We start from the raw sequence: 56,031 nt of genomic DNA, 5'->3' as shown, positions 1-56,031 counted from the left end.
CGGCGGTCGCGTTGGGCAGCCGCCCCACCAGCGTGCCCACGAGCAGCCGGGTGGCGTGCCGCACCCGGAGGATCTCCAGGTATCCCGTGACCATGCGGGCCCCTCCACTGGAAGTTTTACGTATAACCAGGTGCTCCATACGTACCATGTCCGCTGTTCACCAGTCCAGACGAAGGAGCGGCCCGACGATGCCCCGAGCCGGCACCCGCCCCACGAGCCGGGACGTCGCCCAGGCCGCCGGCGTCTCGCAGGCCGCGGTCTCCCTGGTCCTCGGCGACAAGTGGCGCGGCCGGGTGTCCGAGGCCACGGCGGAGCGCGTCCGGGAGGCCGCGCGCACCCTGGGCTACCGCCCCAACCTGGCCGCCCGCAACCTCCGGCTGGGCCGCACCCGTACGGTCCTCCTGGTCGTCCCCGCCCTCACCACGGAGTTCTTCGCCGGCGTCTACACCGGGGCCGCCCGGGTGGCCTCCCGGCACGGCTTCGGCGTGGTCCTGTACCCCTCCCCTGAGGGCATCGGCCCTGCCCGCGACCCCTTCGCGTCCGCGCAGGCGGCCCTGGACGGCGTCATCGCCTCCTCCATGGCCGCGGAGGCCCTCACCGCGATCCGCGGCGAGGCGCTGCCGCTGGTGATGCTGGACAGCGACCCCGAGGGCAGTGTGGGAGCGGCCACGGTCAACCTCGACATCGCCGACGGCGTCCGCCAGGTCACCGACCACCTCCTGGCACTGGGCCACCGCCACTTCCTCCACCTCGCGGCGGACGTGGCGTCCTGGACCTTCGAGGTGCGCGCGCGGGAACTGACGGCACGCCTGCGGGAGGTCCCGGGGGCGTCGCTGCGTACGGCACGGGCACCGATCTCGATCAAGGGCGCGGAGGCGGCGGCGGAGGCCGCGCTCTCCGGGACCGCACCGGACCGCCCCACCGCCGTGGTCTGCGACGACGACCACCTGGCAGCCGGCACGTACAAGGCCGCGCGGCGCCTGGGACTGCGTGTTCCCGAGGACCTGTCCGTCACCGGTCTGGACGACCTGGCCCTCGCGAGCGCGATCGATCCGGAACTGACCACGGTGCGGTTGGACTCGGAGCTTTTCGGTGAGCGGGGGATGGAGGCGCTGCTGGCGGTCCTGGAGGGCCGCGCCCCCGCCGCGGGCGACATCCCGGTCGAACTGGTGGTACGGGGGTCCACGGCCCCGGCACCCCACTGAGGGCCGCGACGGCCCGCCGTGCCGGTGCCGAGCGGGGCGGGCTCGCAGCCCGGCGGCTTACGGGGTGCCCCGCGCTGGTGTCGGCCGGGCGGGTTCACGCGGCCCGGCGCCTCGCGGACGCCCCGGCGTTCGGTGTGGGCCGGGGGCCGTACGACCCGGCGGCTTACGGGTGCCCCGGCGTGGATGTGGGCCGGGAGGTTCGCGCCGCCCGGCGCCTCGTGGGTGTCCCTGCGTGGGTGCGAGCCGGGGGTGGGGTTGCGCAGCCCGGCGCTTGCGGGGTGCCGTCGCGCCCACCCGTGCCGCCCCAGCGGCACGACTGCCCGCGGCTGATGCGGCACGCGGCTGCCCGCGGAGGGCGGCGGCGGTAGCGATGCAGGCGCGTACGGCGGGGAGGGGACAGGGCGGGGGTGGCCGCCCGCAGTGGCCGGCGCGTCCGCACCCCTGGCCTCACCGAGAAACGTGATCCGCGCCAGTCCGAGGACGGACACCCCCGACGCGGCCCCGACCCACCCACCGGCCGTAGGCGCTACACACGCCCCCACCGAAGCCGCACAGGCGCCGCAGGCACCCCACCCACCGGACCGAAAGCCGCACCGCGAGCATCCCGTCCACCGGACCGAACGCCGCACCGCAGGCGCCGCCCCAGCCCCACCGGACCGAAGCCGCGCCGCAGGCACCCCGCAGGCGTCAGACGCGCGCCCTCACTACTCGACGTCCCCGCCCGAGTCCGTCTCGGCCTCCGCCTCGGAGGCCGTCTCCGCACCGCCCGCCTCCAGCAGACGGGACAACTGACGCCCCCCGATCCGCTTGAACTTCCGCTTCTGCGGCCGCGTACGATCCAGCACCGCCACTTCCAGCCGCTCCGCGGGAATCTCCCGCTCACTGCCGTTGGTGTCCCGCGACAACGCCTGAATCGCCAGCCTCAGCGCCTCCGCCAGCGTCATCCCGTCCCGGTGCCGCTGATCCAGGTACCCGCTGATCTGCTCCGCGTTGCCCCCCACCGCCACCGAACCGTGCTCGTCCACGATGGACCCGTCGTGCGGCAACCGGTAGATCTGGTCGAACTCCGGGGTCTCCCCGACCTCGGCCACCACCAGCTCCACCTCGTACGGCTTCTCCCCCACACTCGAGAAGATCGTCCCCAGCGTCTGCGCGTACACGTTCGCCAGACCCCGGGCCGTCACATCGTCCCGGTCATAGGTGTAACCCCGCAGATCGGCATACCGCACGCCACCGATCCGCAGATTCTCGTACTCGTTGTACTTACCGGCCGCGGCGAACCCGATCCGGTCATAGATCTCGCTGAACTTGTGCAGCGCACGGGACGGGTTCTCACCGACGAACACGATCCCGTCGGCATACTGCAGCACCACAAGGCTGCGACCACGGGCGATCCCCTTCCGGGCATACTCCGCCCGGTCCGCCATCGCCTGCTGGGGTGAGACATAGAACGGCGTCGACACCGGTTATCCGTCCCTTTCTGTCGAAGTCACTGGACCACCAAACAACCGAACAACCCGCCCGCGCGACCTACAGCAACGAGGCCCGCGGACCGTCCGGCTGCTCCAGCCGCCGCTCCAGCACCGACCGGGCGATGCCGGACGCCTCGTCCTCGGTGAGCCGGCGGAAACCGTCCTCGGTGATCACGGTGACGATCGGATAGATCCGGCGGGCGACATCGGGACCACCGGTCGCCGAGTCGTCGTCTGCCGCGTCATACAGCGCCTGCACCACCAACGTGGTGGCCTCGGCCTCACTCAGGTCGTCCCGGAACAGCTTCTTCATCGCACCGCGCGCGAAGATCGAACCGGAACCCGTCGCGGCGTACCCCTGCTCCTCCGAACGCCCGCCCGTGACGTCGTAGGAGAAGATCCGCCCCTTCTCCCGGTCCACGTCGTACCCGGCGAACAGCGGAACCACGGCCAACCCCTGCATCGCCATGCCCAAATTCGAACGGATCATCGTCGACAGCCGGTTCGCCTTGCCCTCCAGCGACAGCTGCGCGCCCTCGACCTTCTCGAAGTGCTCCAGCTCCAGCTGGAACAGCTTCACCATCTCCACGGCGAGACCCGCCGTACCGGCGATCCCCACCGCCGAGTACTCGTCGGCCGGGAACACCTTCTCGATGTCCCGCTGCGCGATGACGTTCCCCATGGTGGCCCGCCGGTCACCGGCGAGCACGACCCCACCGGGGAACGTCACCGCCACGATCGTCGTCCCGTGCGGTGCCTCGATCACACCCTTCACGGGCGGCAACGACCTCTTGCCCGGCAGCAGCTCCGGCTGGTGCTCGGAGAGGAAGTCCATGAAGGAGGAGGATCCCGGCGTCAGGAAGGCAGCTGGTAGACGCCCGGTGCTACGAGTGTTGGCTTCCACGCGATTCCTTCCACGTATGCGGCAGCCCGCCTTATGGCATCGGGCCGATCCTTGAACTGCCCCAGCGCCGCGTTGCAGCTGAAGCACAGTACGCCACGGACCCTACCCGTCTCATGGCAGTGATCCACATGTGCGGCAGGCGCCGCCAGACATATACAGCAGACGCCTCCCTGGGAGGCGATCAACTCGTCACGCTCGGCTTCGGTGAGGCCGTACTGGCGCTTCAGATGACCCGCGCGCCCCTCGGCGGCTCGGCCAGCCTTGCAACGCGTCGACAACCCATCCGACGCGGTCGCATTGCGGTGCGACGCGCAGTCTCGACAGTGTGGCTGCAGGCCGTCCAGGTTTGACCGCTTGCGGGCGAAGGCTGCGCGCGGCTTGTCCTCACCACACCACGCGCAGCGCTTCAGATCCTCTTTCGATGCCAACTCCGAAGCCCCCCGGCCTTCGATTCGAAGGCTATTCGCCGCCCTTTTGAACAAATGAACGAACGAAGTCCTCGGCGTTAGCCTCCAAGACATCGTCGATCTCGTCCAGAACGTCGTCCACGTCCTCGCTCAGCTTTTCCTGACGCTCCTTGAGGTCCTCCGAAGCCTGCGCCTCAGCCGCCTGCTCCTCGACCTCCTCCGTGGACCGGGTGGCCTTCTGCTGTCCGCCGCCGGTGTCCTTGGTCGCCATCACCCTCACCCCGCTCGGTTCGCCCGACACACTTGCTCGGTCAAGATCAGACCCTACTCGCCGGGTCCGACAATGCCCCCGCAGTTGCTCCAACGTACGGGGACCATCTCGATGATTCCCGGACCCGGCGTTTTCCACCCTGTCCGGCCGGCCCTTCCCGGGTCTCCCCGGTACCCGCTCAGCTTCCCGACAACACCCTGACCAGGTCTTCTGCCGTACGGCAGCGGTCCAGGAGCTCCTTGACGTGATTACGCGTTCCGCGAAGCGGTTCCAGGGTTGGGACCCGCTGGAGCGAGTCCCGGCCCGGCAGATCGAAGATCACCGAGTCCCAGGAGGCCGCCGCGACGTCGTCCGCGTACTGCTCCAGACAGCGCCCGCGGAAGTACGCACGGGTGTCCTCCGGAGGCTTCGTACGAGCCCGCTCGACCTCTCCCTCGCTCAGCAGCCGCTTCATCCGTCCCCGGGCCACCAGACGGTTGTAGAGGCCCTTATCGGGTCGTACGTCGGCGTACTGCAGGTCCACCAGGTGCAGCCGGGCGGCGTCCCAGTCCAGGCCGTCCCTGCGCCGGTAGCCCTCCATGAGCTCCCGCTTGGCGACCCAGTCCAGCTCGCCGGCCAGGCTCATCGGGTCGTTCTCCAGCCGCGTGAGGGTGTCCTCCCAGCGGACCAGCACGTCCTTGGTCTGCTCGTCGGCATCGGCCCCGAAGCGTTCCTCCACGTACTTGCGGGCCAGCTCGTAGTACTCCATCTGGAGCTGCACCGCGGTCAGGGTCCGCCCGCTGCGCAGTGTGACCAGGCGCTTCAGGGACGGGTCGTGCGAGACCTGGTGCAGTGTCCGCACCGGCTGGTCCACGGCCAGGTCCACCGCGATGAACCCGTCCTCGATCATGGACAGGACCAGCGCCGTCGTGCCCAGCTTCAGGTACGTCGAGATCTCGGACAGGTTCGCGTCGCCGATGATCACGTGCAGCCGCCGGTACTTCTCGGCGTCGGCGTGCGGCTCGTCCCGGGTGTTGATGATCGGGCGCTTCAGCGTCGTCTCCAGGCCCACCTCGACCTCGAAGTAGTCCGCGCGCTGGCTGAGCTGGAAGCCGTGCTCGTGGCCGTCCTGGCCGATACCGACGCGGCCGGCGCCGGTGAAGACCTGGCGGGTGACGAAGAACGGCGTCAGGTGGCGCACGATGTCCGAGAAGGGGGTCTCCCGCTTCATCAGGTAGTTCTCGTGCGTGCCGTAGGAGGCGCCCTTGTTGTCGGTGTTGTTCTTGTAGAGGTGGATGGGCTGGGCGCCGGGGAGCTGTCCGGCGCGCTCCGCCGCCTCGGCCATGATCCGCTCGCCCGCCTTGTCCCAGAGGACGGCGTCGCGGGGGTTGGTGACCTCGGGGGCACTGTATTCCGGATGGGCGTGGTCCACGTAGAGCCGTGCGCCGTTGGTGAGGATGACGTTGGCCAGGCCGATGTCCTCGTCGGTGAGCTGGCTGGCGTCGGCGGCCTCACGGGCGAGGTCGAAGCCTCGCGCGTCCCGCAGCGGGTTCTCCTCCTCGAAGTCCCAGCGGGCCCGGCGGGCCCGGTGCATCGCCGCCGCGTAGGCGTTCACGATCTGGGACGAGGTGAGCATGGCATTGGCGTTGGGGTGGCCGGGGACGGAGATGCCGTACTCCGTCTCGATGCCCATTACTCGCCGTACGGTCATGCGGCCCTCCTTGCCCGGCGGCGTCCCCGGTCGGGGGCGCTGCTGTACCGCCGGCGCTCCGGTGCGTGTGCGGTGCCCGTCCCCGCACTGCGCGACTCGGCGGTACGGAAGAGCCTAGAACGCCTTTGCGCTGGTGGGGAGATCATTTGCGTCATTGCTGTGCTCCAGCCGTGGCCCGAAAAGCAGTCGGCTGCGGGTACCCGTCGAGGGCACCCGCAGCCGCCCTGGCTTTTACAGGTACTGACCGGTGTTCGCCACCGTGTCGATGGAGCGTCCGGTGTCCGCGCCCTGCTTTCCGGTGATGAGCGTACGGATGTACACGATCCGTTCGCCCTTCTTTCCGGAGATTCGGGCCCAGTCGTCGGGGTTGGTGGTGTTGGGCAGGTCCTCGTTCTCCTTGAACTCGTCCACGCATGCCTGGAGCAGGTGGGAGACGCGGAGGCCCTTCTGGTTCTTTTCCAGGAAGTCCTTGATCGCCATCTTCTTGGCGCGGCCCACGATGTTTTCGATCATGGCGCCGGAATTGAAGTCCTTGAAGTAGAGGACTTCCTTGTCGCCGTTGGCGTAGGTGACTTCCAGGAAGCGGTTCTCCTCGGATTCGGCGTACATCTGTTCCACGGCGGTCTGGATCATGCTCTGGACCGTCATGGCCTTGTCGCCACCGTGCTCGGCGAGGTCGTCGCCGTGCAGGGGGAGGCGTTCGGTGAGGTACTTGCCGAAGATGTCCTGGGCCGCTTCGGCGTCCGGACGCTCGATCTTGATCTTCACGTCCAGGCGGCCGGGCCGCAGGATGGCGGGGTCGATCATGTCCTCGCGATTGGAGGCACCGATGACGACCACGTTCTGCAGGCCTTCCACGCCGTCGATCTCGGCGAGCAGCTGGGGGACGATGGTGTTCTCCACGTCCGAGCTGACGCCGGAGCCGCGGGTGCGGAAGAGGGATTCCATCTCGTCGAAGAAGACGATGACGGGGGTGCCCTCGCTGGCCTTCTCCCGGGCTCGCTGGAAGACGAGGCGGATCTGCCGCTCGGTCTCGCCGACGTACTTGTTCAGCAGCTCGGGGCCCTTGATGTTGAGGAAGAAGCTCTTGCCGGCGGCCTGGCCGGTGACCTCGGCGACCTTCTTGGCCAGCGAGTTGGCGACGGCCTTGGCGATGAGGGTCTTTCCGCATCCGGGGGGCCCGTAGAGCAGCACGCCCTTGGGCGGCCGCAGTTCGTGCTCCTTAAACAGGTCCGGGTAGAGGTACGGCAGCTCGACCGCGTCGCGGATGGCCTCGATCTGGCCGCCGAGGCCGCCGATCTGCTCGTAGCCGATGTCGGGGACTTCCTCGAGGACGAGTTCTTCGACCTCGCTCTTGGGGACGACCTCGTAGACGTATCCGGAGCGGGGCTCCATGAGCAGGGCGTCGCCGGGGCGGATGGTGACGTCCAGCAGCGGCTCGGCGAGCCGCACCACCCGTTCCTCGTCGGTGTGCCCGAGCACCAGGGCCCGCTCGCCGTCCTCGAGGATCTCCTTGAGGGTGACGATGTCGCCGACGCGCTCGAATTCCATGGCCTCGACCACGTTGAGCGCTTCGTTGAGCATCACTTCCTGGCCGCGTCGGAGCTCGTCGAGCTCGACGCTGGGGCTGACGTTCACCCGCAGTTTGCGGCCGCCGGTGAAGATGTCGGCCGTGCCGTCCTCGTTCGCCGTGAGGAAGACCCCGAAGCCGGCCGGGGGCTGCGCGAGCCGGTCGACTTCCTCCTTGAGGGCCACGATCTGGTCGCGGGCCTCTCGGAGCGTTCCGGCGAGTCGTTCGTTCTGGGCGGACACGCCGGCCAGGTTGGTCTGCAGCTCGACGATCCGCTCTTCGAGAATCCTCGTGTGTCGCGGAGAGTCGGCGAGCTTGCGTCGCAGGACGGCGATCTCCTGCTCAAGGTAGGCAATCTGCCCTGCCGGGTCGTCGGACCCGCATCCTGGGCGGATGCCGCGGTTCATGTCGTCGTCGTGGGCTGCCACGGTCCTCACCTCCTCCAAGGGGAGCTGGACGCTTCCAGACCCTACCTGGGCGGGTGTCGATTGAAACCCCTAGATCACAAAGACGGTCGGGGTGTGTCCGATCTTCACCCTTGCGCTCTCCCTCACGCCAGGGGAATACCCATCGAAGACGATCGGAACCCAGGCGAAGGTAGGGTCGAAGTGTTCAACACCCGTCGGAGCTGGCCGGATTCCCGTTCGGTTCGACGCAGGAAACGGTAGGAGAGATGAGCGTGCAGCAGGAGGCCGGAGTCGGCGGCGAGGCCTTGGAGGTGTGGATCGACCAGGACCTGTGTACCGGTGACGGCATCTGTGCCCAGTACGCCCCCGACGTGTTCGAGCTGGACATCGACGGTCTGGCCTACGTGAAGAGCCCGCGGGACGAGTTGCTGCAGGACAGGGGGGCGGCAACGCCCGTGCCGCTGCCGCTCCTCGTGGACGTGGTCGACTCGGCGAAGGAGTGTCCGGGTGAGTGCATCCACGTCCGTCGGGTTTCGGACGGTGTCGAGGTGTACGGGCCGGACGCCGGGTGATCGATGTGACACGACGCGTCACCACTGTCTGATTTCTCACATTTCGGGGCGTGTGTGCCGGAGCGCGCCCGCGGCGCGCCCGTGCACGGGTCACACGCTCCTGGCACCGGACGGGGCGGACCGCACGAATGTGCCGTTCTCCCACCGCCACTTCACGCTCTCGCGTACGTCGGGGCAGCAACTGGGCACGTCGGCGGAGGAGTAGCCGAAGAGTCCGGCGGTGACCTCGCCGTCACGTACGGCGAAGTCTCCGACGTTGGTGCGGTCCTCGGGGTCGACGAGGGTGGCGACCACGCGTGGTGCGGTGCCGCCCGCGGCCCGGGTGAGGACGTACACGCCGTCGGGCGGGGTACCCATGGGGGTGTCGCAGTGGACCACGGCCACGGTCTCCGGGCGGCCGTCGCCGTCGAGGTCGCCGGACGCCTTCTTCTTCACCGCGAGCCCCACCCGGCCGCAGTCGAGGGGGAACTCGGCGGCCGCGGGGTCGGGCGGGGCGGTGTGCGCCGGGGCGCTCTTCGTCCGCGGTCCGGGCGTGGGGACGGCGGTGGCGGCGTCGGGCCCCACGACCGAGGAGAGGGCCACGACACCGGCGACGGCCGTGGCGGTGGCGACCCAGTGGATGGGCCGGGTGTGCGTGTGGGCGAGCTCCGGAACGGCGGAAGGCTGCACGAGGAGTGTCTCCTGTGAGGGCTGTGCCGGTGGGGGTGGCCAGCATCGTGCCACACGTCACAGTACGGGGGAACGGCGGGGTGTGCGGTTCCGGTGCGGGGGCGCCGGGAGGGGGTGCGTTCTCCGTGCCGCCGGTCGGATCGTCGGGTCAACGTGAAGGCGCCGTGGCGCAGTTCCCGGTTGTTGCCGGGAACTGCGCCACGGCGCCGGTCCGTTGTGGGGGTGGCGGTCCGCGTCAGCGGGTGGCGCCTCCGTCGGCGTTGGGGCCGGCGTAGTCCTCGCCGTAGGCGCCCTTGGCGGGGCGGCGGCGGCGCATGGGCGGCTCGACGCCGTCGGCGAGGCGGCGGGCGGTGAGGAGGAAGCCGGTGTGGCCGATCATCCGGTGGTCCGGGCGGACGGCCAGGCCCTCGATGTGCCAGTTGCGGATCATCGTCTCCCAGGAGGTCGGCTCGTTGAAGCAGCCGATCTCGCGGATGGACTCGACGGTCCGGGCGAGCTGGGTGGTGGTGGCGACGTAGCAGCAGAGGATGCCGCCGGGGACGAGTGCCTTGGAGACGGCCTCCAGGCACTCCCAGGGGGCGAGCATGTCGAGAATGACGCGGTCGACGTCGGTGTCGGACAGGTTGTCCTGGAGGTCGCCGACGGTGAGCTGCCAGGCGGGGTGCGGGCCGCCGAAGTAGCGCTCGACGTTCTGCCGGGCGATGTCGGCGAAGTCCTCGCGGCGCTCGTAGGAGTGCAGCATGCCCTGGTCGCCGATGGCGCGCAGCAGGAAGCTGCTGAGCGAGCCGGAGCCGACGCCGGCCTCGACGACGCGCGCGCCGGGGAAGATGTCGGCGAAGGCGAGGATCTGCCCCGCGTCCTTGGGGTAGACGACGGCTGCCCCGCGGGGCATGGACAGGACGTAGTCGGGGAGCAGGGGGCGCAGCGCGAGGTAGGCGACGTTCCCGGTGGTGCGGACAACGCTGCCCTCGGGAGCGCCGATCAGTTCGTCGTGGGGGAAGGAACCCTTGTGGGTGTGGAAGTTCTTCCCGGCCTCGAGCGTGAACGTGTAGTGGCGGCCCTTGGGGTCGGTCAGCTGAACCTGGTCCCCGACCTTGAAGGGCCCGCGCCTGCGGGCGGCACCGGTCGGTTCGGACATGTGAACAGCCTACCCGTCCCGGGAGGGGGTGCCGACCACGACCGGTGCGGGCGGGAGGGTCAGCTGGGCCGTGCCATCGCCTTCACGAAGGCGCGTTCGACGTCGGCGGCGGACAGGACGCCGTAGATCTCGCCGGTGTCCTCGACCACCAGGTACTCGGTGGCCGGGGTGGCGCGCAGGGCGTCCAGGAGGTCCTCTCCGGCGAGTTCGGCGGAGACGTGCATGCCGTCGGTGAGGTCCTGAGCGAGTCCGCCGACGGGTACCCAGGGCCGGCGGTGTTCGGGTACGCCGACGATGGCGGCCTCGCGGACCAGGGAGAGGGGGGCGCCGTCGGGGTCGACGACGACCAGGGCGCGGGCGCCGGCGGCGTTGGCCCGGCGCAGGGCCTCGGAGAGGGGGGTGTCGGTCTCGACGGGCACCGCGCGGCGGGTGAGGGTGCGGGCGCGCAGTTCGGGGAGGTGTTCGCGCAGCCGGGCCATGCGCAGGCTGTTGCCGGCGCCGGTCCAGATGATCGCGGCGAGGATGGCGGCGAGCAGGGCGTCCAGGACGGTGTCCATGCCCACGTTGTCCACGGCGTCGGAGCCGAGGGCGCCGGACTGGGTGAGCAGGGGGAGGCCGATCAGGACGGCGACGGCAAGGGCGCGGCCGACCCAGGCGGCGGCGATGGTGCCGGTCATGGGTGTGCCGCTGATCGCCCAGACGACGGCGCGGAGCATGCGGCCGCCGTCCAGGGGGAGGCCGGGCAGGAGGTTGAAGACGGCGACGATGAGGTTGGAGATCATCAGGCCGGCCAGCAGGACGCCGGGGACGCTGCTGGGGTCGACGGCCAGCAGCGCGAGGTAGAAGAGGCCGGACAGGACGAGGGAGAGCAGCGGGCCGACGAAGGCCAGCACGAACTCGCGTCCGGGGGTCTCGGCTTCCTTCTCGATCTCGGAGACGCCGCCGAAGAACTGGAGCTGGATGCGGCGCACCGGGAGTTTGAAGCGGAGTGCGGCGAGGGTGTGGGCGAGTTCGTGGACCAGTACGGAGGCGTAGAAGGCGACCGCGAAGAACAGGGAGACGAGGTAGCTGGCGGCGCCGAGCTCGGGCAGTACGCGGTCGATCTGTCCGCCGAACACCCAGGTGATGAGGATGGCGACGAGGAACCAGCTGGGTGCCACGTACACGGGTACGCCGAACGGGCGTCCCATCAGCAGCCCGCCCCGCTGTTTCTCCTGCGGCCGCTGCGGCGGTGTCTGTCCGGTACCGGAGTGCGCGAGCGGGCGTTTCCCGCCGGTGTCGTCGGCCCGCGGGGTGTTCCGCCGGTCGCGGGGCCCGTCCGTGGGGGCGGAGGGCTCGCCGGGTCCGGTGTCCGAGGTCCGGGGAGCCGGCTGGGTGGAGGCGGGGGTGCGGTCCTGGCCGGTGGCCGGGGGCGTGGGGGTGCCGTCGGGCCGGCCGGTGGCGGGCTCGTCCGCGGGGTGGCCGGGCTCGGGGGTGGCCGGGGGGTGAGGGCCCGTGTGGTCGGGCGACTCGTCGTTGCCGGGTCGCGGCTGTCCGCGCCCGCCGCTTACGTCCACCGGTGTCCCCTCGTTCGCTGCGTCTCCCGCGCCTGCCGGGCGGGAGGGTCTCGTGTCGATGGTATGCGGCCCGCGCCGCGCGTTCCGCCCCGGCACCCTGTCTCCTTCCCCTCCTTCCTCCTTCCCCTTCCTGCCCCGCCGTCACGCGCGGTGTCCGCGGGTGGTCCGGGGCCGCGTCGGAGGTGTCCGTCCGCGGGCCGGCGGGTGATCGGCCCGTCGGAGGGGCATGGGAGCGCTGGCGGTGGCGGACGGCGTTCCCGTCCTTTCCGTTCGGTCGGCGTGCGCGCTCTGTCGGTGGCGGGCCGTAAGGTCTGTGGCATGGAGACGAGCACCGAGGGCGAGGAGCGGACCGGCGGCAGCCCGGTCACCGTGGGCGTGCGAGCGGATGCGGCTGTCGTGCCGCCCTCCTCGTTGTCGCCTTCCCGTGCGAGTGACTTCATGCAGTGTCCGCTGCTGTACCGGTTCCGGGTCATCGACCGGCTGCCGGAGAAGCCGAGCGAGGCGGCGACCAGGGGCACGCTGGTGCACGCGGTGCTGGAGCGGCTCTTCGACGCCCCGGCCTCCGACCGTACCGCGCCCCGGGCGAAGTCGCTGGTCCCGGGGCAGTGGGACCGGTTGCGTGAGAGCAGGCCGGAGGTCATGGAGCTGTTCGCCGACGATCCGGGGGGTGAGCGGCTGGCGCGTTGGCTGGCGGAGGCGGAGCGGCTGGTCGAGCGGTGGTTCTCGCTGGAGGATCCGAGCCGGCTGGAGCCCGCCGAGCGGGAGCTGTTCGTCGAGGCGGAGCTGGATTCGGGGCTGAGGCTGCGCGGCATCATCGACCGGGTGGACGTCGCGCCCACCGGCGAGGTGCGGATCGTCGACTACAAGACGGGCAAGGCGCCCCGGCCGGAGTACGCCGAGGGTGCGCTGTTCCAGATGAAGTTCTACGCCCTGGTGGTGTGGCGGCTGAAGAAGGTGATCCCGCGCCGGCTCCAGCTGGTGTACCTCGGCAGTGGTGACGTGGTGACCTACGATCCCGTGCTCGCGGATCTGGAGCGGGTGGAGCGCAAGCTGCTCGCGCTGTGGGACGCTATCCGGCTGGCGACCGAGACGGGCGTCTGGCGTCCGCGTCCCACGAAGCTGTGCGGCTGGTGCGACCACCAGGCGCACTGTCCGGAGTTCGGCGGCACTCCCCCGCCGTACCCCCTGCCGGTGAGGGCGCCCGAGTCCGGCGGGGTCCAACAGGGCAGAATGGGGCCGGACTAGCGAAGGAGACTTACGTGGCCATCCGCGTCCTACTGGTCGACGACCAGCCGCTGCTGCGTACCGGGTTCCGGATGATTCTGGAGGCCGAGCAGGACATCGCGGTCGTCGGCGAGGCCGGGGACGGCCTCCAGGCCCTGGACCAGGTGCGGGCGCTGCAGCCCGATGTGGTGCTGATGGACATTCGCATGCCGCGGATGGACGGGGTGGAGGCGACCCGGCAGATCACCGGACCCGAGCGGGACGGACCGGCGAAGGTGCTGGTGCTGACGACGTTCGATCTCGACGAGTACGTGGTGGAGGCGTTGAAGGCGGGGGCCAGTGGCTTCCTGCTGAAGGACGCCCCGGCCAACGAGCTGGTGCAGGCGATCCGTGTGGTGGCCGCCGGGGAGGCGATGCTCGCGCCGAGCATCACGCGCCGGCTGCTGGACAAGTACGCCACGCATCTGCCGTCCGGTGACGAGCCGGTGCCGGACACGCTGCACACGCTGACCGAGCGTGAGGTCGAGGTGCTGAAGCTGGTGGCGCGCGGGCTGTCCAACGCGGAGATCGCCGCGGATCTGTTCGTCAGTGAGACCACCGTCAAGACGCATGTGGGGCACGTCCTGACCAAGCTGGGGCTGCGTGACCGGGTGCAGGCGGCGGTGTACGCCTATGAGAGCGGGCTGGTGCGCCCCGGCGCGCAGTAGCGCGGCAGTCGCGCGGTACGGCGAGGGCGCCCTTCCTGGCGGGGAGGGCGCCCTCGTCGTTAGGGGTACGGCGTCAGTTCTTGCTCAGTTCCCAGAACCGGAACACGGTCGAGGCGTCGAGGCAGTACTCCAGGCCGTACACGCCGTCCCGGACGACCGCGTACTGCTTGGCCTGCCAGAGCGGGAGGACGGGGATGTCCTCGGCGACGATGTCCTGGATCCGGCCGAACTCCTCGTCGGTGGCGGAGCGGTCGCTCTGGGCGGCCGTGCGCGGGAGGAGCGAGTCGGTGATCGGGCCGGCGTCGTAGTTGTTGTGCAGTACGTTGCCCTTGCCGAAGAAGGGGCCGGTGAAGTTGTCGGCGTCCGGGTAGTCGGGTATCCAGCCCTTGACGTGGACGCCGTACTTGCCGGCCGCGATGTCCTTCTCGTACTGGGCGAAGGGGACCGACTTGACGTCGGCGTCGAAGAGGCCGCTGGCGTCGAGCTGTCCGGCGATCGTCTTCAGTTCCTGGTCGGTGGCCGGGCCGTAGCGGGACGGGGTGGACCACAGGGTCAGCCTCACCTTGCCGGTGATGCCCTCCTCCTCCAGCGCGGCGGCGGCCTTGGCCTTGGAGGGGCGGGCGCCGTAGGTGTCGAAGAAGGCGGTGTTGTGGCCGCCGATGCCGGCCGGGACGATCGAGTACAGCGGGCTGGCCGTGCCCTGGTGGATGTCCCGGACGAGGGCGTCACGGTCGATCAGATGGGCGATGGCCCGGCGCACGCCGGGTTTCCCGGCGACCGGGTCGTCCATGTTGAAGACCAGGTACTGGGCCTCGGCGCTGCTGCCCTCGACGATCTCGATGCCGCCGGTGCCGTCGTCGGCCCGGTCGATGTCGTTGATGGCCTCGGCGGTGAGGCCGCGGTAGGCGATGTCGACCTGGGTGTCCTGTACGGCCTTCTTCAGGGCGTTCTGGTCGCCGTGGAAGAACTCCAGGGTCACGCCGGAGTTCTTGGTCTCGGCGCTGCCCCGGTAGTGCTCGTTGACGGAGAAGACGGCGCGGTCGTTGGCGAACGAGTCCAGCCGGTACGGGCCGGAGCCGACCGCCTCTCCGTCCTCGCGCAGTCCGTCGGCGTCGTACTCGCGGTGGTCGACGATGGCACCGGCGCCGGACGCGATCTTGCTGGGGAAGGTGGCGTCGGGTGTGTTGAGTTCGAAGACGACCGTCTTCTCGTCGGGGGTGCTGACCTTCTCCAGTGTGGGGAACATGATCGCCGGCCCGTCGGGGTCGTTGATCCTCAGCATGCGGTCGAAGGAGAACTTCACGTCCTTCGAGGTGAGCGGGTCACCGTTGCTGAACTTCAGTCCGTCCCGCAGGGTGCAGCGGTAGACGGTGGTGCCGGTGTCCGCGAAGCCGCAGCTCTCGGCGGCGTCCGGCTGCGGCTCGGTGGCTCCCTTGGGGAAGCCGAGCAGCGACTGGAAGACGTTGTTGAACAGCAGCCAGGAGCCGGGGTCGTAGCCGGAGGCGGGGTCGGTGGCCAGGATGTCCTCGGACATCCCCACCACGACGCCGGAGCCGTCGGCCCCCGTGTCGCCGCTCTCGGCGCCACAACCGGTCAACAGGCCGGAGGCCAGCCCCGCCACGATGGGCAGGACTGGCCACGGGTTACGCAAATTCACGTGCTGTGCCTTGTCGTTCTTGCTGCCCGGACCGCGTCGGCGGTCCGGGGTCGTGCGGTTCCGTCACTCGGTGACGCCGCGCGCGAGCTCCCACAGCTGGAGGGACGAGGAGGAGTTGATCGCGTAGGCGGTGCCGGTGACGCCGTCGCGTGCGGCGACGTACTGCTTACCCTGCCACAGCGGGATCAGCGGGACCTCGATGGCGACGATGTTCTGGATCTCCGCGAGGCTGTCGGAGGCGGACAGCCGGTCGGCCTGGCGGCGCGACTCCGGGATCAGATCATTGATGATCTTGGGGTTCGCGTAGGGCGAGCTGAGGAAGTTGTCCTCGCCGAGGAAGGGCGCGGTGAAGGCGTCGGCGTCCGGGTAGTCGGGGAACCAGCCCATGCCGTAGACGTCGTACTTCTCGTTCTGAGCGGCGGTCTTGAACTTGTTCCAGGTCTCGCTCTTGATGTCGGTGTCGAACAGACCGCTGTCGTTGAGCTGCTTGCTCAGCTGCTCGAACTCCGTCTTGGCGGCGGGACCGTAGTGGTCGTGCGTGTAGTGCAGCGTCAGCTTCACCGGGGTGCTGACGCCGGCCTCCTCCAGCAGGTCGCGGGCCTTGTCCACGTTCGGGTCGCCGTACTTGTTGAAGAACGCGTTGGTGTGACCGGTGACGCCGGCGGGGACCAGCGAGAACAACGGCTCGGCCTGGGAGCCGTAGACGTTGCCGACCAGTTCGCCGCGGTTGATGACCTGGGCCATCGCCTGGCGGACGGCCTTGTCCTTCACGGTGGGGGCCTCGGTGTTGAACGCCAGGTACCGGATCTCCAGACCGGGCGACTCGACCAGCTCGATCTCGCCGTCGGTGGAGTTGCCGAGTTCCTGGATCTGCTCCGGCGACATGGTGCGGGTCGCCATGTCGATGTCGCCCTTCTCCAGCGCGTCGACCATGGCCTCGGAACTGTCGTAGGAGACCATCTCGACCTTGTCGTTGTTCACCTCCAGCGCGCCCTTGTAGGAGGGGTTCTTGGTGAAGGTGGCGCTGACGAGCGTGTCGCCCTCAACCTTGCCCTCGAAGGTGTACGGGCCGGAGCCGTCGATCTCGAAGCCCTCGCGCAGCGCGCCCTTGTCGTAGGAGTCCTCGTTGACGATGCCCGCGACCGGGGTGGACAGCTTGTACGGGAAGGTGGCGTCGGCGCTCTTGAGGTGGAAGATCACCTCGCGGTCGCCCTGCGTCTCGACGGTGTCGATGACGGACAGCAGCGCGAACACGCCGCTGTCGCCCTCGAGGTCGATGGCGCGCTCGAAGGAGAACTTCACGTCCTCCGCGGTGATCGCGTCGCCGTTCGAGAACTTCAGACCGTCGCGCAGGGTGCAGCTGTAGCGCTCGTTGCCGGCGTCGGTGAATCCGCACGACTCGGCGGCCTCGGGCACCGGTTCGCCGTCGCCCCGGGGCTGGACCATGAGGGTCTGCACGGTCTGCCGCAGGATGTTCCAGCTACCGACGTCGTAGGCCCAGGCCGGGTCGAGGGGCGCGGGGCCGTCCTCCTTGGATGCGGTGAACCGGTCCGTGGTGCCCACGACGATCGCTTCGCCGTCTCCGCTCCCGCCCTCGGTGTCGCCACAGGCGGCGAGCACCGGCGCGAGCAGGCCCATCGCGGCCGCCAGCACCAAAGTCTTGCGGTTCATGCTCGAGTTTCTCCAGGACTGTCGACTCCGTGCATCCGGCACGCAGGGGGTATTGCAGCGGATCACGGGGATGGGGGCGAGGTTCTCGCGATGAGATTAGTCCGCACCCGCAGGAGGGTTCACAGCCGCCGGAGTTGGGGGCACATCACGCAGTGGAACCGGGTGTGAACGCACCGGTAAAGGCGACCGGGGAAGGATTGGTGCAGCTTCTCATGAATCGGGACACAAAGACGCACCGGCGCCTCCCGAAATGGTGCGGAAGGCACAGACGGACATCGTTGTCGACCCCCTTTAGTGTGGTGAACCTCACATGTGAAAAGGGACTGGCGGCGCCGGAATTCGGCCACCGGCAAGCGGGGGAATTCTTTCGGAGGGCACGCGGCCGGGTCCGGGAAGCCGAGTGGCGGGAATTCCGGCGGTAACACCGCTGCGCTGGGTGAACGCCTAGCGCATTTCCGTCATCAGCCCGCGCAGGAATGCCAGGTCCACGACTTCCAGGGAGGGCACGACCGTCCGCCGGGCGGCAGGTACGATCGGGCCCACCGAGGGCACCGCGACGACCTGGCAGCCCGCCGCCTCCGCGGCGGCGACACCGGTCACGGTGTCCTCGACGACGGCGCACCGCACGGGGTCCACGCCGAGCCCGGCGGCGGCCGCGAGGTACGGGTCGGGGTGCGGTTTGGTGCGCGGTACCTCGTCGCCGGCGACCGACAGCGCGAAGTGGTGGGGGCCCAGCGTCTTCAGCACCCGGTCGATGATGCGCCGGTGGGAGGCGGAGACGAGCGCCGTGGGGATCTCGTACTCGGACAGCTCGGCGAGCAGCCGCGCGGCGCCCGGCATCAGCGGCAGGGCGTGGTCGATGCGCTCCTCGAAGCCGTCGTTGAGCAGCACCGTCAGCTCGGGCAGGCCGATGTCGGCGCCGGTGGCCTCGATGAGGAACCCCGCGCTGCGGGTCATGGGGCCGCCGACCACCACATGGCGCCAGGAGTCGTCGAGGGTGTGGCCGAGGGAGGCGAAGACCTCGACCTCGACGTCCCACCAGAAGCCCTCGGTGTCCACCAGGGTGCCGTCCATGTCGAGGAGAACGGCCTGCAGGGCCGAACCCTCGGCGGTCCGGGTTCCGAGCGCGGGGACCGTACTGGTCATCCACGTACCTCCTTCACAGGGACGACCAGGCCGGTTCCCCCGGGGGGGAACCGGCCTGCGGTGGACCGACCAGTGTACGTCGTGTGGGCTCGAAACGCCCGGTGCGGCTCCTGGTGCCTCAGCGGGCGTTGAAGTACTTGGCCTCCGGGTGGTGGATGACGATGGCGTCCGTGGACTGCTCCGGGTGCAGCTGGAACTCCTCGGACAGGTGCACGCCGATGCGCTCGGGTTCGAGCAGGGCGGCGATCTTGGCGCGGTCCTCCAGGTCGGGGCAGGCGCCGTAGCCGAGGGAGAAGCGGGCGCCCCGGTACTTCAGGGCGAACATGTCCTCCATCGCGGCCGGGTCCTCGCCCGCGAAGCCGAGTTCGGAACGCACGCGCGCGTGCCAGTACTCAGCGAGGGCCTCCGCGAGCTGTACGGAGAGCCCGTGCAGCTCCAGGTAGTCGCGGTAGGCGTTGGCCTCGAACATCCGGGCGGTCTCTTCGCCGATCCTCGATCCGACGGTGACCACCTGCAGACCGACGACGTCGGTCTCGCCGGACTCCTCCGGGCGGAAGAAGTCCGCCAGGCACAGCCGGCGGCCGCGGCGCTGGCGCGGGAAGGTGAAGCGGGTGCGCTCGTTGCCCTGCTCGTCCAGGATGATCAGGTCGTCGTCCTTGGAGACGCACGGGAAGTAGCCGTGGACCACGGCCGCCTCCAGCAGGTTCTCCGTCTGGAGCCGGTCGAGCAGCCCGCGCAGCCTGGGTCGGCCCTCGGTCTCGACCAGTTCCTCGTAGGTCGGCCCGTCGCCGGTGCGGGCCTGCTTCAGGCCCCACTGGCCCTTGAACAGGGCGCCCTCGTCGAGCCAGCTCGCGTACTCCTTGAGCTGGATGCCCTTGACGACGCGGGTGCCCCAGAAGGGCGGGGTGGGGACCGGGTTGTCGGTGGCGACGTCGGAGCGGACGTGCCCCTCCTCGGGCCGCTCCTCGATCTCCACGGTGGCCGCGCGGACCCGGCGCTGCTTCAGTTCGGGCAGCTTCGCGCCGGGCACACCGCGCTTGATGCCGATGAGGGCGTCCATCAGGCGCAGGCCCTCGAAGGCGTCGCGGGCGTAGCGGACCTCGCCCTGGTAGATCTCGTGCAGGTCCTGCTCGACGTAGGCGCGGGTGAGGGCGGCGCCGCCGAGGATCACCGGGTAGTCGGCGGCCAGGCCGCGGGTGTTGAGCTCCTCCAGGTTCTCCTTCATGATCACCGTGGACTTCACCAGCAGTCCGGACATGCCGATGACGTCGGCCTTGTGCTCGTCGGCGGCGTCCAGGATCGCGGAGACCGGCTGCTTGATGCCCAGGTTGACGACGTTGTAGCCGTTGTTCGACAGGATGATGTCGACCAGGTTCTTGCCGATGTCGTGCACGTCGCCGCGGACGGTGGCCAGCACGATGGTGCCCTTGCCGGCCTCGTCGGTCTTCTCCATGTGCGGTTCGAGGTGCGCGACGGCCGTCTTCATCACCTCGGCGGACTGGAGCACGAACGGCAGCTGCATCTGGCCGGAGCCGAACAGTTCGCCGACCACCTTCATGCCGTCCAGGAGGGTGTCGTTGACGATGTCGAGGGCCTTGCGGGTCCGGAGGGCCTCGTCCAGGTCGGCCTCCAGGCCGTTCTTCTCGCCGTCGATGATGCGGCGCTTGAGGCGCTCCTCGAGGGGCAGCGCGGCCAGTTCCTCGGCCTTGCCGGCCTTGAGGGACTTGGCGGTGGCGCCCTCGAAGAGCGCCATCAGCTTCTGCAGCGGGTCGTAGCCCTCGGCGCGGCGGTCGTAGATGAGGTCGAGGGCCGTGGTGACCTCTTCCTCGCTGAAGCGGGCGATGGGCAGGATCTTCGAGGCGTGGACGATCGCCGAGTCCAGGCCGGCCTTGACGCACTCGTCGAGGAAGACCGAGTTCAGCAGGATGCGGGCGGCCGGGTTGAGGCCGAAGGAGATGTTCGACAGGCCCAGGGTGGTCTGCACCCCGGGGTGGCGCTTCTTCAGCTCGCGGATGCCCTCGATGGTGGCCAGGCCGTCCTTGCGGGACTCCTCCTGGCCGGTGCAGATGGTGAAGGTCAGGCAGTCGACGAGGATGTCCTCCTCGCGGATGCCCCAGGTGCCGGTCAGGTCGTCGATCAGCCGCTCGGCGATCTCGACCTTCTTCTCGGCGGTGCGGGCCTGGCCCTCCTCGTCGATGGTGAGCGCGATCAGGGCGGCGCCGTGCTCCTTGGCGAGCTGGGTGACCTTGGCGAACCGCGACTCGGGCCCGTCGCCGTCCTCGTAGTTCACCGAGTTGATCACCGCGCGGCCGCCCAGCTTCTCCAGCCCGGCCCGGATGACGTCGACCTCGGTGGAGTCCAGGACGATCGGCAGGGTGGAGGCGGTGGCGAAGCGTCCGGCCAGTTCCTCCATGTCGGCGACGCCGTCACGGCCCACGTAGTCCACGCACAGGTCCAGCATGTGCGCGCCCTCGCGGATCTGCTCGCGCGCCATCTCCACGCAGTTGTCCCAGCGGCCCTCGAGCATCGCCTCGCGGAACTTCTTCGACCCGTTGGCGTTCGTCCGCTCGCCGATCGCCAGGTAGGAGGTGTCCTGGCGGAAGGGCACGGCCTGGTAGAGGGAGGCGGCGCCGGGCTCCGGGCGCGGGTCGCGCTCCGCCGGGGCGAGGTCGCGCACCCGCTCCACGAGCTGCCGCAGGTGCTCGGGCGTGGTGCCGCAGCAGCCGCCCACCAGGGACAGGCCGTAGTCGCGGACGAAGTTCTCCTGCGCGTCCGCGAGCTCTCCCGGGGACAGCGGGTAGCGGGCGCCGTCCTTGGTGAGTTCCGGCAGGCCGGCGTTGGGCATGCAGGACAGCCGGACGCGGGAGTGGCGGGCCAGGTGGCGCAGGTGCTCGCTCATCTCGGCCGGGCCGGTGGCGCAGTTCAGGCCGATCATGTCGATGCCCAGCGGTTCCAGCGCGGTGAGCGCGGCGCCGATCTCGGAGCCGAGCAGCATGGTGCCGGTGGTCTCGACCGTGACCGACACGATCAGCGGGACTTCGAACCCGGCGGTCTCCATGGCGCGGCGGGCGGCGATCACGGAGGCCTTGGTCTGCAGCAGGTCCTGGGTCGTCTCCACCAGCAGCGCGTCCGCGCCGCCGGCGAGCAGGCCCTCGGCGTTGCGCTGGTAGGCGTCCCGGATGGCGGTGAAGGTGGTGTGGCCGAGGGTGGGCAGCTTGGTGCCGGGGCCCATCGAGCCCAGCACCCAGCGGGTGCGGCCGTCCCGCGCGGCGTACTCGTCGGCCGTCTCGCGGGCGATGCGGGCGCCCGCCTCGGACAGTTCGGTGACGCGCTCCGGGATGTCGTACTCGCCGAGGGCGGTGAGGTTGGCGCCGAAGGTGTTCGTCTCGACGCAGTCGACTCCGGCGTCGAAGTACTCGGCGTGGACCGAGCGGACGATGTCCGGGCGCGTCAGGTTCAGGATCTCGTTGCAGCCCTCGAGGTTCTGGAAGTCCTCGAGTGTGGGGTCCTGGGCCTGGAGCATGGTGCCCATGGCTCCGTCGGCGACCACCACCCGGGTGGCGAGCGCCTCGCGGAGGGCGGACACACGGGTCCGGCTGTCGACGGAAGGGGTCTGCGGCAACGAGGCCATGAAAGGGGCTCCCTCTGGGTGCGACGGCTGTCGGCTTTGCGGCTGCCCGGGAAGCCCCTCACGGAGCGTCCCCGGCTGGGCGCACCTCGCCAGGGTATCCGGGACCGGTCCCTGATGTTCAGTGCGTCCACGGGGCGGACGATGATGGCCGACGGCCGACGTACGGAGTACGGGTGGCGGAACCGGTCGCGACCGACCGTTGGCGGGAGGTCGGCATCGACCGGTAGTGTTCGACAATGCCGAACGGCGGCAGCGGCTCGTCGCGGGTTGACGGCCGAAGGGGACGGAGGCAGTACGGCGATGGCACGGAACATCCAGTCGCTCGAACGGGCGGCGGCGATGCTGCGGCTGCTCGCGGGCGGCGAGCGGCGGCTCGGCCTGTCGGAGATCGCCTCGTCGCTGGGCCTCGCCAAGGGCACCGCCCACGGCATCCTGCGCACGCTCCAGCAGGAGGGGTTCGTCGAGCAGGACGACGCCTCCGGCCGCTACCAGCTGGGCGCCGAGCTGCTGCGCCTGGGCACCACCTATCTCGACGTGCACGAACTGCGGGCGCGCGCCCTGGTGTGGACGGACGACCTGGCCCGTTCCAGCGGCGAGAGCGTCTATCTCGGCGTGCTGCACCAGCAGGGGGTGCTGATCGTGCACCACGTCTTCCGGCCGGACGACAGCCGGCAGGTCCTGGAGATAGGGGCCATGCAACCGCTGCACTCCACGGCCCTGGGCAAGGTGCTGTCGGCCTACGACCCGGTGGCCCACAGCGAGGCCCTGGAGGCCGATCGCAAGGCCTTCACCGACCGCACGGTGTGCGACCCGGACGATTTCGAACGCATCCTCGACCTCACTCGTGCGCGCGGTTACGCGGCGGACGTGGAGGAGACCTGGGAGGGCGTCGCCGCCGTGGCCGCCCCCATCCACGACCGGCGGCGCATGCCGGTGGGCGCGGTGGGCATCACGGGGGCGGTGGAGCGGCTGCGCCGGGACGGCGAGCTGCGGCCCGAGCTGATCGCGGCGGTGCGGGACTGTGCCCGCGCGGTGTCGCGGGACCTGGGCGCCGGGCGGTTCTGAGCGGAACACCGGGGAGACCGGGATGCCGTACGGCGTTCCGGTCACAGTCGTGCCCGGGGGCGGACATAGGGGGCGCGAGCTGGTGCAACCGCCGCGAAGATCGACGACTCGGGACGATCGATAACGATCGCGTTTTCGACAACCAAACTCTTGACGCCCACGAGGTGCCGGGAAAGACTCCCGTCCATCGGTCGGCATTGTCGAACACCTACCGGCAATACGAGTTAGAGTGTGACAACGCCAAGGGCCGGCATCGCTCTCACCCCTGAGGGCGCCAATCCCCGGTGGGACCCGGGGGTCGGCTTCCCTGGACGAAGGACAAAGGAGTCGCGGGTGTCCAGCTCCGACATCTTCATCGGCGAGACCATCGGTACCGCCATACTCATCCTGCTCGGCGGCGGCGTGTGCGCCGCCGTGACGCTGAAGGCCTCCAAGGCCCGCAACGCCGGCTGGCTCGCCATCGCCTTCGGGTGGGGCTTCGCCGTCATGACGGCCGTCTACATCTCCGGACCGCTCTCCGGCGCCCACCTCAACCCGGCCGTCACCGTGGCACTCGCCCTCAAGGACGGCGAGTGGGGCAACGTTCCGGTCTACTTCGCCGGAGAGTTCCTCGGCGCGATGATCGGCGCGGCTCTGGTCTGGGTGGCCTACTACGGCCAGTTCCTGGCCCACCTCACCGACCAGGAGATCGTCGGCGGTCCGGGCGCGCAGGCCACCGCCGCCAAGGCGGTCGAGGCGCAGGAGAAGGGCGCGGGCCCGGTGCTCGGCGTCTTCTCCACCGGTCCGGAGATCCGGCACACGGTGCAGAACCTCGCCACGGAGATCGTCGGCACCTTCGTGCTGCTGCTCGCCATCCTCACCCAGGGCCTGAACGACGCGGGCAACGGCCTGGGCGTGCTGGGCGGCCTGATCACGGCGCTCGTCGTCGTCTCCATCGGCCTGTCGCTGGGCGGTCCGACCGGTTACGCCATCAACCCGGCCCGTGACCTCGGTCCGCGTGTCGTGCACGCCCTGCTGCCGCTGCCGAACAAGGGTGGTTCCGACTGGTCCTACGCCTGGATCCCGGTGGTCGGCCCGCTGATCGGCGGTGCCCTCGCGGCCGGCCTCTACAACGTCGCCTTCGCCTAGTCGACCGGATCGCCGTCAGCGGCGACTGTTGTAGAAGCGCCGTACACACAGCCCCGTAACCCAAGGAACTCCAGGAGCACACAGTGACCGACGCCCACACCGCCGGCCCGTTCATCGCCGCCATCGACCAGGGCACCACCTCCTCCCGCTGCATCGTCTTCGACCGCGACGGGCGCATCGTCTCCGTCGACCAGAAGGAGCACGAGCAGATCTTCCCCAAGCCCGGCTGGGTCGAGCACGACGCCACCGAGATCTGGACCAACGTCCAGGAGGTCGTCGCCGGGGCCGTCGAGAAGGCCGGCATCACCCGCGACGACATCAAGGCCATCGGCATCACCAACCAGCGCGAGACCACCGTGCTGTGGGACAGGAACACCGGTGAGCCGGTCCACAACGCCATCGTCTGGCAGGACACCCGCACCGACGCCCTCTGCCGCGAGCTCGGCCGCAACGTCGGCCAGGACCGCTTCCGCCGCGAGACCGGCCTGCCCCTGGCCTCCTACTTCGCCGGCCCCAAGGCCCGCTGGCTGCTCGACAACGTCGACGGCCTCAAGGAGCGCGCCGAGGCGGGCGACATCCTCTTCGGCACCATGGACACCTGGGTCATCTGGAACCTGACCGGCGGGGTGAACGGCGGCCACCACGTCACCGACGTCACCAACGCCTCCCGCACCATGCTGATGAACCTGCACACGATGCAGTGGGACGAGAGGATCGCCGAGTCCATCGGCGTGCCCACCGCGATGCTGCCCGAGATCCGCTCCTCCGCCGAGGTCTACGGCGAGATCACCGGCGGCAGGCTGGGCGAGCTGCTCGGCGGCATCCCGGTCGCCTCCGCGCTCGGTGACCAGCAGGCGGCCCTGTTCGGCCAGACCTGCTTCGCCGAGGGCGAGACCAAGTCGACGTACGGCACCGGCACCTTCATGGTGATGAACACCGGCGACAAGATCATCAACTCCTACAGCGGCCTGCTGACCACGGTCGGCTACCGGATCGGCGACCAGAAGCCGGTCTACGCCCTGGAGGGCTCGATCGCCGTCACCGGTTCGCTGGTGCAGTGGATGCGCGACCAGATGGGCCTGATCTCCACCGCCGCCGAGATCGAGACCCTCGCCCTGTCGGTCGAGGACAACGGCGGCGCCTACTTCGTGCCGGCCTTCTCCGGCCTGTTCGCCCCGTACTGGCGCTCCGACGCCCGCGGTGTGATCGCCGGCCTCACCCGGTACGTCACCAAGGCGCACCTCGCGCGCGCCGTCCTGGAGGCCACCGCCTGGCAGACCCGTGAGATCGCGGACGCCATGACGAAGGACTCCGGCGTGGAGCTGACCGCCCTCAAGGTCGACGGCGGCATGACCTCCAACAACCTGCTGATGCAGACGCTCTCGGACTTCCTGGACGCCCCCGTGGTGCGCCCGATGGTCGCCGAGACCACCTGCCTCGGCGCCGCCTACGCCGCCGGCCTGGCCGTCGGCTTCTGGAACAGCACCGACGACCTGCGCGCCAACTGGCGGCGGGCCGCCGAGTGGACCCCCCGCATGGACGCGGAGACCCGCGACCGTGAGTACAAGAGCTGGCTCAAGGCCGTCGAGCGGACCATGGGCTGGCTCGAGGACGAGGAGTAAGAACCGCCATGACCAGCCAGTCCACCCTGCAGTCCGTGCCTGCCCTGGGGACGCACCCGGCGTCCGGCTCGAACCCGAGCCGTGCCGAGACCCGGGAGCAGCTCTCCAAGGCGTCGTACGACCTCCTCGTGATCGGCGGCGGCATCCTGGGCATCTCCACCGCCTGGCACGCCGCGCAGTCCGGCCTCAGGGTGGCCCTGGTGGACGCCGGTGACTTCGCCGGCGCCACCTCCTCCGCCTCCTCCAAGCTCCTCCACGGCGGTCTGCGCTACCTGCAGACCGGCGCGGTGAAGCTGGTGGCGGAGAACCACTTCGAGCGCCGTGCGGTCTCCCGCCAGGTGGCCCCCCACCTGGCGAACCCGCTCACGTTCTACCTCCCCGTGTACAAGGGCGGGCCGCACGGCGCGGCGAAGCTCGGCGCCGGTGTCTTCGCGTACTCGGCGCTGTCCGCCTTCGGCGACGGCGTCGGGCACCTGCTCTCGCCGGCCAAGGCCGCGCAGGACGTGCCGGAGCTGCGCACCGACAACCTCAAGGCCGTGGCCGTGTACGGCGACGACCAGATGAACGACGCGCGCATGGCGCTGATGACGGTCCGCGCAGCCGTCGAGGCGGGCGCGGTCGTCCTCAACCACGCCGAGGTGACGGGCCTGCGCTTCACCCGGGGCCGGGTCACCGGCGCCGAACTGCGCGACCGGCTCTCCGGCGACGAGTTCGGGGTGAACGCCCGGCTCGTGCTCAACGCGACCGGCCCGTGGGTCGACCACCTGCGCCGCATGGAGGACCCGGACGCCGCGCCGTCCATCCGGCTGTCGAAGGGCGCCCACCTGGTCCTGAAGCGGACCTCCCCGTGGAAGGCCGCGCTGGCCACGCCGATCGACAAGTACCGGATCACCTTCGCCCTCCCCTGGGAGGACATGCTGCTGCTCGGCACCACCGACGAGGAGTTCGAGGGCGACCCGGCGGACGTCGCGGTCACCGAGAAGGACACCGCGCAGATACTCGACGAGGCCGCGTTCTCCATCCGCGACCAGCAGCTCGACCGTGACCTGATCACGTACGCCTTCGCCGGGCTGCGGGTGCTGCCGGGCGGTCCCGGGGACACGGCCAAGGCCAAGCGGGAGACGGTCGTCACCGAGGGCCGGGGCGGGATGCTGTCCGTCGCGGGCGGCAAGTGGACCACCTTCCGCCACATCGGCCGTACGGTGATGCGCAAGCTCCAGGAGCTGCCCGGCCACCCGCTGGGCGACGACTTCGAGCCGATCGCCTCGCTGCCGAAGAAGCTGCCGCTGCCGGGCGTGGCCAACCCCCGCGCGGTGGCCCACCGGCTGCTGGTCGACGGTCCGGCGCCCGGCCCGCGCATGGCGGCGGACACCGCCAGGCACCTGGCCACCCACTACGGTTCGCTGGCCTTCGACATCGCCCGGCTGGCCAACGAGGACCCGGCGCTCGCCCGGCGCGTCCACCCGGACGCCCCGGAGATCCGGGCGCAGGTCGTCTGGGCCCGGGACCACGAGTGGGCCGAGACCGCGGACGACGTGCTGCGCCGCCGTACCACCCTGACGATCCGCGGCCTGGCCACGGACGAGGTCCGCGCCGACGTCCAGTCCCTGCTCGACAAGAAGTAACCCGCGCTCCCCCGGCTCCCCCGCGCGGGAGCCGGCACACGGGTCGGGGGCGGCTCCGCAGCGACGGAGCCGCCCCCGACCCGTACGTACATAATGGGCTGGATACATCGGAGGTCTGGTCCGCAGGGAGGCGCGGTATGGCAGTGACCGACGAGGCGATCGAGAAGATCAAGGGAATGATCGTCTCGGGCACGCTGCGTCCCGGCGCCCGGCTGCCCAAGGAGAGCGAGCTGGCGGCCGAGCTGGGGCTGTCCCGCAACTCGCTGCGCGAGGCGGTGCGCGCCCTGTCGCTGATCCGCATCCTGGACGTACGGCAGGGCGACGGCACCTACGTCACCAGTCTCGACCCGCAACTCCTGCTGGAGGCGCTGAGTTTCGTCGTCGACTTCCACCGCGACGACACGGTCCTGGAGTTCCTCGCCGTGCGCCGCATCCTGGAGCCGGCCGCGACGGCCCTGGCGGCCACCCGGATCGGCGAGGAGCAACTGGACGCGTTGTCCGATCAGTTGGACAGGCTCGGCGACGAGCCGTCGGTGGAGGACCTGGTCGCCGCCGACCTGGAGTTCCACCGGGGCATCGTGCGCGGCTCCGGCAACTCCGTGCTGTGCTCCCTGCTCGACGGCCTGTCCGGCCCCACCACCCGGGCCCGGATCTGGCGCGGGCTCACCCAGGAGGACGCGGTCGGCCACACCCTGCGCGAGCACCGGGCCATCCTCGCCGCCCTGCGGGACCGGGACGCGGAGGCGGCGCGGTCCTGGGCGACGGTGCACATCGCGAGCGTGGAGCAGTGGCTGCGGTCCACATTGTGAACGTCTCCTTCCGCCCCGGGGCCCCTGGCCCTCCGGAGGGTGTTTCCCGGCGCCCTACGGGGCAGTGATGGGGGCACTCCCCCTGCGAGGGGGCTGCGGGCGCCCCGTGAGCACGCCGTAAGGTTGGGGCGTACGCGAGGGCACGTCGGAAGGAGGCACTGGGTGATCGAGCTCGAGGGGGTTCCCGAGCTGGTCGACCCGGTCATGGTGGCCGCGTTCGAGGGCTGGAACGATGCCGGCGACGCCGCCTCCACCGCGGTCGCGCACCTGGACAGGGAGTGGAAGGGCGAGGTGTTCGCGGCGCTGGACGCCGAGGACTACTACGACTTCCAGGTGAACCGCCCCACGGTGTTCATGGAGGACGGCGTCCGCAAGATCACCTGGCCGACGACGCGGTTGTCGGTGGTCCGGGTCGGCGGCGAGAAGCCCCGCGATCTGGTGCTGGTCCGCGGCATCGAACCGTCCATGCGGTGGCGTTCGTTCTGCAACGAGATCCTCGGCTTCGCGCACGAACTCGGCGTGGAGCTGGTGGTCGTGCTGGGCGCGCTGCTCGGCGACACCCCGCACACCCGCCCGGTCCCGATCAGCGGGACCACGTCCGACCCGGACCTGGCCCGCCGCATGGACCTGGAGGAGACCAAGTACGAGGGTCCCACGGGCATCGTCGGCATCCTCCAGGAGGCGTGCACGCACGCGGGGGTGCCCGCGGTGTCGCTGTGGGCGGCGGTCCCGCACTACGTGTCGCAGCCGCCCAACCCGAAGGCCACGCTGGCCCTCCTCAACCGCCTGGAGGACCTGATCGACGTGCGGATCCCGCTGGGCGAGCTGCCCGAGGACGCGCGGGCCTGGCAGGTGGGTGTGGACCAACTGGCCGCGGAGGACAGCGAGGTGGCCGAGTACGTCCAGACGCTGGAGGAGGCCCGGGACACCGCCGAGCTGCCGGAGGCGTCGGGCGAGGCGATCGCCCGCGAGTTCGAGCGCTATCTGCGGCGCCGTGACGGAGCGTCGGGTCCGCCCGGCGGGCACGCCACGGCCGACGGCTCGGACGGTACGTCGTACCGGCGGGAGGGGCCGGGCGGACGCACCCGCCCGTCGAAGCCGCCGAAGCCGGAGACGGGCTCCGATCCGGGCTCGGACACCGGTTCGGGCCCGGACCCGGACTCGGACCCGGGCGGCGATGATTCGTCGGAGGACTGAACACGTCGGGGCGCCCCGTTTCTGAACGGGGCGCCCCTTCGTCGTCGCGTCCGGTTACAGCGCCACGCCGAGCAGTGCGTCCACCGCGCGGGAGACGACGCCGGGCGCGCCGGTGTCCGTGCCGCCGCTCTCCTCCTGGAGGACGGTCCAGCGGTCGACGGCGGCCAGCGCGGCCGGGGCGTCCAGATCGTTGGCCAGCGCCTCGCGGATCTCCTCGACCAGCGCCTCGGCGGGCGGACCGTCGGGGCGGGAGACCGCGGCACGCCAGTGGCCGAGGCGGGTCACGGCGTCCTGGAGGACCTGGTCGGTCCACTCCCAGTCGGCGCGGTAGTGGTGGGCGAGCAGCGCCAGCCGGATCGCCGCCGGGTCCACGCCGTCGCGCCGCAGCCGGGACACGAAGACCAGGTTGCCCTTGGACTTGGACATCTTCTCGCCGTGCAGGGCGACCATGCCGGCGTGGACGTACGCCTTCGCCATGGGGAACTCGCCGGTGAGCGCCTGGGCGTGCGAGGCGCCCATCTCGTGGTGCGGGAAGACCAGGTCGGAGCCGCCGCCCTGGACGTCGAAGCCCATGCCGAGGTGGTCGAGGGCGATGGCCACGCACTCGATGTGCCAGCCGGGGCGGCCCCGGCCGAGGGAGCCGCCGTCCCAGCTCGGCTCGCCCTCGCGGGCGGCCATCCAGAGCATCGGGTCGACGGGGTTCTTCTTGCCCGGGCGGTCCGGGTCGCCGCCGCGTTCGGCGGACAGCAGCCGCATGGCGGCGGCGTCGAGGTTCGAGACCTGGCCGAAGTGCGGGTCGGACTCGACGGAGAAGTAGATGTCGCCGTCGAGCTCGTAGGTCGCGCCGAGGTCGCGCAGCCGTTCGACGAGGGGGACGATGCCGGGTATCGCCTCCACGGCGCCTATGTACTGCCGCGGGGGCAGCATCCGCAGCGCCGTCATGTCCTCGCGGAACAGCGCGGTCTCGCGCTCGGCGAGCTCGGCCCAGTCGAGGCCGTCCCGCTCGGCCCGCTCCAGCAGCGGGTCGTCGACGTCGGTGACGTTCTGGACGTAGTGAACCTGCCGCTTGGTGTCGAGCCACACGCGCTGCACGAGGTCGAACGCGTTGTAGGTCGCCGCGTGTCCGATGTGGGTGGCGTCGTAGGGGGTGATGCCGCAGACGTAGATGCGGGCGACGGGACCGGGGGCGGAGGTGATCAGGCCTCCGGTCGCGGTGTCGTGGATCCTCAGGTCGCGGCCCTGACCGGGCAGGGCGGGGACCTCGGAAGCGGGCCAGGCATGCATGTCATGAGCCTAACCGGACCGCGGTTCGGAAAACGAACGGGAGCAGGCCGGATGACCGGGAAGGCGCTCTTGCGCCGCGCCGTCCGGTGTGCTGCCGGTCCTGTTCCGGAGGGTCGGCCGTCCCGTTCCGGAGGGACCGCCTCCCGTGCGGACCGGGCTGCTCCCCGTTCCGGGCGGGCGGCCGTCCCGCTCCGGACGGACCGCCGTCCCGTTCGGACCCAGGCCCGGGAATGACCTGCCGGCCGCCGCCCGGCTCCGGACGAGCCGCCGTCCCGTTCAGACCGGGGGCCAGGGGATGGCCGGCCAGTCGCCGCCCGGCCGCGGGTGGATGCCGGTGGTGAGGAGCGTCTCGACGCGTGCGCGGGTGGCGTCGATCTCCGCGCGGGTGATGAGGGGGGTCAGGGCGGCGGTGAGGGCGCCGGTGTCGGTGAGGGCCGTTCTGAGGCCCTCGAGGACGTCCAGCGCCTCCGCGGTCAGGGGCTCACCCGCCCAGCCCCACAGCAGGGTGCGGAGCTTGTCCTCGGCGTTGAAGGTGACCCCGTGGTCGATGCCGTACAGCGGGCCCTCCGCGGTGGGCAGCAGGTGCCCGCCCTTGCGGTCGGCGTTGTTGATCACCGCGTCGAGGACCGCGAGCCGGCGCAGCCGCTCGTCGTCGGCGTGCACGAGCAGTGCGGTGCGGCCCTCACCGACCTCGGCGAAGCCGACCGCCTTCCAGCCCGGCTCCGGTTCCTCGCCGTCGACCAGGGCGAGGAGCTCGGCGCCGGGCACCGTCTCGATCCACAGCTGGCACATGCCCTCGCCGTAGGGGCCGTCGCGGAGCACTGTGGGCGGGACGAGGCCCCAGCCGGTCGCCTCGGAGACCGCGTACGCGGCGACCTCGCGTCCGGCGAGCGTGCCGTCGGGGAAGTCCCACAGGGGCCGCTCCCCGGCGACCGGTTTGTAGACGCAGGCGGCCTCGCGTCCCTCATGGGTGACGGTGCAGTACAGTGCCGCGTTCGACGCCTCGCGGATGCGTCCGCGCACGGTCAGCTCACCCTCGGCGAGCAGCGCCGCGGTGGTCGGGTCTGCGGCCGTCACGCTCCGCGGCGGTATCCGTTCTGGCGCGGACATACGTGTCCTTCCGGGTCGAGCGGGAGGCTGCACAGCGGGCACGGCGGCCGCCCGGCGTTGACGACGTCGAGGGCGCGCTTGGCGAAGGCCCGGGCCTGCGCGCCGGTGAGCCGGACGCGGAGCATCGGGGGCCCGTTCTCCTCGTCCTGGAGCAGCCGCTCCTCGGCCTCGGCGAGGTCCTCCTCGGACTCGGCGTCCAGTTCGACGAGCGCCTGCGCCTCGACGATCATGCGCTGCTCCTCGCCGTCCCAGGCGAGCGCCATGGTGCCGACGCGGAACTCCTCCTCCACGGGGGTGTCCAGCGGGGCGCTGTCGGTGATCTCGGCCGGCGTCATCGCGGGCACCGCGGCGCTGCCGCCGCTGCGGCGCACGACCTCGTCGAGCAGTTCGTCCATCCGCTCGGCGAGCGCCGCGACCTGGGTCTTCTCCAGAGCCACGCTGGTCACCCGGGAGCCGGCGGAGGCCTGGAGGAAGAACGTACGGCGCCCTGGCAGCCCGACCGTACCGGCCACGAAACGTTCCGGTTGGTCGTAGAGGAACACCTGACGGGACACGTCCTGTCTCCATTGAGAGTCGTGGTGGGCGGTGAGGGGGGACGGGCGGCTGGTCGAAACGGGGACGCACTCTGCTGCGACCGCTTCACCCTACTGCGCCCGACGATCACGGTGCGCCCGCGTCGCCCCCGACCGTGGCGTCGTCGGCCGGCGGTTCCTCGCGCGGCGCCAGGGACGCGAGGTCGCCGGTGTCGCCGAGGCGGACGAGAAAAGGACGCAACCGTGTGTAACGGATCGCGGTGATGGAACACGGTTCAACGGAAATCCGCTGGAAGAGGTCGAGATGAAGTCCGAGTGCGTCCGCGACGAGAGACTTGATGATGTCGCCGTGCGAGCACATGAGGTACACGGCGTCGGCGCCGTGATCGCGCTCCACGCGCGCGTTCCACTCGCGCACCGCCTCGGCGGCGCGCGTCTGCATCGCGCGCATGGACTCCCCGCCGGGGAAGGCCGCCGCCGACGGGTGCGCCTGCACCACCTCCATCAGGGGCTCGTCCTTGAGTTCGGCGAGTTTGCGGCCGGACCAGTCGCCGTAGTGGCACTCGCCGATGCGGTCGTCGGTGTGCGGGGTGAGGCCGGGACGGGCGTCCAGCAACGGCCGGAGGGTCTCCCGGCAGCGCTGGAGCGGGCTGGTGACGATCTCGGCCAGCGGCAGTTCGGCGAGCCGTCCGGGCAGTGCGGCGGCCTGGGCGGCGCCGCGGTCGTCGAGGGCGACGCCGGGCGTCCACCCGGCGAGCAGTCCTTCGGTGTTGGCGGTGGAACGTCCGTGCCGGACCAGGAGCAGCGTGGGCATGCGGCCCAGGGTAGGCGCATCCGCGGGTGCGGTGTCCGTGAGAGGGAGGGAGAAGACGCTTCGTGATCGTCGACTGTGCCATCTACCGGGAGGGGCACCGGTCGGAGGGGCCCCATGACTTCTCCGACGCGCTGGACGAGGCGCGGTCGGCCGGGGGGTTCGTCTGGATCGGGCTGCACGAGCCGACGGCGGACGAGTTCGACCTGGTCACGCAGGAGTTCAGCCTGCACCCGCTGGCGGTCGAGGACGCCCTCAAGGCCCATCAGCGACCCAAGCTGGAGGTGTACGACGACTCGCTCTTCGTGGTGCTGAAACCGGTCGGCTACGAGCCGCGGAGCGACACCGTCTCCTCCGGCGAAGTCATGATCTTCCTCGGTGACTCCTTCGCCGTGACCGTGCGGCACGGGGAGGACGCGCCGCTCGGGGCCGTGCGGCGGCGGCTCGAGCGTGAGCCCGAACTGCTGGGCGAGGGGCCCACCTCGGTGCTGTACGCGGTCGCCGACGCCGTCGTCGACCACTACCTGGACGTGGCGACCGAGCTGCAGACCGACCTGGAGGAGCTGGAGACGGAGGTCTTCAGCCCCGACAGCGGGGGGTCGCGGTACACCGCGTCCAAGATCTACAACTTCAAGCGGCAGATCCTGGAGTTCCGCCGCGCCACCGGGCCGCTGGCGCTGCCGATGACGCGGCTGGCGGGGATCGGCACGTACGGGGGGAAGGTGCCGTTCGTGGAGGACCGGGTGCGACCCTTCTTCCGTGACGTGCACGACCACCTCACCCGGGTGAACGAGTCCGTGGAGGGGCTGGACCGGCTGGTCTCGGACATCCTCTCGGCGCACCTGGCGCAGATGAGCGTGCGGCAGAACGACGACATGCGGAAGATCTCCGCGTGGGCGGCCATGGCCGCGGTCCCCACGATGATCGCGGGGATCTACGGGATGAACTTCGAGCACATGCCGGAGTTGCGGTGGGAGTGGTCGTATCCGGTGGTGGTCCTGGTGATGGTGGGGCTGGAGGTGTTGCTGTTCCGCCTGTTCAAGCGGCGGGGGTGGATGTGAGGGGCCGTGTCGGCGTCCGGTGGGCGGTCACGCGAACTCCGGTTCCGGGTCCGCCGGGCCGCCGAGCGCATTGCGGCGGTCGGGCATCCTGAGGGAGACCATGCGGCGCCAGCCGCCCAGGCGTTCGTACGCGTACACCGCGTGGATGCCTGCCGCGAGGACCGCCGCCTTGGGTGCGGGCCAGCCGAGGATGCGTCCCATGTGGGCCATCACCGCCAGGCTGACATCCCGGTAGACGCGGATCTCCGCGAGCGCGCACGCGCGCAGGGTGCGCTGGATGGCGCGGCCGTGCCCGGCGTACGCGAAGCGCAGCAGTTCCTCGTGGCAGTAGGCGAGGTGGTTGTCCTCGTCGTCGGAGATCATCCTGACCGCGCGGCCGAGGTCGGGGTGGTCGGAGAAGTGCTTGCGCAGCAGGTTCATCTGCTCGGAGGCGCGTTGCTCGGTGACCCTGCTGTGGGCGAGGTAGGTGACGATGTCCTGGACGGTGAGCGGCTCGTCGCGCTTCAGCCGGCCGTGGGCCAGGCCGATGCCGTTGTTCTCGAGGAGCATCGTGTAGTCGGTCTCCTGGGGGACCGGAACGGGCTTGAGGCCGCGCTTCTTCATCAGGGCGTTGAAGATGCGGCCGTGCTTGTCCTCGTCGGCGCCGTGCCTGGTGATCTTGGGGGCGAGTTCGCGCCGGGTCTCGGGGACCAGCGCGGCGATACGGGCGTTCTCCCAGCCGCCCTGGGACTCGCCGCTCGCGGCGATGGAGCAGAACAGGGCGAAGGACTCGTCGTTGTCGAGGATCTCCTGGAACAGACTCTTGGCCGAAAGCATGGTGGGCCACCTCTCCGCGGGTTTTCCGCTCTCCGTGGTCTTTCAGCTCTCCGTGGTCTTTCCGCTCTCTACCGGCTTTCGCGGCTTCGCAGTTCCGCAAAGAACGAGTCAAGTGCGCGGGGTGGGTGGCGGCAACAGGTGTGCCCGGCAACTCCTCCGAAAGGAGTACGGGAGAGGGGCGCGGGGGCGTAACCGGGCGGGTCGGCGGGCGTTGTGGTGGGTGACGGACGTCACGGCCGTGGCGGGGTGCCCCCGAGCCCCCGCCACGGCCGTGAGGCCTACGCGAGACCCGCGCGCTCCAGGGCTTCGGTTCCGGCGCGGAGCGCCGCGAGGCGCTCGTCGAGCGTGAAGCCGGCCGGGGCGAGGGTGAGGGTGGTGACTCCGGCGGCGGCGTAGGCCTTCATCCGGTCGGCGATGCGGTCGACGGAGCCAAGGAGGGTGGTCCTGTCGATCAGGTCGTGCGGGACGGCGGCGGCCGCGCCCTGCTTGTCGCCGGTGAGGTACTTGTCCTGGATCTCGGCGGCCTCGCGTTCGTAGCCCATGCGCCGGGCGAGCTGGTTGTAGAAGTTCTGCTTGCGGCTGCCCATGCCGCCGACGTACAGCGCGGTGTAGGGGCGGAAGGTGTCGGCGAGGGTGGTGACGTCCTTGTCGTCGCCGACGGCGAGGGGGACGGTGGGGCAGACGTCGAAGCCGTCGAGGGTCTTGCCGGCCTTCTCGCGGCCCGCGCGGAGGTGCTTGACGGCGGTGTCCTCGAGGTGGTCGGCGGAGGGGAAGATCAGCAGGGCGCCGTCGGCGATCTCGCCGGTCTGTTCGAGGTTCTTCGGGCCGATGGCGGCGATGTAGAGGGGGATGTGCTCGCGCTGGGGGTGCACGGTGAGCTTGATGGGCTTGCCGGGGCCGCCGGGGAGGGGGAGGGTCCAGTGCTCGCCGTCGTGGGTGAGGCGTTCGCGGGTCATGGCCTTGCGGATGATCTCGACGTACTCGCGGGTGCGGGCGAGCGGCTTGTCGAACTTGACGCCGTACCAGCCCTCGGAGACCTGGGGGCCGGAGACGCCGAGGCCGAGGCGGAAGCGGCCCTGGGAGAGGGAGTCCAGGGTGGCGGCCGTCATCGCCGTCATGGCCGGCTGACGGGCCGGGATCTGGAAGATGGCCGAGCCCACGTCGATGCGGTGGGTCTGGGCGGCGACCCAGGTGAGGACGGTGGCGGCGTCGGAGCCGTAGGCCTCCGCGGCCCAGCAGACGGCGTATCCGAGGCGGTCCGCCTCCTGGGCCACGGCGAGGTTGTCCGCGTCCATTCCGGCACCCCAGTAGCCGAGGTTGATCCCTAGCTGCATGGCGGCTCTCCCCTTACCGATGAGTAACGTCGTTTGTGCGGAGACCTTATACCTCCGGTGGTCGGGTGGGATGCCTGCGGCGCCTGTGCGGCTTCGGTGGGGGTGCGGGTCTTGTGCCTGCGGCGCATCGTTCGGTCCGGTGGGGGCGGGTGTAGCGCCCACGGCCGGTGGGTGGGTCGGGGCCGTGTCGGGGGTGGCCGTCCTCGGACCGGCGCGGATCACGTCACTCGGAAGGAGTGCGGGGCGCGGACGCGCCGGCCACTGCGGGCGGCCACCCCCGCCCCGCCCCCTTCCCGCCGTACGCGCCTGCCGACCGCTCCCCGCGTAACCGCGGGCAGTCGTGCCTCCCCCAGTGCCTCAAGGGCCTGGGAGGTACCCCCAGGGCGATGGGGGTACCTCCCGCTCGAGCGGAGCCGAGAGTGGGGGAGGGTGGGCGATGGGGGTACCTCCCGCTCATGGGGGTCCCCCGCTCGAGCGGAGTCGAGAGTGGGGGAGAAGCCGAGAGTGGGGGAGGCGCCCCGTGAGCGCCGGGCCGCGCGAACACCCCCCGGCCCACACCCACGCCGGGCACCGCACGACGCGCCGGGCCTCGCGGGCCCGTCCCCGGCCCGCACCGACCGGTCACCCCCTCGGGAAATCCGTTGTCCACAGGCACCCACACCAAAGGCTCTGGCCAGTAATCTCGGCGTTCATGGAGCAGAGGCATCTCGGCCGTACCGGCCTTCGCGTGTCCCGGATCGGGCTCGGGACTCTGACCTGGGGTCGGGACACCGACGAGCACGACGCCGCGGACCTCTTGAAGACGTTCTGGGAAGCCGGCGGGACCCTCGTCGACACCGCCGACGTGTACGGCGACGGGGAGTCCGAGTACCTGCTCGGGAAGCTGATGGACGGGCTGGTGCCGCGCCGGGACCTCGTCATCTCCACGAAGGCCGGGAGCGTACCCGACCCGGACCGCCGCTTCGACGGCTCGCGCGGCCATCTGCTCTCCGCCCTGGACGCCTCGCTCGCCCGCCTCGGCACCGACTACGTCGACGTGTGGCACGTCCACGCCTACGACCCCCTCACCCCGATGGACGAGACGCTCGCCGCGCTCGACACCGCCGTCGGCAGCGGGCGCGTGCGGTACGCCGGTGTCTCCAACTTCTGCGGCTGGCAGCTGGCCAAGGCGGCGACCTGGCAGCTCGCCGCGCCGGGCGCGCGGACCCGGCTGGCGAGCACGCAGATGGAGTACTCGCTGCTCCAGCGGGGTGTGGAGCGCGAGGTCCTTCCCGCCGCGCTCGATCTGGGCATCGGCCTGTTGCCGTCCTCGCCGCTCGGCCGGGGCGTGCTCACCGGCAAGTACCGCAACGACTCCGCGCCGGCGGGCTCCCGGGGTGCCTCGGAGCACCTCGCGCTGTTCGTCGAGCCGTATCTCGACGACACGGCGAGCCGCATCGTGGACGCCGTGACCACGGCGGCGGACGGGCTCGCCGTGACCGCGCTGCAGGTGGCCCTCGCCTGGGTCCGTGACCGGCCCGGTGTGGCCGCCCCCATCGTCGGCGCGCGCACCGCGCAGCAGCTCACGGCGGCGTTGTCAGTGGAGGCCCTTAGTCTTCCTGACGAGATCTGCCGGGCTCTCGACGACGTGTCGGCGCCCGTGCACCGCTATCCCGATCACGACTGGAGCACGCTGTGAGCACGGAGCCGCCCGAGACCGCGGAGGACGCCGAGGAGCCGGGGACGTCCGCCGAGGGCGCGCAGGTGTCCGAGGCCGAGGCCGAGCTGGCCGCGCAGCGCGTGGAGCGGGAGCGGATCGAGCGGCGGAAGGCGGAGCGGCAGGGGCCGATCGAGGCCGGGGGCAAGCTGAGCGGCACGGCCGCGGATCTGCTGGCCGCCGTGCGGGCCGTGGAGAGCGGGGAGAAGCCGGCCGCCGCCGTGTTCGCGGAGGCCGGGCCCGTGCCGCGGCGGCCCGCTCCCGAGCCCGAGCGCCGGGTTCCGGCCGTGACCCCGGGCCCGGTGCTCCCCGCCGCCGGTGCCGTCGAGGAGGTGCGAGCGGTGCTGGTCCAGGGGGGCGCGCCGGAGGGGATCGCCGTACAGGCCGCCGGCGTGTTCGGGGACGGGGGCGGCGACGTGCTGCGCGCCGATCCCTGGCAGTTGCTGCGGGTCCCCGGGGTGCGGCCCGAGCAGGCGGACGGGTTCGCCCGGGCGCTGCTCGGCGCCGGGGCCGGGCCGGACGACGAGCGGCGGGGGCGGGCGGTGACCGTGTGGCTGCTGGAGCAGGCCGCGCTGGCCGGACACACCGTGCTGGAGATGTCGGCGCTGGTCGCCGCGCTGGGGCGGCAAGGGGTGCCGGAGCCCGAGGAGACCGTGGGGAACGCCGTCTCGGAGGGGGACGTGCTCGTCTTCCAGGACGCCGTCGGCGAAGCCGGGGAGGACGGGGAGCGGCCGGTTCGGGTGCTGGTGGGGCTGGAGCGGTGTGCGCTGGCCGAGGAGAGTCTGGCCGACGGGCTGGCCCGGCTGGTCAACTCCGTGACCGGGCGGGACGGTGCGGACGAGGAGTGGGAGCGTGCGGCCGCCTCGGCGGAGGGTTCCGCGGGTGAGCTGATCCGGGCGGTCGCCGGGCACGGGCTGGTGCTGCACACCGGCGGGGAGGCCTCGCTGGCCGAGCCGGCGGCACTGGTGGGTGCCGCGCGGGGGCTGGGGTTGCGGGTCTGGGCCGCCGCCCACGGTCCGGTGGGGCGTGCCCGGTTCGCGGGCCTGGTCGGGGGGTCCGGGGTCGCCACCGTCGCCGGACTGCTGTCCGGTGCCGAGGGGCCCGGGCGGGACGCCGACGGGGCGCTGGCCGTGGATCTGCTGGTGGTGCTCGACGCCCCGCAGCTGGATGTCGAGACCGCCGCGCTGGTGACGGAGTCGCTGCCGGACGGGGCACGGCTGGTGCTGGCCGGTGATCCGGGCGTGCTGTGGTCGGTGGGGCCGGGGCGGGTGTTCGCGGATCTGCTGGCGGCGCGGGTCTGCCCGCAGATCGCCTCGCGGCGGCCGGACCCCGGTCCGCTGGGCGAGCTGGTCTCGGGCATCGGTGTCGGCGAGCTGAACCAGGTGGCGGCGCCCGGCAAGGAGGTCGTGATCGTGCCGGTGCGGGACGCGGGGGAGGCCGTGCACCGGACCGTGCAGCTGGTGGTGGACTCGGTGCCGCGCGCGATCGGGGTGCCGGCCGAGGAGACCCAGGTGATCACCCCGGGGCACGGGGGCGCGGTGGGGACGCGTGTGCTGAACGCGGCGCTCAAGGAGCGGCTGAATCCGGGGCCGGGGCGCTTCGGCGGGTTCGACCCGGGTGACCGGGTCGCCTACTCCCCCGCTCCGGGGCGTACGCTGCCGGGCCGCGTGGTGCGGGCCGACGGCGAAGGGCTGCACCTGGAGTGCGGGGGCGAGGAGATCGTCGTGCCGAGGGAGCGGGTGGAGTCGTCCGTGCGGCACGGGTGGGCGCTGACCGCGCACCAGACGGTGGGCTGCCGGTGGCCCGCGGTGGTCGCGGTGCTGCCCGGTGACGCTGTGCAGGCGCTGAGCCGGCCCTGGGTGTACACGGCGTTCGGCAGGGCCGACCGGCATCTGTCCGTGGTGCACGGCGTGGAGCAGGCGCTGCCGCGTGCCGTGGCCGAGGTGACGGCGAAGCCGCGGACCACCCGGTTGCCGGTGCTGCTGGCCCCGCAGGTGCCGGTGGCGGAGGGCTGATCCGGGTCCGTGCGCGGGCGGCGGCACCCGGGGGTGCCGCCGCCGTGCGGGGCGGGTGCGGTCAGCGGTCCGCGTCGAGGGGTTCCAGGTCCTCGTCCTCGTCCAGGCCCGGGTCCAGCTCGTCCTCCAGGTCCTCCTCGTCGTCGTCGAAGACCGCGCTGACGTCGAAGCGGCACACCACCTGCTGCGGGTCCACCTGCTCGAACGGCGCCTCCAGCCACTCGCCGGGTTCCGCGGGTTCGTCCGATGCCGTCACCCAGAGCGTGGAGTCGCCTTCCTCCAGTCCGAACTCCTTGTGCCGGGAGGCGATCTCGTCCGGCTCGAACTCGCCGAACAGCAGGCCGAGCGCTCCGTGGACGGTGCCCGACGCCTCCGAGGTCTCGTCGTCGGCCGCCTCGATCCGCTGGGCGTGGGCGCGCAGCCGCTGGGGTTCCACGACGGCGTAGTCGCGGCGGATCAGCACGCTGAGCGCCGCCGGCTCCTCGGGACCGGTGTAGGGCGGCGCGTCCTCCGCGCCGGGGATCTCGAAGGGGGTGACCTCGTCGTAGCGGTCGTAGAGCAGTTCGTCGTACGCCTCCGCGGCCGCGGCCAGCTGGTTGAACGCCTCGTAGACGGCCGGGTCGTCCTCCCCCGACCGGCGTTCGACCGCGGCCAGGTGGCGGTCGAGCGCGGTCTTCACCGCCTCGGCGGCGGCGCGTACCTCGGCAGCGGTGGGCTGCGCAGCATCAGACATAGTGCAGACGCTATCCGTACCGGGGCCCGGCCCGCACAATAGATGCGATGCCGGAATACGAATTTGTCGACGTGTACGTACCGCGCGGGGTCTCCCGCAAGGAGACGGCACGTCTGCTGACGGACCATGCAGAGTACGGTCACTGGGAGTTGTACCGCCTGACGCTGATGCGTGACGGCAGTCGCAGGGTGCGGCTGCGGAGGCGGATCATCCGCCAGGTGCGTGCCACCTGGTGATCTTCGACACCCGACCGGAATCACACGACGGAGCGGACCCCGCGGTCGCGGGGTCCGCTCCGTGTGTCCGGTGTCACGCGGCGGTCCGTGCCTTGCGGTAGAGGACCGCGCCGGCGAGCAGGGCGCCCGCGCCGACGGGCAGGACGAGCCCCATCGGCAGCTCGCTGCCGGTCTGCGCGAGCTGCGCGTCGTGCCGGGGGTGGGTGAGGGAGTGGGTCCCCGGCTGGTCGCCGGCCGACGGGCGGTCCGGGGTGCCCGGTTCGTCACCGGGGTGCTCGGGACTGCCGGGGTCGCCCGGGTCACCGGGGTCGCCCGGGTCGCCCGGGTCGCCGGGCTGTGCCGGGGTGTCGTGGCCCGGGTCGCCGTTCGCGCAGTCGTTGCCCTCGGTGGCGTTGCCGACGCCGAGGATGTCGACGCCGTTGCCGCAGACGTTCACCGGGACGTGGATCGGTACCTGGACGTGGTTGCCGGAACCCACGCCGGGCGAGCCCTCGGTGTACCCGTCGGCGTGCGAACCGCCGTGGCCGCCGGAGTCGCCGTGACCGCCCGCGGAGGGACCACTCTCGTTGGCGCAGGAGTTCCCCACGGACGGATTGAGAACACCGCCGACATCGACCGTGTTGCCGCAGACGTTCACCGGCACGTGCACCGGCGCCTGCACCACGTTCCCCGAGAGCGCGCCGGGCGAGCCCTCGGCGTGCCCGCCGGCGTGCGAACCACCGTGGCCGCCGGAGTCGCCGTAACCGCCCGAGGAGGAGCCACCCTGGTTCGCGCAGTCGTTGCCCTCGGTGGCGTTGCCGGCGCCGAGGACGTTGACGCTGTTGCCGCAGACGTTCACCGGCACGTGCACCGGCGCCTGCACCACGTTCCCCGAGAGCGCGCCGGGCGAGCCCTCGGCGTGCCCGTCGGCGTGCGAACCGCCATGGCCCCCGGAGTCGCCGTGACCGCCCGAGGAAGGGCCACTCTCGTTGGCGCAGGAGTTCCCCACGGACGGATTGAGAACACCGCCGACATCGACCGTGTTGCCGCAGACGTTCACCGGGATGTCCACCGGTGCCTGCACCACGTTCCCGGAACCCACGCCGGGTGAGCCGGCGGCGTGGCCCGTCGCGCCGGAGTGGGCGTGGGCGGCCCCGCTCGCGGCCGCGAGTACGCCCGTGGCGGCCGCCATCGTCATCAGGCCCTTGCGGGTGACCTGTCGCATTGCTGAATTCCCTGCCTTCGACCTGGTGCCGGGGATCGGTCTTCCGACGGATTCCCGGTGTTCCGACGTTCGACGAGACCGGTCGGCCCCGGAGCGCATGGCGGGCGCTCCGGGGCCGACGGGCTCAAGCCCTCAGCGGGCATGCCCTAGAGGGCGAGGCACAACGTCACTTGTTGATGCAGACGTTGCCGAAGGCGGGGTTCAGCAGCCCGATCACGGAGATCGTGTTGCCGCAGACGTTCACGGGGACGTGGATCGGGGCCTGCACGACGTTGCCGGAAAGGACACCCGGGGAGTGCACGGCGGCACCCTGGGCACCGGAGTCGGCGGCGGCCATGCCCGCGCCCGCGAGAACCAGACCACCGGTAGCAGCCGCGACGGCGACGACCTTCTTCAGCATCATTCCTCCTTGTTGGCAAAGCGATCCAAAGTCGCGGATCACATCACGGCTAACGAGGACGGAGTAATGAGGCTACGAGCTTATCGTCGCATTCACTCTTTTCAGTCAACTCCGCACGTCTGGACGATTATTGGGGTCATCGGGTAACCGTCTCAGCTCGCGTCGAGGAAGCGGTCGAGCACCCGCACGCCGAACTTCAGGCCGTCCACCGGAACCCGCTCGTCGACCCCGTGGAACATGCCGGCGAAGTCCAGCTCCGGGGGCAGCTTCAGCGGGGCGAAGCCGAAGCCCCGGATGCCGAGGTCGTCGAAGGACTTGGCGTCCGTCCCGCCGGAGAGCATGTACGGGACGGCCTTCGCGGCCGGGTCCTCGGCCACCAGCGCGGACTGCATCGCGTCCACGAGGGCTCCGTCGAACGTGGTCTCGACGGCCTTGTCGGAGTGGACGTCCTCGCGCCGCACCTTCGGACCGAGGATCCGGTCGAGGTCGGCGAGGAACTCCTCCTCGTGTCCGGGCAGGAAACGGCCGTCCACGTGCGCGGTCGCCTCGCCCGGGATGACGTTGACCTTGTAGCCCGCGCCCAGCTGGGTGGGGTTGGCGGTGTTGCTGAGCGTCGCGCCGATGAGCTTGGCGATGCCTCCGAGCCTGGCGAGGGTCCCCTCCATGTTCTCCGGGTCGAGCTCGGTCCCGAGGGCGTCGCCCAGCTCGTCGAGGAAGGCCCGGGTCGTCTTCGTGACGCGGACCGGGAACTTATGCCGGCCGAGGCGCGCGACGGCCTCCGACAGCTCGGTGATGGCGTTGTCGCGGTGGATCATCGACCCGTGCCCGGCGGTGCCGGCCACGGTCAGCTTCATCCAGTGCATGCCCTTCTCGGCCGTCTGGATCAGATACAGCCGGCGCTGCTCGCTGACGGTGAACGAGAAGCCGCCCACCTCGCTGATCGCCTCGGTGACGCCCTCGAAGAGGTCCGGGTGGTGGTCGACCAGGTGGCGGGCGCCGTACGTCCCTCCGGCCTCCTCGTCGGCGAGAAAGGCGAGGACGACGTCGCGCGGGGGCTTGCGTCCGCTGCGCATCCGGTCGCGGACGACCGCGAGGGTCATCGCGTCCATGTCCTTCATGTCGACGGCCCCGCGCCCCCACACGCAGCCGTCGGCGATCTCGCCGGAGAAGGGGTGGTGGGTCCAGTCGTCGGCGTTGGCCGGTACGACGTCGGTGTGGCCGTGGATGAGCAGCGCGGGCCGGGAGGGGTCCTCGCCCTCGATCCGGGCCACCGTGGAGGCGCGCCCCGGGTGCGACTCGAAGATCCGCGGTTCCAGGCCCACCTCGGCGAGCTTCTCGGCGACGTACTCGGCCGCCTTGCGCTCGCCGGGGCCCGAGTGGTCGCCGTAGTTGCTGGTGTCGATCCGGATCAGCTCGCGGCAGAGGTCCACGACCTCGTCCTCACCGGTGACGCTCCTGGCCGTGTCCGTCTCGCTCACGTGCTTCCTCCCGCTGCTGGTGTTCCCGCTGGTGGGTCGTCCCCTCATCCTCTCTCCCCCGCGGTCGCTCCCCAAGACCCGGCCCGGCCCGTCACACGCCGTTCACGCGACGGCGCGGCCGGGCGGGGGTGATCGGCCACCCCGGAACACCTGGTAATGTTTACGTCGTCGCCAAGGGGGAAACCCCACGCGACAGACACCTTGTCCGGGTGGCGGAATGGCAGACGCGCTAGCTTGAGGTGCTAGTGCCCTTTATCGGGCGTGGGGGTTCAAGTCCCCCCTCGGACACCAGCAAGATCACTGAAGGCCCCTGATCATCAGGGGCCTTCAGTGTTTTCCGCCACGGCCGCCCGTCCCACACCGTACGGCCGGGTCGCGCGACACCGAGCCCGGGGTGTCTTCCGAACGCGGGCCACCAATCAAGGACTGGCTGAATCTGCCTCGCGCTCTGCCCGAGAAGGTCCGCCGAGTCGAGTGTTGCGAGATGATCACGGCATGAGTGAAATCGTGCTGATGTCGGATCCGAAGGTCACCGCCGTACCCGTTGCAGAGTGCGGCGAACGTCTCGTGGACGTTCGGGCGGGCGGTTCGTTGCTGATCGATGCACGCAAGCAGGATCCGGCAGATGCCTTTGCGTACCTGCGGGAAGGCGTGCTGGAACGGCTGCTCAAGGCCCAGACGACACTTCCGCAGGACGTACGGCTGCTCTTCGTCGAGGGGTGCCGGCCGCCTTCCCTGCAGCAGAAGTACTTCGAGGAGTACACGAGCCGGCTGCGGGCCATCCACCCGGAATGGTCCCCCGGACAGATCCATTCGGCGGCGAGCCGGTATGTGTCGCCGCCCGAGATCGCTCCGCACAGCGCCGGAGCGGCCGTCGACCTCACTCTGGCCGATGTCAGTGGGCGCGAATTGGACCTGGGCACACGGATGAACGCCGACCCGGAGGAGAGCAAGGGCGCCTGCTACACCCATGCCGCCAACATCAGCCAGGAGGCCCGCGCCAACCGGAAGCTCCTGGGTTCCGTGCTGGAGGCGGCGGGTCTGGTGAACTACCCCACGGAATGGTGGCACTGGTCGTTCGGAGACCGCTACTGGGCTCTGCTCACGGGTGAGGCCGTCGCTTGTTACGGCCCGAAGGAGATCGCACCGCTCGGATGACCGGCCCGGGCTCGCCGGGCCGACCGGTCACACAGCGCGTCTCCCGCCCCAGCGGACGCCCTTACTCGCGCCGAGATCCTCTCCGCGGTTACTTTCGTACGGTCCGGGTCAAACCTCGTTACTGCGGCGTGCGGCAAAGCCGGTGAAGGCCGTCCACGCGGTGGGGGTCACGGTGAGCACGGAACCAGTGACGATCTTGGAGTCACGGACGTGAACGGCTTGCCGGGAAGCAGCCACCTCTACGCACTGGCCGCCCTCAGCACCGCTGTAGCTGCTCCTGAACCACCGCAGGTCCTGAGCCATGGTCGTGATCCCTCGGACGTTCATAGCTCCCTCAGCAACTTCTCGATGTAGGCCAGAGACTCACACGGGGTGAGGGCCTGCGCACGGATGATCCCATAGCGTGCGGCGAGCACGCGGACCTCTTCACGAGAAGTCACCAGTGTGCTACGTCCCTGCGCTTCTGTGTAGCCGATCTGCTCTCCTCCCTTACGGGAGAACACCGTGAAGCCGCCGTCCACACCGGCGTTGTCCTCCCGATCGAGCGGCATCAGTTGCACTTCGACGTTGCGCTTCTCTCCGATCAGAAGGATCTGCTCCAGCTGTCCCCGCACCACCGTGGTTCCGCCGAGTCGCCGCAACAATACGGACTCCTCCATGACGAAACTGAACAGAGGCGCGGGCCACTTGTTGAAGATCTCCTGGCGAGCCAGACGCGCCGCTACCCGCTCTTCAATCGTCTCTTCCTTCAGGAGCGGTCGGCGCATGCGCAGAACCCCTCGCGTGTACTCCTCCGTCTGCAGCAGGCCGTTGACCATGTGGGTGTCGTACACCTGCAACTCGACCGCCTCCGCCTCCAACCGCGCCGCATCCCGGAAGAACGCCGGATACCGCGCCCGCGCGACCTCTTCCTTCATCGCCCGCAGGACGCCCCCGGCGTCCAGTACCTCATCCGCCTTGTCGATCAGCTCCGGTTTGGGGATGCGTCGGCCGAGTTCGACCGACGTGATCTGGTCCTCCCCGTAACCGAGCCGGGACCCCAGCTCCCTCCGCGTCAACCCAGCCCGCTCCCGCAGGAGTCTCATCTGCCGCCCGAAGCACCGCAGGAAGTTCGCCCCGTCGTCCTGTTCCACCATGCCCGCCGCCTCCGGCACCTCATCGCCCACGGTTCTGATGCGCGGCCGTACAGGCTGGAACCGTGCACGCAGCGCGACGTATCACGCTACGTACGGTGATGAAGGGCTGGTCCCCCGAACGCCCACAAGTTCCCTCGTACGAGAACTCACCTCTGCGTGTACGCACTGGGCAGCCACCTGTACAACCCTCGCCAGTACAGGCGTTTCCGCTGGTCAGAGCCGTTTCGTCTTCGGCAAGCTATCCGCCATGAAAACCACGGACACCACCACCCCACAGGCACCGGAAGTCCCGGCCGCCCCGCACGAGTTCGCCATGCGGTTCACCTCCACCCCGCGCGGTGCCCGTCTCGCCCGCCGTCTCGTCTCGCACCGACTTGACCAGTGGGGGCACCCGTACGACTCCCCCGTCAACGAGACCCTGACCTTGATCGCGGCCGAACTCACCTCCAACGCGGTGCGGCACGGTCACGTCCCCGGCCGGGACTTCCACCTCCGGCTGACCGCGACCCCGGACGTACTCCGCATCGAAGTGACGGACGCCCGCACCGAGCGGAGGCCGCCCTCGTCCGTCCAAGAGACGCCCGATGACGCGGAGTCGGGCCGGGGACTGCTCCTGGTGACCCGGCTGGCCGCCCGCTGGGGCACCGACCCGCGGCCCGCCGCGCCCGGCAAGACCGTCTGGGCGGAGTGTGCCCTGTAAACGCCGGTTCACGGGACAGCGGCGCCCGGCCTCGAGGGCGATCGGACAGAATGGTCGCCATGACCACGCGTTCCTGCCCCTGCGGGCTCCCCGAGGCGTACGAGGACTGCTGCGGGCGCTTTCACTCCGGGGCCGCCACCGCCCCCACCGCCGAGCGGCTGATGCGGTCGCGGTACTGCGCGTTCGTGCGGCGGGACGGTGCGTATCTGCTGCGGACCTGGCATCCGCGGACGCGGCCGGAGCGGATCGACTTCGATCCCGGGATGCGGTGGACCGGGCTGGAGGTCCTGGACACGAGCGACGGGTCCGCCTTCCACTCCACCGGGACGGTGACCTTCCGGGCCTCCTACCGGGGCGGCTCGCTGCACGAGCGCAGCCGGTTCGAGCGGGTCGACGGGGCGTGGGTGTACGTCGACGGGGAGTTCCTGGACTGAGCTCCACGGGGGCGTCCCCGTACGGCCGTCAGGGCGCCAGGATGTCCAGTTCCTGGAGGGCGCCCTCGGTGATCTCTCGGGTCAGTTTCTCCGCGCGGGCGGGGTCGCGTTCGCGGACCGCCTCGGCGAGCTGGACGTGGAGGGTGACGGCGGCGGGGTCGGGGTCCTCGAACATCACGTCGTGGTGGGTGCGGCCGGACAGCACCTCGGCGACGACGTCGCCGAGGCGGGCGAACATCTCGTTGCCCGAGGCGGTCAGGATCACGCGGTGGAACGCCACGTCGTGGAGGAGGTAGCCCTCCAGGCGGTGGCCGCTGGAGTTGGCGACCATGCCGAGGGCGCACTCGGTGAGTTCGGCGCACTGTTCCGGGGTGGCGTTGCGGGCGGCCAGGCCGGCCGCGACGGGCTCGATCGCCGAGCGCAGCACCGTGAGGGAGCGGAGCTGGCGGGGGCGGTCCGCGCCGGCCAGGCGCCAGCGGATGACCTGGGGGTCGTACACGTTCCACTCGTGGGCCGGAAGGACCGTCACGCCCACGCGGCGCCGGGACTCCACCAGGTGCATGGACTCCAGGACGCGGACGACCTCGCGCATCACGGAGCGCGACACGTCGAAGCGCTGTGCGAGTTCGTCGGTGCGCAGGACACTGCCGGGCGGGTACTCGCCGGCGGTGATCTCGGGGCCGAGGGTGTCCAGTACGCGGCCGTGCAGCCCCCGGCCCGTGGTGCTCATGCACTCAGAGTACGGGGCGGATCACGGGAACAAAAAGTCAGACTTATATGTCACAGACTCTTGAATTCGTCGTACCTAATGAGCTTCAGTTGCGTCGACATCAGGTGTCGACGAAGACAGCGGACAGTGAGGCAGCGATGAACACCCCCCATGTCGTCGTGGTCATGGGCGTCGCGGGCACCGGGAAGACCACCATCGGTCCCCTGCTCGCGGCCCGGTTCGGCGTTCCGTACGCCGAGGGCGACGATTTCCACCCGGCGGCCAACATCGCCAAGATGTCGGCCGGTACCCCGCTCACCGACGACGACCGGTGGCCCTGGCTGGACGCCATCGGCGACTGGGCGCACGGCCGGGCCGGTCTCGGCGGGGTGGTCAGCTGCTCGGCGCTGAAGCGGTCGTACCGCGACCGGCTGCGGGCCGCCGCGCCCGGCGTGCTCTTCGTGCACCTCTCCGGTGACCGCGCGCTCGTCGAGGACCGGATGTCGCACCGGCAGGGCCACTTCATGCCCACGGCGCTGCTCGACTCCCAGTTCGCCACGCTCCAGCCGCTGGAGCCGGACGAGGCCGGAGTCGCCGTGGACGTGACGGGCAGCCCCGAGGAGATCACCGCGCGGGCGGCCGCCGCCCTGGACGCCCTCTGAGAGCCGGCCCCGTAGGTCCCTGACCGGACCCCCAGTTCCCGGGGCGCCCCCACTCCCCGGTTTCCTCCCCAACCCGTAGAAACAAGGGAACCACCGTGACCAGACTCAGCGTTGAGATGCTGGCAGCGGACGCACCCGAGCCGATCACCTCGGCCGGCCACGCCCAGCTGGGCATCGCCGTGCTCCTGGGCATCGCCGTCATCGTCCTGCTCATCACCAAGTTCAAGCTGCACGCCTTCCTGTCGCTGACCATCGGGACGCTGGCGCTCGGCGCGTTCGCCGGCGCGCCGCTCGACAAGGTGATCACCAGCTTCAGTGCCGGACTCGGCTCCACCGTCGCCGGCGTGGGCGTGCTGATCGCCCTCGGCGCGATCCTCGGCAAGATGCTCGCCGACTCCGGTGGCGCCGACCAGATCGTCGACACCATCCTCGCCAAGGCGAGCGGCCGTTCCATGCCGTGGGCGATGGTGCTGATCGCCTCGGTGATCGGTCTGCCGCTGTTCTTCGAGGTCGGCGTGGTGTTGCTGATCCCGGTGGTGCTGATGGTCGCCAAGCGCGGCAACTACTCCCTGATGCGCATCGGCATCCCGGCGCTCGCCGGTCTGTCCGTGATGCACGGTCTGGTGCCGCCGCACCCCGGTCCGCTGGTCGCGATCGACGCCGTCGGCGCCAACCTCGGTGTGACGCTGGCGCTGGGCGTGCTCGTCGCCGTACCGACGGTCGTCATCGCCGGTCCGCTGTTCTCGAAGTACGCCGCCCGCTGGGTGGACGTCCCGGCCCCGGAGCGGATGATCCCGCAGCGGCCCTCCGAGGACCTGGAGAAGCGTCCGAGCTTCGGCGCGACGCTGGCCACGATCCTGCTGCCGGTCGTGCTGATGCTGGCCAAGGCGCTGGTCGACATCGTCGTCGACGACCCCGAGCACCACGTGCAGCGTGTGTTCGACGTGGTCGGCTCCCCGCTGATCGCGCTGCTCGCGGCCGTGCTGGTCGGCATCTTCACGCTGGGGATGCCCGCCGGGTTCAGCAAGGAGCGGATCTCGTCCCTGGTCGAGAAGGGGCTCGCGCCGATCGCGGGCATCCTGCTGATCGTCGGCGCGGGCGGCGGCTTCAAGCAGACGCTGATCGACACCGGTGTGGGACAGATGGTCCTGGAGATCTCCGAGGACTGGTCGATCCCGGCGCTGCTGCTGGCCTGGCTGATCGCGGTGGCGATCCGGCTGGCGACCGGTTCGGCGACGGTGGCGACCGTCTCGGCGGCCGGTCTCGTGGCGCCGCTGGCGGCCGACATGTCGACCACGCACGCCGCCCTGCTGGTGCTGGCGATCGGTGCGGGTTCGCTGTTCTTCAGCCATGTCAACGACGCCGGGTTCTGGCTGGTGAAGGAGTACTTCGGGCTGAACGTCGGGCAGACGATCAAGACCTGGTCGATCATGGAGACGATCATCTCGGTGGTCGCCGGTGCTCTGGTGCTGCTGCTGTCGCTGATCATTTAGTTGTTCGCCCGAAGCCGTTCGTTCAGCTGATCATTCGGCTGAGGACCGGGCGTGTACGGCCCACCCGCTCCCCCTCGGGGCGCGGGTGGGCCCGTGTCGTTTCAGGGGCGCCACAGCGGGTGTTCGCGCTCCGCCCAGTCGCGGTCGACGGAGCCGGTGCGCATGCCGCGCCGGGCCTCGGGGTCCGCCAGGGCCATGCCGATGTGCCCGGCGAGGACGATGCCGATGGTCAGCGCCAGCCAGTCGTGGACGAAGGTCGCGCTGGTGCGCCACACCAGCGGGGTGAGGTGGGTGAACCACATCAGCAGTCCGGTGCCGAGCATCACCAGGGTGGCACCCGCGATCCAGGCCGCGTAGACCTTCTGGCCCGCGTTGAACTTGCCGGCCGGCCGGGACGAGGGGCGCTTGTCGCGGCGCAGGGCGGCCCGCAGCCAGACGCGGTCGTGCGGGCCGAAGCGGTTGAGGCGGCCCAGGTCGGCGCGGAAGGCGCGGGAGGCGAGAGCGGCGAGGACGGGGACGGGCAGGGCGAGCCCTGACCACTGGTGGAGGGTGACGACGAAGGCCCGGCGGCCCACCAGCTGGGCGAGCTGGGGAACGTAGAGGCAGGCGGCCGTGGCCACGCAGACGCCCATCAGCACGGCCGTGGCACGGTGCGCCCACCGCTGGGCGCGCCCGAAGCGCCGTACGGCGGTGGCGGTGGCGGTGGCGGCGGGCGGGGCGTCAGCTCGTGGGCTCATCGTCGCGTCCGTTCGAGCGGCCGACCCAGGCGTCGATGTCGTAGCCGCGCTCCTCCCAGTAGCCGGGTTCGACGTCCTCGGTGACGGTGATGCCGGAGAGCCACTTGGCGGACTTGTAGAAGTACATGGGGGCCACGTAGAGGCGGACCGGGCCGCCGTGGGCGTGGCCGATGTCCTCGTCCCGCATGCGCAGGGCGACCAGGACGTCGGCGCGGCGGGCCTGGTCGAGGGTGAGGCTCTCGGAGTACGCGCCGTCGAAGCAGGTGAAGCGCACCGCCCCGGCCGAGGAGCGTACGCCCGCGGCGTCCAGGAGCCGGGACAGGCGCACCCCCTCGAACGGCGTGTCCGGCACCCGCCAGCCGGTGACGCACTGGACGTCGCGGACCGTGCGGGTCTGCGGCAGGGCCTTCAGGTCGGCCAGGGTGTAGGTGGTGGGGCGGTCGACGAGGCCGTCGACCGTGAGGCGGTAGGTGCCGGCGTTCTTCCGCGGGACGGAGGAGGTGACCGAGTAGTAGCGGAAACCGCCGCCGTTGGGGAGCAGTCCGGTCAGGCCGGTGGGGTCCTTGTCGGAGGCTCCGGCGAGGAAGGATTCCAGGCCGCGTTGCAGGGTGGGCGCGGTGGCCACGCCGAGGGCGCCCAGGCCGAGGGTGCCGAGGAAGACACGGCGGCCGATGGGCCTGCCTCGCGCGTCCCCCTCGTCGGGGGGCGGTGGCGGCTGTTCGGGGTTCACCCCTCCATTCGAGCACCCGCGTCCCCGTCGGACCAGGGAACGCGGGTGCCCGTCAGATTTCCGTAATCAGCTCTCCTACGAGGTGCGCTCGGCCTCCTTCTCGAGCTGGAACGCCTCGTTGCCGAGCCCGATGCGGGCGTGCCTCTCGGGGGCGCGGGCGCGCAGGACGGCGCCTTGGACCAGGCCGGCGACCAGGGCGAGCCCGATGACGCCAGGCAGGAGCCAGCTCAGCGAGGAGTCGGGGCCCGCGCCGACCAGGACGTCGAAGTCCTTGACCGTGTAGCCCGCGATGACGGCCAGGGCGATGCCCGCCAGCGCGGAGGTGGCCAGCCGCCAGCCCTGCGCGCCCGCGGCGCCGCGCCGGGCGAAGAAGACGACGACGGACAGGGAGGCGATGGCCATCAGCACGATCACGCCGAGCGCGCCGACGTTGCCGCCCCAGGTGAACAGGTGCAGGACCGGCGCGGTCGGGTCGCCGGTGGGCTTGTCGTCGGTGAGCGCGAAGGCGAGGACGAGCACGGCGGCGATGACGGTCTGGAGCAGGGAGCCGGTGCCGGGGGCGCCGCTGGTGCCGGTGGTGCGGCCGAAGGCGGCGGGCAGCAGGCCCTCGCGGCCCATGGCGAAGGCGTACCGGGCGACGACGTTGTGGAAGCTGAGCATGGCCGCGAACATGCCGGTCACGAAGAGGACGTGCAGGACGTCGGTGAAGGTGCCGCCGAGGCGGTCCTCGGTGAGGAAGAACAGCAGGCCGGCGCTCTGCTCCCGGGAGGCGCCGACGATCCCGGAGGGGCCGGTGGCGACGGTGAGCGCCCAGCTGCTGAGGGCGAAGAAGACGGCGACGCCGGTGACCGCGAGGAACATCACGCGCGGCACGACCTCGTGCGGCCTGCTGGTCTCCTCGGCGTAGACGGGGGCCTGTTCGAAGCCGAGGAAGGCGGCGATGCAGAAGCACAGGGCGGTGCCGACGCCGGCGCCGGTGAGCGTGTCCGGATCGAAGGCGTGCAGGGACAGGCCCTCCGCGCCGGGGTCGGCGACGGCGGCGATGTCGAAGACGACGACCAGCAGCACCTCGATGACCAGCAGCACGCCGAGCACGCGCGCGTTGACGTCGATCTTCAGCCAGCCCAGCGCGCCGACGGCGAGGACGGCCGCCAGCGCCGGTATCCACCAGGCGACCTCGAGGTCGGCGTAGGTGGCGAGGAGGCCGGAGACCTCGAAGCCGAAGATGCCGTAGATGCCGACCTGGAGGGCGTTGTAGGCGACGAGCGCGACGAGGGCGGCGCCCGCTCCGGCGGTGCCGCCGAGTCCGCGGGAGATGTAGGCGTAGAAGGCGCCGGCGTTGTGGACGTGCCGGCTCATCTCGGCGTAGCCGAGGCTGAAGAGGACCAGTACGACGCCGAGGGCCACGAAGAGCAGCGGCTGACCGACGATGCCCATCACCGCGAATGTGGTGGGCATGACACCCGCGACCACCATGAGGGGAGCGGTCGCGGCGAGGACGGAGAGCAGCAGGCCCCCCGTGCCGAGGCGGCCGGCACGCAGGGCGCGCTCCCGCCCCTTGAAGGTGCTGATGCCGTCGGCTGTCGCTCCGCTCGTGCTCGAAGTGCTCGAAGTGCTCGAAGTGCTCGGACTGTCCGTCGTCATCGGGAGGCCGTCCTTGGTCGGTTGTGGTGGTGACGGGCGGGTGGACGGGTGGGGCGTGGGGTCAGGTCGTGCCCAGGGCTGCGGCGCGGGCGGTGCGGAAGGCGGTCAGGGCGTCACGGTCGGGGTACGACCAGGGGGCGGGGGTGGCGTGGTCTCCGATGCGGTGGAAGAGTGCGGCGGCCTCGGCGCCCCGGCCCTCGCAGACCTTGGCGTGGGCGAGGAAGTTGAGGTCGACCAGGCGGCGCGGGTGGCCTTCGTGCTCCCACTCCAGCCACCAGTCGAAGGCGGCCTTCATCACCTGCCGGGCGCGGCGGCCGACCCAGTGGCCGGAGGCGACCGGGTCGGCGGGTTCGTGCCCGGCGGCGGCCAGGGTGCGGTAGCGCTCGGCGTGCGCGACGACCGGCAGGACCGCCAGCGGCGAGTCGGCGGGGGCCTGCTCGGCGGCCCAGTTGGCGAAGTCGTACACCTCGTGCAGCGGGTCCGGGCCCGCCTCCACACGACGCTCGGCGAGCCAGGCGACCACCAGATGGTGGGCGTGGTGGTGGTCCGCGTACCGGGTGCGGATCTGCTCGAACATCCGGATCACGTCCCCCTCGGCGCCCTGGGCGCACTCCAGCAGGAGCAGTCCGAGCCAGGGGGTGGGGTCTGCGGGCAGGAGTTCCGCCGCCTTGTGGCAGGCCTCGCGGGCACGGGCCGGTTTCTCCTCGCCGCGCAGCGCGCGCCGCACCTGGGCCAGGGCGAGCAGCACGGACGCGTCACCGGAGTCGGGTTCGGCGAGCAGCCACTCGCGGGTCCAGGCGGCGCAGTACGGCTCCCCGGCGAGCACCGTGATCCGGTGGCCCCGGCGGTCCCAGTCGTCCCCCGTGCGGACCAGCAGCGAGCGGGTGCTCTGCCAGCGGCCCTGCGCCAGCGCGGTCCGCGCGGCGGCGAGTTCGGCGTCGTCGAGGGCCTCGTCGAAGGTCTGTGCCGCCCGTCTGCGGGCACGGCCGAGGGGAGGCGGGGGTGGGGGCACCGCGGAACTTCCTCACGCGCTCTTCTTGGGGTCACCGGCTCACGGCGGGCGGTCGGTACGGCAGTGGTCGGCTGCCGAACGCCATGGGCTGATCACTCACAGCAAACCGTCAGCCCACGGATCACGTCAAGGGCACCTCATGTGTTACTCGCGTCAACTTCGTTCACGGAACGGCCACTTGTGACGTCCGGGGCAGGAGGACCGCGCGGGTGGGGTGAGCGGCCGGGCAGGGGCCGGCCGCTGCTTGGATGGCCGCATGAGTGCTGAGGAGATCATCGACATCGTCGACGAGAACGACCGGGTGGTCGGACGGTCCCCGCGCGGGGAGGCCTACGCGCGGGGGCTGCGCCACCGCTGCGCCTTCGTCCTCGTCCGGGACGCCGAGGGGCGGGTCCTCGTCCACCGCCGCACCGCGACCAAGCAGGTCTTCCCCTCCCTGTACGACATGTTCGTCGGCGGGGTCGTCGGCGCGGGCGAGAGCTACGACGAGGCGGCGCTGCGGGAGGCCGAGGAGGAGCTGGGCGTGAGCGGGCTGCCGCGCCCCGAGTACGTCCTCACGTTCCTGTACGACGACGGGGCGGGCCGCAGTTGGTGGTCGGCGGTGTACGAGGTGCGCTGCGACCGGCCCGTACGGCCGCAGCCGGAGGAGGTGGCCTGGGCGGACTTCCTGCCGGAGGCGGAGCTGGAGCGGCGGCTCGGGGAGTGGGAGTGGACTCCGGACGGGCTGGAGGCGTACCGGCGGCTCACGGCGTACCGGGCGGGGCGGGCCGGGGGCTGAGCGGGGCTCCGTCCCCGGCCGTCGGCCCGGTGCGGGGTGGTCCCGGTAGGGTCGCGGCGTGATCGAGTTCGTGCGGAACGTTCGGTTGTGGTTCGCGCCCGGCGAGGTGCGGCGGGAGGGCGACACGCCCGACTACCGGTTCTCGCTGGCGAACGAGCGGACGTTCCTGGCCTGGTTGCGCACCGCGCTCGCGTTGATCGGGGGCGGGTTCGCCGTGGACCAGTTCCTGCCGGATCTGCGGTGGGGGTGGCGGGTCGGGCTGGCGCTGGCGCTGCTGGCCGCGGGGGCGTTGTGCGCGTTGCGGGCGGTCAACCACTGGGTGCGGTGTGAGCGGGCGATGCGGCGGGGGGAGGATCTGCCGGTGTCGCGGTTCCCGGCGCTGCTGAGTCTCGTGGTGGCGGTGGTGGCCGGGGCGATGGTCGCCGTGGTGCTGTTCGGGTGGGACGGGTGAGCGGAGTGGCGGCGGGCCGGGGCGCGGAGCGGGATCCGGGGCTGCAGCCCGAGCGGACGCGGCTCGCGTGGCGGCGTACGACGTTGTCGGCGACGGTCGCTGCGGTGTTGGCCGTGAAGGCGGCGCTGGCGGGTGGGGGGTCGGTCGCCGGGGTTGTCGCGTGTGTGTTGTGCTGTGGTTGTTGGGTGGGGTTTCTGTGGGTTGCCCATCGGCGGATTCGGGGGCTGGCGGCGGTGAGTGAGCCGGGGGCGCTCGGTTCGCCGTGTGCGGCGGTCGTGGTGGTCTGCACGGTGGCCATGGCCGGGTGTGGGGCGGTGCTTGTCGGGGTGGGGT

53 protein-coding genes and 1 tRNA gene (2 of these 54 running past the window's edge) are annotated in these 56,031 nt (G+C 71.0%); 23 read left to right on the top strand and 31 right to left on the bottom strand.

The features are described 5' to 3' along the window. Positions 1-94, bottom strand: the beginning of a protein-coding gene (locus ACH5AO_RS22095) for an MFS transporter (RefSeq protein ID WP_398927158.1). 1,166 nt of this gene lie to the left of the window's left edge; the window shows 94 of its 1,260 coding nt (coding positions 1-94); its start codon is at positions 92-94; its stop codon lies off the left edge, out of view. A gap of 94 nt (positions 95-188) precedes the next feature. On the opposite strand from ACH5AO_RS22095, the gene ACH5AO_RS22090 reads away from it, so the two are divergent. Further along, entirely contained in the window at positions 189-1,205 is a 1,017-nt protein-coding gene (locus ACH5AO_RS22090) for a LacI family DNA-binding transcriptional regulator (protein ID WP_398927156.1), read from the top strand. A gap of 704 nt (positions 1,206-1,909) precedes the next feature. On the opposite strand, the gene prcA is transcribed toward ACH5AO_RS22090, so the two are convergent. From prcA to arc, 6 genes are all read right to left on the bottom strand, one after another. Beyond that, positions 1,910-2,668 carry a proteasome subunit alpha gene (prcA, locus tag ACH5AO_RS22085; protein WP_398927154.1) on the bottom strand — a complete coding sequence of 253 codons (759 nt, stop codon included), beginning with the start codon at positions 2,666-2,668 and terminating at the stop codon, positions 1,910-1,912. Between the two features lie 67 nt (positions 2,669-2,735). Further along, the gene (gene prcB, locus ACH5AO_RS22080) at positions 2,736-3,581 is read right to left on the bottom strand and encodes a proteasome subunit beta (protein ID WP_037872933.1); all 846 of its coding nucleotides are present in this window, start codon (positions 3,579-3,581) and stop codon (positions 2,736-2,738) included. Beyond that, entirely contained in the window at positions 3,533-4,009 is a 477-nt protein-coding gene (locus tag ACH5AO_RS22075) for an endonuclease VII domain-containing protein (RefSeq protein WP_398927152.1), read from the bottom strand. Before ACH5AO_RS22075 ends, prcB begins: the two co-directional genes overlap by 49 nt. 31 nt (positions 4,010-4,040) lie before the next feature. Beyond that, positions 4,041-4,259, bottom strand: a complete 219-nt coding sequence (locus ACH5AO_RS22070; RefSeq protein ID WP_030825909.1) for a ubiquitin-like protein Pup — start codon at positions 4,257-4,259, stop codon at positions 4,041-4,043. A 178-nt stretch (positions 4,260-4,437) separates the two neighbouring features. Further along, positions 4,438-5,949: a depupylase/deamidase Dop gene (gene dop, locus ACH5AO_RS22065; protein WP_398927149.1), complete on the bottom strand. Its 1,512-nt coding sequence runs from the start codon at positions 5,947-5,949 to the stop codon at positions 4,438-4,440. Between the two features lie 231 nt (positions 5,950-6,180). Beyond that, the gene (gene arc / locus ACH5AO_RS22060) at positions 6,181-7,947 is read right to left on the bottom strand and encodes a proteasome ATPase (protein ID WP_398927147.1); all 1,767 of its coding nucleotides are present in this window, start codon (positions 7,945-7,947) and stop codon (positions 6,181-6,183) included. A gap of 245 nt (positions 7,948-8,192) precedes the next feature. On the opposite strand from arc, the gene ACH5AO_RS22055 reads away from it, so the two are divergent. Next, on the top strand, positions 8,193-8,498 hold the full coding sequence (locus tag ACH5AO_RS22055; RefSeq protein ID WP_398927145.1) for a ferredoxin: 306 nt from the start codon (positions 8,193-8,195) through the stop codon (positions 8,496-8,498). 90 nt (positions 8,499-8,588) lie between these two features. On the opposite strand, the gene ACH5AO_RS22050 is transcribed toward ACH5AO_RS22055, so the two are convergent. The 3 genes from ACH5AO_RS22050 to ACH5AO_RS22040 all read right to left on the bottom strand — a co-directional run bounded on the left by ACH5AO_RS22050 (position 8,589) and on the right by ACH5AO_RS22040 (position 11,861). Next, on the bottom strand, positions 8,589-9,167 hold the full coding sequence (locus ACH5AO_RS22050) for a hypothetical protein (protein WP_398927143.1): 579 nt from the start codon (positions 9,165-9,167) through the stop codon (positions 8,589-8,591). 235 nt (positions 9,168-9,402) lie between these two features. Then, positions 9,403-10,305, bottom strand: coding sequence for a tRNA (adenine-N1)-methyltransferase (locus ACH5AO_RS22045; RefSeq protein WP_398927141.1), 903 nt, complete (start codon positions 10,303-10,305; stop codon positions 9,403-9,405). A gap of 59 nt (positions 10,306-10,364) precedes the next feature. Beyond that, positions 10,365-11,861, bottom strand: coding sequence for a site-2 protease family protein (locus ACH5AO_RS22040; RefSeq protein WP_398927139.1), 1,497 nt, complete (start codon positions 11,859-11,861; stop codon positions 10,365-10,367). 318 nt (positions 11,862-12,179) lie between these two features. On the opposite strand from ACH5AO_RS22040, the gene ACH5AO_RS22035 reads away from it, so the two are divergent. Together ACH5AO_RS22035 and ACH5AO_RS22030 are read left to right on the top strand one after the other, a co-directional pair. Beyond that, positions 12,180-13,106 carry a RecB family exonuclease gene (locus ACH5AO_RS22035; protein ID WP_398927137.1) on the top strand — a complete coding sequence of 309 codons (927 nt, stop codon included), beginning with the start codon at positions 12,180-12,182 and terminating at the stop codon, positions 13,104-13,106. A 14-nt stretch (positions 13,107-13,120) separates the two neighbouring features. Continuing rightward, positions 13,121-13,792: a response regulator transcription factor gene (locus tag ACH5AO_RS22030; protein ID WP_187823384.1), complete on the top strand. Its 672-nt coding sequence runs from the start codon at positions 13,121-13,123 to the stop codon at positions 13,790-13,792. Positions 13,793-13,865: 73 nt separating this feature from the next. Here the strand turns inward: ACH5AO_RS22030 and ACH5AO_RS22025 are convergent, their stop codons facing one another. The 4 genes from ACH5AO_RS22025 to metH all read right to left on the bottom strand — a co-directional run bounded on the left by ACH5AO_RS22025 (position 13,866) and on the right by metH (position 21,897). Further along, positions 13,866-15,449 carry an ABC transporter substrate-binding protein gene (locus ACH5AO_RS22025; protein ID WP_398927135.1) on the bottom strand — a complete coding sequence of 528 codons (1,584 nt, stop codon included), beginning with the start codon at positions 15,447-15,449 and terminating at the stop codon, positions 13,866-13,868. Positions 15,450-15,512: 63 nt separating this feature from the next. Beyond that, the gene (locus ACH5AO_RS22020; protein ID WP_398927133.1) at positions 15,513-17,120 is read right to left on the bottom strand and encodes an ABC transporter substrate-binding protein; all 1,608 of its coding nucleotides are present in this window, start codon (positions 17,118-17,120) and stop codon (positions 15,513-15,515) included. A 444-nt stretch (positions 17,121-17,564) separates the two neighbouring features. Next, positions 17,565-18,266: an HAD family hydrolase gene (locus ACH5AO_RS22015; RefSeq protein ID WP_398927131.1), complete on the bottom strand. Its 702-nt coding sequence runs from the start codon at positions 18,264-18,266 to the stop codon at positions 17,565-17,567. A 118-nt stretch (positions 18,267-18,384) separates the two neighbouring features. After that, positions 18,385-21,897 (bottom strand): methionine synthase, encoded by a 3,513-nt coding sequence (gene metH, locus ACH5AO_RS22010; RefSeq protein ID WP_398927129.1) that lies wholly within the window; start codon positions 21,895-21,897, stop codon positions 18,385-18,387. A gap of 300 nt (positions 21,898-22,197) precedes the next feature. On the opposite strand from metH, the gene ACH5AO_RS22005 reads away from it, so the two are divergent. The 6 genes from ACH5AO_RS22005 to ACH5AO_RS21980 all read left to right on the top strand — a co-directional run bounded on the left by ACH5AO_RS22005 (position 22,198) and on the right by ACH5AO_RS21980 (position 29,343). After that, positions 22,198-22,962 carry an IclR family transcriptional regulator gene (locus ACH5AO_RS22005; RefSeq protein ID WP_398927127.1) on the top strand — a complete coding sequence of 255 codons (765 nt, stop codon included), beginning with the start codon at positions 22,198-22,200 and terminating at the stop codon, positions 22,960-22,962. A gap of 333 nt (positions 22,963-23,295) precedes the next feature. Further along, on the top strand, positions 23,296-24,090 hold the full coding sequence (locus ACH5AO_RS22000; RefSeq protein ID WP_398927125.1) for an MIP/aquaporin family protein: 795 nt from the start codon (positions 23,296-23,298) through the stop codon (positions 24,088-24,090). Between the two features lie 83 nt (positions 24,091-24,173). Beyond that, complete coding sequence (glpK, locus tag ACH5AO_RS21995) at positions 24,174-25,712, top strand: glycerol kinase GlpK (protein ID WP_398927123.1); 1,539 nt, start codon at positions 24,174-24,176, stop codon at positions 25,710-25,712. A gap of 8 nt (positions 25,713-25,720) precedes the next feature. Further along, positions 25,721-27,337: an FAD-dependent oxidoreductase gene (locus ACH5AO_RS21990; RefSeq protein ID WP_398927120.1), complete on the top strand. Its 1,617-nt coding sequence runs from the start codon at positions 25,721-25,723 to the stop codon at positions 27,335-27,337. A 137-nt stretch (positions 27,338-27,474) separates the two neighbouring features. Then, positions 27,475-28,146, top strand: coding sequence for a FadR/GntR family transcriptional regulator (locus ACH5AO_RS21985; RefSeq protein ID WP_398927118.1), 672 nt, complete (start codon positions 27,475-27,477; stop codon positions 28,144-28,146). Between the two features lie 162 nt (positions 28,147-28,308). After that, on the top strand, positions 28,309-29,343 hold the full coding sequence (locus ACH5AO_RS21980) for a PAC2 family protein (protein ID WP_398927116.1): 1,035 nt from the start codon (positions 28,309-28,311) through the stop codon (positions 29,341-29,343). A 54-nt stretch (positions 29,344-29,397) separates the two neighbouring features. Here the strand turns inward: ACH5AO_RS21980 and mshC are convergent, their stop codons facing one another. The 4 genes from mshC to ACH5AO_RS21960 form a co-directional block, all read right to left on the bottom strand. Continuing rightward, on the bottom strand, positions 29,398-30,627 hold the full coding sequence (gene mshC / locus ACH5AO_RS21975) for a cysteine--1-D-myo-inosityl 2-amino-2-deoxy-alpha-D-glucopyranoside ligase (protein ID WP_398927114.1): 1,230 nt from the start codon (positions 30,625-30,627) through the stop codon (positions 29,398-29,400). A 276-nt stretch (positions 30,628-30,903) separates the two neighbouring features. Continuing rightward, on the bottom strand, positions 30,904-31,737 hold the full coding sequence (locus ACH5AO_RS21970) for an SCO1664 family protein (protein ID WP_398927112.1): 834 nt from the start codon (positions 31,735-31,737) through the stop codon (positions 30,904-30,906). Beyond that, the gene (locus ACH5AO_RS21965) at positions 31,701-32,291 is read right to left on the bottom strand and encodes a DUF3090 domain-containing protein (RefSeq protein ID WP_030825853.1); all 591 of its coding nucleotides are present in this window, start codon (positions 32,289-32,291) and stop codon (positions 31,701-31,703) included. The genes ACH5AO_RS21970 and ACH5AO_RS21965 overlap by 37 nt, the downstream gene beginning before the upstream one ends. A gap of 106 nt (positions 32,292-32,397) precedes the next feature. After that, a complete protein-coding gene (locus tag ACH5AO_RS21960) occupies positions 32,398-33,084 on the bottom strand; it encodes a histidine phosphatase family protein (protein WP_217130316.1) in 687 nt (228 codons plus the stop codon). 62 nt (positions 33,085-33,146) lie between these two features. Here ACH5AO_RS21960 and corA point away from each other — a divergent pair, with 62 nt between their 5' ends. Then, positions 33,147-34,142, top strand: a complete 996-nt coding sequence (corA, locus tag ACH5AO_RS21955; protein WP_398927110.1) for a magnesium/cobalt transporter CorA — start codon at positions 33,147-33,149, stop codon at positions 34,140-34,142. Positions 34,143-34,169: 27 nt separating this feature from the next. On the opposite strand, the gene ACH5AO_RS21950 is transcribed toward corA, so the two are convergent. Next, positions 34,170-34,958 (bottom strand): ferritin-like domain-containing protein, encoded by a 789-nt coding sequence (locus ACH5AO_RS21950; protein ID WP_398927108.1) that lies wholly within the window; start codon positions 34,956-34,958, stop codon positions 34,170-34,172. A gap of 278 nt (positions 34,959-35,236) precedes the next feature. Next, entirely contained in the window at positions 35,237-36,292 is a 1,056-nt protein-coding gene (locus ACH5AO_RS21945) for an LLM class F420-dependent oxidoreductase (protein WP_398927106.1), read from the bottom strand. Positions 36,293-36,983: 691 nt separating this feature from the next. On the opposite strand from ACH5AO_RS21945, the gene ACH5AO_RS21940 reads away from it, so the two are divergent. Next, on the top strand, positions 36,984-37,970 hold the full coding sequence (locus tag ACH5AO_RS21940; protein WP_398927104.1) for an aldo/keto reductase: 987 nt from the start codon (positions 36,984-36,986) through the stop codon (positions 37,968-37,970). Continuing rightward, positions 37,967-40,003: a helix-hairpin-helix domain-containing protein gene (locus ACH5AO_RS21935; protein ID WP_398927102.1), complete on the top strand. Its 2,037-nt coding sequence runs from the start codon at positions 37,967-37,969 to the stop codon at positions 40,001-40,003. The genes ACH5AO_RS21940 and ACH5AO_RS21935 overlap by 4 nt, the downstream gene beginning before the upstream one ends. A 61-nt stretch (positions 40,004-40,064) precedes the next feature. Here the strand turns inward: ACH5AO_RS21935 and ACH5AO_RS21930 are convergent, their stop codons facing one another. Next, positions 40,065-40,736, bottom strand: a complete 672-nt coding sequence (locus ACH5AO_RS21930; RefSeq protein WP_398927100.1) for a hypothetical protein — start codon at positions 40,734-40,736, stop codon at positions 40,065-40,067. Positions 40,737-40,783: 47 nt separating this feature from the next. Between ACH5AO_RS21930 and ACH5AO_RS21925 the strand changes: the two genes are divergently transcribed. Further along, positions 40,784-40,972 carry a DUF5703 family protein gene (locus ACH5AO_RS21925; RefSeq protein ID WP_004933366.1) on the top strand — a complete coding sequence of 63 codons (189 nt, stop codon included), beginning with the start codon at positions 40,784-40,786 and terminating at the stop codon, positions 40,970-40,972. A 73-nt stretch (positions 40,973-41,045) separates the two neighbouring features. Here ACH5AO_RS21925 and ACH5AO_RS21920 read toward each other — a convergent pair whose 3' ends face one another. From ACH5AO_RS21920 to ACH5AO_RS21910, 3 genes are all read right to left on the bottom strand, one after another. After that, positions 41,046-42,176: a chaplin gene (locus ACH5AO_RS21920; protein WP_398927098.1), complete on the bottom strand. Its 1,131-nt coding sequence runs from the start codon at positions 42,174-42,176 to the stop codon at positions 41,046-41,048. 166 nt (positions 42,177-42,342) lie between these two features. Next, positions 42,343-42,576, bottom strand: a complete 234-nt coding sequence (gene chpH, locus ACH5AO_RS21915) for a chaplin ChpH (protein ID WP_030867217.1) — start codon at positions 42,574-42,576, stop codon at positions 42,343-42,345. Between the two features lie 152 nt (positions 42,577-42,728). Beyond that, on the bottom strand, positions 42,729-44,054 hold the full coding sequence (locus ACH5AO_RS21910; RefSeq protein ID WP_398927096.1) for a M20/M25/M40 family metallo-hydrolase: 1,326 nt from the start codon (positions 44,052-44,054) through the stop codon (positions 42,729-42,731). Positions 44,055-44,257: 203 nt separating this feature from the next. Between ACH5AO_RS21910 and ACH5AO_RS21905 the strand changes: the two genes are divergently transcribed. Then, positions 44,258-44,345 (top strand) — tRNA-Leu (locus ACH5AO_RS21905). Positions 44,346-44,549: 204 nt separating this feature from the next. Further along, on the top strand, positions 44,550-45,212 hold the full coding sequence (locus ACH5AO_RS21900) for a M15 family metallopeptidase (RefSeq protein ID WP_398927094.1): 663 nt from the start codon (positions 44,550-44,552) through the stop codon (positions 45,210-45,212). Between the two features lie 108 nt (positions 45,213-45,320). On the opposite strand, the gene ACH5AO_RS21895 is transcribed toward ACH5AO_RS21900, so the two are convergent. Continuing rightward, a complete protein-coding gene (locus tag ACH5AO_RS21895; RefSeq protein WP_398927092.1) occupies positions 45,321-45,515 on the bottom strand; it encodes a DUF397 domain-containing protein in 195 nt (64 codons plus the stop codon). A 20-nt stretch (positions 45,516-45,535) separates the two neighbouring features. After that, positions 45,536-46,348, bottom strand: coding sequence for a helix-turn-helix domain-containing protein (locus ACH5AO_RS21890; RefSeq protein ID WP_398927304.1), 813 nt, complete (start codon positions 46,346-46,348; stop codon positions 45,536-45,538). A gap of 247 nt (positions 46,349-46,595) precedes the next feature. On the opposite strand from ACH5AO_RS21890, the gene ACH5AO_RS21885 reads away from it, so the two are divergent. Further along, positions 46,596-47,048: an ATP-binding protein gene (locus tag ACH5AO_RS21885; RefSeq protein WP_398927090.1), complete on the top strand. Its 453-nt coding sequence runs from the start codon at positions 46,596-46,598 to the stop codon at positions 47,046-47,048. A 50-nt stretch (positions 47,049-47,098) separates the two neighbouring features. Next, positions 47,099-47,482, top strand: a complete 384-nt coding sequence (locus ACH5AO_RS21880; protein WP_398927088.1) for a YchJ family protein — start codon at positions 47,099-47,101, stop codon at positions 47,480-47,482. Between the two features lie 28 nt (positions 47,483-47,510). On the opposite strand, the gene ACH5AO_RS21875 is transcribed toward ACH5AO_RS21880, so the two are convergent. Next, complete coding sequence (locus ACH5AO_RS21875; protein WP_398927086.1) at positions 47,511-48,212, bottom strand: FadR/GntR family transcriptional regulator; 702 nt, start codon at positions 48,210-48,212, stop codon at positions 47,511-47,513. 137 nt (positions 48,213-48,349) lie between these two features. Here ACH5AO_RS21875 and ACH5AO_RS21870 point away from each other — a divergent pair, with 137 nt between their 5' ends. Together ACH5AO_RS21870 and ACH5AO_RS21865 are read left to right on the top strand one after the other, a co-directional pair. Further along, positions 48,350-48,853: a gluconokinase gene (locus ACH5AO_RS21870; protein WP_398927084.1), complete on the top strand. Its 504-nt coding sequence runs from the start codon at positions 48,350-48,352 to the stop codon at positions 48,851-48,853. A 95-nt stretch (positions 48,854-48,948) separates the two neighbouring features. After that, the gene (locus ACH5AO_RS21865) at positions 48,949-50,346 is read left to right on the top strand and encodes a gluconate:H+ symporter (RefSeq protein ID WP_398927082.1); all 1,398 of its coding nucleotides are present in this window, start codon (positions 48,949-48,951) and stop codon (positions 50,344-50,346) included. Between the two features lie 101 nt (positions 50,347-50,447). Here ACH5AO_RS21865 and ACH5AO_RS21860 read toward each other — a convergent pair whose 3' ends face one another. The 4 genes from ACH5AO_RS21860 to ACH5AO_RS21845 form a co-directional block, all read right to left on the bottom strand. Beyond that, complete coding sequence (locus ACH5AO_RS21860) at positions 50,448-51,083, bottom strand: cytochrome b/b6 domain-containing protein (RefSeq protein ID WP_398927080.1); 636 nt, start codon at positions 51,081-51,083, stop codon at positions 50,448-50,450. Next, positions 51,067-51,813: a molybdopterin-dependent oxidoreductase gene (locus ACH5AO_RS21855; protein WP_398927078.1), complete on the bottom strand. Its 747-nt coding sequence runs from the start codon at positions 51,811-51,813 to the stop codon at positions 51,067-51,069. The genes ACH5AO_RS21860 and ACH5AO_RS21855 overlap by 17 nt, the downstream gene beginning before the upstream one ends. A 75-nt stretch (positions 51,814-51,888) precedes the next feature. Beyond that, positions 51,889-53,457: an APC family permease gene (locus ACH5AO_RS21850; RefSeq protein WP_398927076.1), complete on the bottom strand. Its 1,569-nt coding sequence runs from the start codon at positions 53,455-53,457 to the stop codon at positions 51,889-51,891. A gap of 61 nt (positions 53,458-53,518) precedes the next feature. Then, complete coding sequence (locus ACH5AO_RS21845; RefSeq protein ID WP_398927074.1) at positions 53,519-54,469, bottom strand: hypothetical protein; 951 nt, start codon at positions 54,467-54,469, stop codon at positions 53,519-53,521. Between the two features lie 256 nt (positions 54,470-54,725). Between ACH5AO_RS21845 and ACH5AO_RS21840 the strand changes: the two genes are divergently transcribed. The 3 genes in view from ACH5AO_RS21840 to ACH5AO_RS21830 are tightly spaced (at most 58 nt apart) and all read left to right on the top strand, a layout consistent with a single transcriptional unit that may run on beyond the window. Then, the gene (locus tag ACH5AO_RS21840) at positions 54,726-55,247 is read left to right on the top strand and encodes an NUDIX hydrolase (RefSeq protein ID WP_398927072.1); all 522 of its coding nucleotides are present in this window, start codon (positions 54,726-54,728) and stop codon (positions 55,245-55,247) included. A gap of 58 nt (positions 55,248-55,305) precedes the next feature. Continuing rightward, positions 55,306-55,698 carry a YidH family protein gene (locus ACH5AO_RS21835; RefSeq protein WP_398927069.1) on the top strand — a complete coding sequence of 131 codons (393 nt, stop codon included), beginning with the start codon at positions 55,306-55,308 and terminating at the stop codon, positions 55,696-55,698. 5 nt (positions 55,699-55,703) lie between these two features. Further along, on the top strand, positions 55,704-56,031 hold the 5' portion of the coding sequence (locus ACH5AO_RS21830; protein ID WP_398927302.1) for a DUF202 domain-containing protein. 2 nt of this gene lie beyond the right edge of the window; 328 of the gene's 330 nt are visible here — the first part of the coding sequence; the start codon lies at positions 55,704-55,706; the stop codon is cut by the window's right edge — 1 of its three bases falls inside, at position 56,031.

The sequence above is a fragment of the Streptomyces sp. NPDC018964 genome (assembly GCF_044390325.1).
In the GTDB taxonomy this organism is placed as follows: Bacteria; Actinomycetota; Actinomycetes; order Streptomycetales; family Streptomycetaceae; genus Streptomyces.
This window is presented reverse-complemented; position numbering and strand designations above follow the sequence as displayed.

Bases quoted from the DNA above. Each gene is read 5' to 3' on its own strand.
- ACH5AO_RS22090 (WP_398927156.1), top strand. From the start codon at position 189: ATGCCCCGAGCCGGCACCCGCCCCACGAGCCGGGACGTCGCCCAGGCC.
- ACH5AO_RS22070 (WP_030825909.1), bottom strand. From the start codon at position 4,259: ATGGCGACCAAGGACACCGGCGGCGGACAGCAGAAGGCCACCCGGTCC.
- dop (WP_398927149.1), bottom strand. From the start codon at position 5,949: ATGACCGTACGGCGAGTAATGGGCATCGAGACGGAGTACGGCATCTCC.
- ACH5AO_RS22055 (WP_398927145.1), top strand. From the start codon at position 8,193: ATGAGCGTGCAGCAGGAGGCCGGAGTCGGCGGCGAGGCCTTGGAGGTG.
- ACH5AO_RS22045 (WP_398927141.1), bottom strand. From the start codon at position 10,305: ATGTCCGAACCGACCGGTGCCGCCCGCAGGCGCGGGCCCTTCAAGGTC.
- ACH5AO_RS22035 (WP_398927137.1), top strand. From the start codon at position 12,180: ATGGAGACGAGCACCGAGGGCGAGGAGCGGACCGGCGGCAGCCCGGTC.
- ACH5AO_RS22020 (WP_398927133.1), bottom strand. From the start codon at position 17,120: ATGAACCGCAAGACTTTGGTGCTGGCGGCCGCGATGGGCCTGCTCGCG.
- ACH5AO_RS22015 (WP_398927131.1), bottom strand. From the start codon at position 18,266: ATGACCAGTACGGTCCCCGCGCTCGGAACCCGGACCGCCGAGGGTTCG.
- metH (WP_398927129.1), bottom strand. From the start codon at position 21,897: ATGGCCTCGTTGCCGCAGACCCCTTCCGTCGACAGCCGGACCCGTGTG.
- ACH5AO_RS22005 (WP_398927127.1), top strand. From the start codon at position 22,198: ATGGCACGGAACATCCAGTCGCTCGAACGGGCGGCGGCGATGCTGCGG.
- ACH5AO_RS21990 (WP_398927120.1), top strand. From the start codon at position 25,721: ATGACCAGCCAGTCCACCCTGCAGTCCGTGCCTGCCCTGGGGACGCAC.
- ACH5AO_RS21985 (WP_398927118.1), top strand. From the start codon at position 27,475: ATGGCAGTGACCGACGAGGCGATCGAGAAGATCAAGGGAATGATCGTC.
- mshC (WP_398927114.1), bottom strand. From the start codon at position 30,627: ATGCATGCCTGGCCCGCTTCCGAGGTCCCCGCCCTGCCCGGTCAGGGC.
- ACH5AO_RS21970 (WP_398927112.1), bottom strand. From the start codon at position 31,737: ATGTCCGCGCCAGAACGGATACCGCCGCGGAGCGTGACGGCCGCAGAC.
- ACH5AO_RS21960 (WP_217130316.1), bottom strand. From the start codon at position 33,084: ATGCCCACGCTGCTCCTGGTCCGGCACGGACGTTCCACCGCCAACACC.
- ACH5AO_RS21950 (WP_398927108.1), bottom strand. From the start codon at position 34,958: ATGCTTTCGGCCAAGAGTCTGTTCCAGGAGATCCTCGACAACGACGAG.
- ACH5AO_RS21945 (WP_398927106.1), bottom strand. From the start codon at position 36,292: ATGCAGCTAGGGATCAACCTCGGCTACTGGGGTGCCGGAATGGACGCG.
- ACH5AO_RS21940 (WP_398927104.1), top strand. From the start codon at position 36,984: ATGGAGCAGAGGCATCTCGGCCGTACCGGCCTTCGCGTGTCCCGGATC.
- ACH5AO_RS21930 (WP_398927100.1), bottom strand. From the start codon at position 40,736: ATGTCTGATGCTGCGCAGCCCACCGCTGCCGAGGTACGCGCCGCCGCC.
- ACH5AO_RS21925 (WP_004933366.1), top strand. From the start codon at position 40,784: ATGCCGGAATACGAATTTGTCGACGTGTACGTACCGCGCGGGGTCTCC.
- ACH5AO_RS21920 (WP_398927098.1), bottom strand. From the start codon at position 42,176: ATGCGACAGGTCACCCGCAAGGGCCTGATGACGATGGCGGCCGCCACG.
- chpH (WP_030867217.1), bottom strand. From the start codon at position 42,576: ATGCTGAAGAAGGTCGTCGCCGTCGCGGCTGCTACCGGTGGTCTGGTT.
- ACH5AO_RS21900 (WP_398927094.1), top strand. From the start codon at position 44,550: ATGAGTGAAATCGTGCTGATGTCGGATCCGAAGGTCACCGCCGTACCC.
- ACH5AO_RS21895 (WP_398927092.1), bottom strand. From the start codon at position 45,515: ATGGCTCAGGACCTGCGGTGGTTCAGGAGCAGCTACAGCGGTGCTGAG.
- ACH5AO_RS21890 (WP_398927304.1), bottom strand. From the start codon at position 46,348: ATGGTGGAACAGGACGACGGGGCGAACTTCCTGCGGTGCTTCGGGCGG.
- ACH5AO_RS21885 (WP_398927090.1), top strand. From the start codon at position 46,596: ATGAAAACCACGGACACCACCACCCCACAGGCACCGGAAGTCCCGGCC.
- ACH5AO_RS21880 (WP_398927088.1), top strand. From the start codon at position 47,099: ATGGTCGCCATGACCACGCGTTCCTGCCCCTGCGGGCTCCCCGAGGCG.
- ACH5AO_RS21875 (WP_398927086.1), bottom strand. From the start codon at position 48,212: ATGAGCACCACGGGCCGGGGGCTGCACGGCCGCGTACTGGACACCCTC.
- ACH5AO_RS21870 (WP_398927084.1), top strand. From the start codon at position 48,350: ATGAACACCCCCCATGTCGTCGTGGTCATGGGCGTCGCGGGCACCGGG.
- ACH5AO_RS21860 (WP_398927080.1), bottom strand. From the start codon at position 51,083: ATGAGCCCACGAGCTGACGCCCCGCCCGCCGCCACCGCCACCGCCACC.
- ACH5AO_RS21850 (WP_398927076.1), bottom strand. From the start codon at position 53,457: ATGACGACGGACAGTCCGAGCACTTCGAGCACTTCGAGCACTTCGAGC.
- ACH5AO_RS21840 (WP_398927072.1), top strand. From the start codon at position 54,726: ATGAGTGCTGAGGAGATCATCGACATCGTCGACGAGAACGACCGGGTG.